This window comes from Roseateles terrae (assembly GCF_014192155.1).
GTDB lineage: Bacteria > Pseudomonadota > Gammaproteobacteria > Burkholderiales > Burkholderiaceae_C > Roseateles > Roseateles terrae.
Window position 1 is genome coordinate 511,903 of the sequence record NZ_JACHXO010000003.1, and the last position, 55,689, is coordinate 567,591.

General features: G+C 66.6%; 53 protein-coding genes and 1 riboswitch (2 of these 54 cut by a window edge). Of the genes, 35 read left to right on the forward strand and 18 right to left on the reverse strand.

The window, feature by feature from the left end; translation table 11 throughout:
• Positions 1-18: the start of a universal stress protein gene (locus FHS28_RS11525; RefSeq protein WP_088452539.1), read on the reverse strand. Its footprint begins 405 nt before the window's first position; 18 of the gene's 423 nt are visible here — the first part of the coding sequence; it begins with the start codon at positions 16-18; its stop codon lies beyond the left edge, outside the window.
• Positions 19-248: 230 nt separating this feature from the next.
• Between FHS28_RS11525 and FHS28_RS11530 the strand changes: the two genes are divergently transcribed.
• Positions 249-1,085 carry a metallophosphoesterase gene (locus FHS28_RS11530; protein ID WP_088452538.1) on the forward strand — a complete coding sequence of 279 codons (837 nt, stop codon included), beginning with the start codon at positions 249-251 and terminating at the stop codon, positions 1,083-1,085.
• Positions 1,086-1,095: 10 nt separating this feature from the next.
• Here the strand turns inward: FHS28_RS11530 and FHS28_RS23870 are convergent, their stop codons facing one another.
• The gene (locus FHS28_RS23870; protein ID WP_221193894.1) at positions 1,096-1,953 is read right to left on the reverse strand and encodes a UPF0149 family protein; all 858 of its coding nucleotides are present in this window, start codon (positions 1,951-1,953) and stop codon (positions 1,096-1,098) included.
• Between the two features lie 196 nt (positions 1,954-2,149).
• Here FHS28_RS23870 and FHS28_RS11540 point away from each other — a divergent pair, with 196 nt between their 5' ends.
• Positions 2,150-2,395, forward strand: coding sequence for a hypothetical protein (locus FHS28_RS11540; protein WP_058933298.1), 246 nt, complete (start codon positions 2,150-2,152; stop codon positions 2,393-2,395).
• A 223-nt stretch (positions 2,396-2,618) separates the two neighbouring features.
• Here the strand turns inward: FHS28_RS11540 and FHS28_RS11545 are convergent, their stop codons facing one another.
• Together FHS28_RS11545 and FHS28_RS11550 are read right to left on the reverse strand one after the other, a co-directional pair.
• Entirely contained in the window at positions 2,619-4,487 is a 1,869-nt protein-coding gene (locus FHS28_RS11545) for a phosphoenolpyruvate carboxykinase (GTP) (RefSeq protein WP_088452535.1), read from the reverse strand.
• 242 nt (positions 4,488-4,729) lie between these two features.
• Positions 4,730-5,311: a histidine phosphatase family protein gene (locus FHS28_RS11550; protein WP_088452533.1), complete on the reverse strand. Its 582-nt coding sequence runs from the start codon at positions 5,309-5,311 to the stop codon at positions 4,730-4,732.
• A 166-nt stretch (positions 5,312-5,477) separates the two neighbouring features.
• Here FHS28_RS11550 and FHS28_RS11555 point away from each other — a divergent pair, with 166 nt between their 5' ends.
• Positions 5,478-6,677, forward strand: coding sequence for an MFS transporter (locus tag FHS28_RS11555; protein ID WP_088452531.1), 1,200 nt, complete (start codon positions 5,478-5,480; stop codon positions 6,675-6,677).
• Positions 6,678-6,884: 207 nt separating this feature from the next.
• On the opposite strand, the gene FHS28_RS11560 is transcribed toward FHS28_RS11555, so the two are convergent.
• Positions 6,885-7,769, reverse strand: coding sequence for an aldo/keto reductase family oxidoreductase (locus tag FHS28_RS11560; protein WP_088452529.1), 885 nt, complete (start codon positions 7,767-7,769; stop codon positions 6,885-6,887).
• Between the two features lie 92 nt (positions 7,770-7,861).
• Between FHS28_RS11560 and FHS28_RS11565 the strand changes: the two genes are divergently transcribed.
• Both FHS28_RS11565 and FHS28_RS11570 read left to right on the forward strand, forming a co-directional pair.
• Positions 7,862-8,749, forward strand: a complete 888-nt coding sequence (locus FHS28_RS11565; protein ID WP_088452527.1) for a LysR family transcriptional regulator — start codon at positions 7,862-7,864, stop codon at positions 8,747-8,749.
• Complete coding sequence (locus FHS28_RS11570) at positions 8,749-9,279, forward strand: GNAT family N-acetyltransferase (RefSeq protein ID WP_088452525.1); 531 nt, start codon at positions 8,749-8,751, stop codon at positions 9,277-9,279. Before FHS28_RS11565 ends, FHS28_RS11570 begins: the two co-directional genes overlap by 1 nt.
• Before the next feature lie 132 nt (positions 9,280-9,411).
• On the opposite strand, the gene FHS28_RS11575 is transcribed toward FHS28_RS11570, so the two are convergent.
• Positions 9,412-10,104, reverse strand: coding sequence for a PEP-CTERM sorting domain-containing protein (locus FHS28_RS11575; RefSeq protein WP_184294619.1), 693 nt, complete (start codon positions 10,102-10,104; stop codon positions 9,412-9,414).
• 426 nt (positions 10,105-10,530) lie between these two features.
• Here FHS28_RS11575 and FHS28_RS11580 point away from each other — a divergent pair, with 426 nt between their 5' ends.
• Positions 10,531-12,339: an ATP-binding response regulator gene (locus FHS28_RS11580; protein ID WP_184294621.1), complete on the forward strand. Its 1,809-nt coding sequence runs from the start codon at positions 10,531-10,533 to the stop codon at positions 12,337-12,339.
• Between the two features lie 20 nt (positions 12,340-12,359).
• Here FHS28_RS11580 and FHS28_RS11585 read toward each other — a convergent pair whose 3' ends face one another.
• Positions 12,360-13,829 carry a voltage-gated chloride channel family protein gene (locus FHS28_RS11585; RefSeq protein WP_088453103.1) on the reverse strand — a complete coding sequence of 490 codons (1,470 nt, stop codon included), beginning with the start codon at positions 13,827-13,829 and terminating at the stop codon, positions 12,360-12,362.
• 120 nt (positions 13,830-13,949) lie between these two features.
• Positions 13,950-14,026: riboswitch (Fluoride riboswitch) on the reverse strand.
• 185 nt (positions 14,027-14,211) lie between these two features.
• On the opposite strand from FHS28_RS11585, the gene FHS28_RS11590 reads away from it, so the two are divergent.
• Both FHS28_RS11590 and FHS28_RS11595 read left to right on the forward strand, forming a co-directional pair.
• On the forward strand, positions 14,212-15,891 hold the full coding sequence (locus FHS28_RS11590) for a GAF domain-containing protein (RefSeq protein WP_184294623.1): 1,680 nt from the start codon (positions 14,212-14,214) through the stop codon (positions 15,889-15,891).
• Entirely contained in the window at positions 15,872-16,441 is a 570-nt protein-coding gene (locus FHS28_RS11595; protein ID WP_088452517.1) for an MOSC domain-containing protein, read from the forward strand. Before FHS28_RS11590 ends, FHS28_RS11595 begins: the two co-directional genes overlap by 20 nt.
• A 79-nt stretch (positions 16,442-16,520) precedes the next feature.
• Here the strand turns inward: FHS28_RS11595 and FHS28_RS11600 are convergent, their stop codons facing one another.
• Positions 16,521-17,597, reverse strand: coding sequence for an alkene reductase (locus FHS28_RS11600; protein ID WP_088452515.1), 1,077 nt, complete (start codon positions 17,595-17,597; stop codon positions 16,521-16,523).
• Between the two features lie 257 nt (positions 17,598-17,854).
• On the opposite strand from FHS28_RS11600, the gene FHS28_RS11605 reads away from it, so the two are divergent.
• Positions 17,855-19,078: a right-handed parallel beta-helix repeat-containing protein gene (locus FHS28_RS11605; RefSeq protein ID WP_184294625.1), complete on the forward strand. Its 1,224-nt coding sequence runs from the start codon at positions 17,855-17,857 to the stop codon at positions 19,076-19,078.
• Between the two features lie 150 nt (positions 19,079-19,228).
• Positions 19,229-20,083, forward strand: coding sequence for a 23S rRNA (adenine(2030)-N(6))-methyltransferase RlmJ (locus FHS28_RS11610; protein ID WP_088452511.1), 855 nt, complete (start codon positions 19,229-19,231; stop codon positions 20,081-20,083).
• Between the two features lie 103 nt (positions 20,084-20,186).
• Here FHS28_RS11610 and FHS28_RS11615 read toward each other — a convergent pair whose 3' ends face one another.
• Positions 20,187-20,828 carry an NAD(P)-dependent oxidoreductase gene (locus tag FHS28_RS11615; protein ID WP_088452509.1) on the reverse strand — a complete coding sequence of 214 codons (642 nt, stop codon included), beginning with the start codon at positions 20,826-20,828 and terminating at the stop codon, positions 20,187-20,189.
• A gap of 124 nt (positions 20,829-20,952) precedes the next feature.
• On the opposite strand from FHS28_RS11615, the gene FHS28_RS11620 reads away from it, so the two are divergent.
• The 3 genes from FHS28_RS11620 (at position 20,953) to FHS28_RS11630 (ending at position 22,954) form a co-directional block, all read left to right on the forward strand.
• The gene (locus FHS28_RS11620; protein WP_310736775.1) at positions 20,953-21,843 is read left to right on the forward strand and encodes a LysR family transcriptional regulator; all 891 of its coding nucleotides are present in this window, start codon (positions 20,953-20,955) and stop codon (positions 21,841-21,843) included.
• 121 nt (positions 21,844-21,964) lie between these two features.
• Positions 21,965-22,636: a CAAX prenyl protease-related protein gene (locus FHS28_RS11625; protein ID WP_088452507.1), complete on the forward strand. Its 672-nt coding sequence runs from the start codon at positions 21,965-21,967 to the stop codon at positions 22,634-22,636.
• An 81-nt stretch (positions 22,637-22,717) separates the two neighbouring features.
• The gene (locus tag FHS28_RS11630; RefSeq protein ID WP_088452505.1) at positions 22,718-22,954 is read left to right on the forward strand and encodes an addiction module protein; all 237 of its coding nucleotides are present in this window, start codon (positions 22,718-22,720) and stop codon (positions 22,952-22,954) included.
• A 60-nt stretch (positions 22,955-23,014) separates the two neighbouring features.
• Here the strand turns inward: FHS28_RS11630 and FHS28_RS11635 are convergent, their stop codons facing one another.
• Positions 23,015-23,779, reverse strand: a complete 765-nt coding sequence (locus FHS28_RS11635; protein ID WP_088452503.1) for a helix-turn-helix domain-containing protein — start codon at positions 23,777-23,779, stop codon at positions 23,015-23,017.
• Positions 23,780-23,899: 120 nt separating this feature from the next.
• Between FHS28_RS11635 and FHS28_RS11640 the strand changes: the two genes are divergently transcribed.
• The 4 genes from FHS28_RS11640 (at position 23,900) to FHS28_RS11655 (ending at position 28,553) form a co-directional block, all read left to right on the forward strand.
• On the forward strand, positions 23,900-25,171 hold the full coding sequence (locus FHS28_RS11640) for an amidohydrolase family protein (protein WP_088452501.1): 1,272 nt from the start codon (positions 23,900-23,902) through the stop codon (positions 25,169-25,171).
• Between the two features lie 172 nt (positions 25,172-25,343).
• Positions 25,344-25,811: a YiaA/YiaB family inner membrane protein gene (locus FHS28_RS11645; protein ID WP_088452499.1), complete on the forward strand. Its 468-nt coding sequence runs from the start codon at positions 25,344-25,346 to the stop codon at positions 25,809-25,811.
• A 66-nt stretch (positions 25,812-25,877) separates the two neighbouring features.
• On the forward strand, positions 25,878-26,387 hold the full coding sequence (locus FHS28_RS11650) for a hypothetical protein (protein ID WP_246409927.1): 510 nt from the start codon (positions 25,878-25,880) through the stop codon (positions 26,385-26,387).
• 201 nt (positions 26,388-26,588) lie between these two features.
• Entirely contained in the window at positions 26,589-28,553 is a 1,965-nt protein-coding gene (locus FHS28_RS11655; RefSeq protein ID WP_088452497.1) for an MFS transporter, read from the forward strand.
• Between the two features lie 5 nt (positions 28,554-28,558).
• Here the strand turns inward: FHS28_RS11655 and FHS28_RS11660 are convergent, their stop codons facing one another.
• Positions 28,559-29,074 (reverse strand): hypothetical protein, encoded by a 516-nt coding sequence (locus FHS28_RS11660; protein WP_246409929.1) that lies wholly within the window; start codon positions 29,072-29,074, stop codon positions 28,559-28,561.
• A 147-nt stretch (positions 29,075-29,221) separates the two neighbouring features.
• Between FHS28_RS11660 and FHS28_RS11665 the strand changes: the two genes are divergently transcribed.
• Together FHS28_RS11665 and FHS28_RS11670 are read left to right on the forward strand one after the other, a co-directional pair.
• Positions 29,222-29,764 carry a MarR family winged helix-turn-helix transcriptional regulator gene (locus FHS28_RS11665; protein WP_088452495.1) on the forward strand — a complete coding sequence of 181 codons (543 nt, stop codon included), beginning with the start codon at positions 29,222-29,224 and terminating at the stop codon, positions 29,762-29,764.
• A 255-nt stretch (positions 29,765-30,019) separates the two neighbouring features.
• Positions 30,020-31,006, forward strand: coding sequence for an alpha/beta fold hydrolase (locus FHS28_RS11670; protein WP_088452493.1), 987 nt, complete (start codon positions 30,020-30,022; stop codon positions 31,004-31,006).
• Between the two features lie 46 nt (positions 31,007-31,052).
• Here FHS28_RS11670 and tgt read toward each other — a convergent pair whose 3' ends face one another.
• Entirely contained in the window at positions 31,053-32,180 is a 1,128-nt protein-coding gene (gene tgt / locus FHS28_RS11675) for a tRNA guanosine(34) transglycosylase Tgt (protein WP_088453095.1), read from the reverse strand.
• A gap of 37 nt (positions 32,181-32,217) precedes the next feature.
• On the opposite strand from tgt, the gene FHS28_RS11680 reads away from it, so the two are divergent.
• Positions 32,218-32,835, forward strand: coding sequence for an IMPACT family protein (locus FHS28_RS11680; RefSeq protein WP_088452491.1), 618 nt, complete (start codon positions 32,218-32,220; stop codon positions 32,833-32,835).
• A 99-nt stretch (positions 32,836-32,934) separates the two neighbouring features.
• Positions 32,935-34,275: an argininosuccinate synthase gene (gene argG / locus FHS28_RS11685; RefSeq protein WP_088452489.1), complete on the forward strand. Its 1,341-nt coding sequence runs from the start codon at positions 32,935-32,937 to the stop codon at positions 34,273-34,275.
• Positions 34,276-34,412: 137 nt separating this feature from the next.
• On the opposite strand, the gene FHS28_RS11690 is transcribed toward argG, so the two are convergent.
• Positions 34,413-35,102, reverse strand: coding sequence for a PEP-CTERM sorting domain-containing protein (locus FHS28_RS11690; protein WP_088452487.1), 690 nt, complete (start codon positions 35,100-35,102; stop codon positions 34,413-34,415).
• Between the two features lie 317 nt (positions 35,103-35,419).
• Positions 35,420-36,460: a tRNA preQ1(34) S-adenosylmethionine ribosyltransferase-isomerase QueA gene (queA, locus tag FHS28_RS11695; protein WP_088452485.1), complete on the reverse strand. Its 1,041-nt coding sequence runs from the start codon at positions 36,458-36,460 to the stop codon at positions 35,420-35,422.
• Between the two features lie 118 nt (positions 36,461-36,578).
• Between queA and recG the strand changes: the two genes are divergently transcribed.
• Positions 36,579-38,765 carry an ATP-dependent DNA helicase RecG gene (recG, locus tag FHS28_RS11700; protein ID WP_088452483.1) on the forward strand — a complete coding sequence of 729 codons (2,187 nt, stop codon included), beginning with the start codon at positions 36,579-36,581 and terminating at the stop codon, positions 38,763-38,765.
• Between the two features lie 77 nt (positions 38,766-38,842).
• On the opposite strand, the gene panC is transcribed toward recG, so the two are convergent.
• Positions 38,843-39,676, reverse strand: coding sequence for a pantoate--beta-alanine ligase (panC, locus tag FHS28_RS11705; protein ID WP_088452481.1), 834 nt, complete (start codon positions 39,674-39,676; stop codon positions 38,843-38,845).
• A gap of 4 nt (positions 39,677-39,680) precedes the next feature.
• Complete coding sequence (gene panB / locus FHS28_RS11710) at positions 39,681-40,487, reverse strand: 3-methyl-2-oxobutanoate hydroxymethyltransferase (protein WP_088452479.1); 807 nt, start codon at positions 40,485-40,487, stop codon at positions 39,681-39,683.
• 85 nt (positions 40,488-40,572) lie between these two features.
• Here panB and FHS28_RS11715 point away from each other — a divergent pair, with 85 nt between their 5' ends.
• The 3 genes from FHS28_RS11715 to FHS28_RS11725 all read left to right on the forward strand — a co-directional run bounded on the left by FHS28_RS11715 (position 40,573) and on the right by FHS28_RS11725 (position 44,181).
• Positions 40,573-41,493: a hydrogen peroxide-inducible genes activator gene (locus FHS28_RS11715; RefSeq protein WP_088452477.1), complete on the forward strand. Its 921-nt coding sequence runs from the start codon at positions 40,573-40,575 to the stop codon at positions 41,491-41,493.
• A gap of 352 nt (positions 41,494-41,845) precedes the next feature.
• Positions 41,846-43,339, forward strand: a complete 1,494-nt coding sequence (locus FHS28_RS11720) for a catalase (protein WP_184294627.1) — start codon at positions 41,846-41,848, stop codon at positions 43,337-43,339.
• A gap of 308 nt (positions 43,340-43,647) precedes the next feature.
• Positions 43,648-44,181, forward strand: coding sequence for a Dps family protein (locus FHS28_RS11725; protein ID WP_088452475.1), 534 nt, complete (start codon positions 43,648-43,650; stop codon positions 44,179-44,181).
• Here FHS28_RS11725 and FHS28_RS11730 read toward each other — a convergent pair whose 3' ends face one another.
• The gene (locus FHS28_RS11730; RefSeq protein WP_088452473.1) at positions 44,182-45,123 is read right to left on the reverse strand and encodes a phosphate acetyltransferase; all 942 of its coding nucleotides are present in this window, start codon (positions 45,121-45,123) and stop codon (positions 44,182-44,184) included.
• Positions 45,124-45,223: 100 nt separating this feature from the next.
• On the opposite strand from FHS28_RS11730, the gene FHS28_RS11735 reads away from it, so the two are divergent.
• The 3 genes from FHS28_RS11735 to FHS28_RS11745 all read left to right on the forward strand — a co-directional run bounded on the left by FHS28_RS11735 (position 45,224) and on the right by FHS28_RS11745 (position 49,020).
• On the forward strand, positions 45,224-46,549 hold the full coding sequence (locus FHS28_RS11735; RefSeq protein WP_221193896.1) for an acetate/propionate family kinase: 1,326 nt from the start codon (positions 45,224-45,226) through the stop codon (positions 46,547-46,549).
• A gap of 82 nt (positions 46,550-46,631) precedes the next feature.
• Positions 46,632-47,255, forward strand: coding sequence for a type 1 glutamine amidotransferase family protein (locus tag FHS28_RS11740; protein ID WP_088452471.1), 624 nt, complete (start codon positions 46,632-46,634; stop codon positions 47,253-47,255).
• A 124-nt stretch (positions 47,256-47,379) separates the two neighbouring features.
• Positions 47,380-49,020 (forward strand): peptide chain release factor 3, encoded by a 1,641-nt coding sequence (locus tag FHS28_RS11745; protein ID WP_088452469.1) that lies wholly within the window; start codon positions 47,380-47,382, stop codon positions 49,018-49,020.
• Positions 49,021-49,101: 81 nt separating this feature from the next.
• Here FHS28_RS11745 and FHS28_RS11750 read toward each other — a convergent pair whose 3' ends face one another.
• On the reverse strand, positions 49,102-50,049 hold the full coding sequence (locus FHS28_RS11750; protein WP_246409988.1) for an MBL fold metallo-hydrolase: 948 nt from the start codon (positions 50,047-50,049) through the stop codon (positions 49,102-49,104).
• Positions 50,050-50,296: 247 nt separating this feature from the next.
• Between FHS28_RS11750 and FHS28_RS11755 the strand changes: the two genes are divergently transcribed.
• The 7 genes from FHS28_RS11755 to FHS28_RS11785 all read left to right on the forward strand — a co-directional run.
• A complete protein-coding gene (locus FHS28_RS11755) occupies positions 50,297-51,070 on the forward strand; it encodes an ABC transporter ATP-binding protein (RefSeq protein WP_088452465.1) in 774 nt (257 codons plus the stop codon).
• On the forward strand, positions 51,067-51,780 hold the full coding sequence (locus tag FHS28_RS11760) for an ABC transporter ATP-binding protein (protein WP_088452463.1): 714 nt from the start codon (positions 51,067-51,069) through the stop codon (positions 51,778-51,780). The genes FHS28_RS11755 and FHS28_RS11760 overlap by 4 nt, the downstream gene beginning before the upstream one ends.
• 50 nt (positions 51,781-51,830) lie before the next feature.
• On the forward strand, positions 51,831-53,057 hold the full coding sequence (locus FHS28_RS11765) for an ABC transporter substrate-binding protein (protein ID WP_088452461.1): 1,227 nt from the start codon (positions 51,831-51,833) through the stop codon (positions 53,055-53,057).
• 24 nt (positions 53,058-53,081) lie between these two features.
• On the forward strand, positions 53,082-53,969 hold the full coding sequence (locus FHS28_RS11770; RefSeq protein WP_088452459.1) for a branched-chain amino acid ABC transporter permease: 888 nt from the start codon (positions 53,082-53,084) through the stop codon (positions 53,967-53,969).
• A 34-nt stretch (positions 53,970-54,003) separates the two neighbouring features.
• Positions 54,004-54,993 carry a branched-chain amino acid ABC transporter permease gene (locus FHS28_RS11775; RefSeq protein ID WP_088452457.1) on the forward strand — a complete coding sequence of 330 codons (990 nt, stop codon included), beginning with the start codon at positions 54,004-54,006 and terminating at the stop codon, positions 54,991-54,993.
• A 118-nt stretch (positions 54,994-55,111) separates the two neighbouring features.
• Positions 55,112-55,453, forward strand: coding sequence for a helix-turn-helix domain-containing protein (locus FHS28_RS11780; RefSeq protein WP_088452455.1), 342 nt, complete (start codon positions 55,112-55,114; stop codon positions 55,451-55,453).
• Positions 55,454-55,456: 3 nt separating this feature from the next.
• On the forward strand, positions 55,457-55,689 hold the 5' portion of the coding sequence (locus tag FHS28_RS11785) for a type II toxin-antitoxin system HipA family toxin (RefSeq protein WP_088452453.1). 1,102 nt of this gene lie beyond the right edge of the window; only the first 233 of its 1,335 coding nucleotides appear in the window; its start codon is at positions 55,457-55,459; its stop codon lies off the right edge, out of view.

Consider the following 55,689-nt stretch of genomic DNA (forward strand, 5'->3'; position numbering starts at 1 on the left):
AGCCACCAGGATTTTCATGCCGCAACCCTCCCGAAGCGCCCTGTGGATGGGCGTGCAATGAGTGTGGCACCGAACCGCCTCGCAAAAACCTGGGGCTGTCGCGCAAAAGGCGGGGCACTGACATGTCGCAAAAACTGCCACGGGTCCCTCGAATCGGACCCATGGCGGCTGCGGCCCTGGCAAGTCGCTGCATTGGTCCGACAATGGTCGCTCCCCCGCCCTCTTGATCGACAACCCGTGTTTTCGCCGTGCGCCTTCAACTGATTTCGGACCTGCACCTGGAACGCCAGATCCATTTCGAGGCGGTCCCCCTCCCGGAGGCCGACCTGCTGATCCTTGCCGGCGATGTCGGCTCCTACCAGGCCGGGTCGGAACTGGTCACGGACGACTTCGGACTGGGGCGGTTTTCTCCGCTGCGACCGGACAGCGGCTGGAAACGGGTGCTGTATGTGCCCGGCAATCACGAGTTTGACGGCATGGAGTACGCGCCCACCTACGAGCGCCTGCGCCGGACCTGCGAGACGCTGGGCATCGAGTGGCTCGACCGGGAGGTCCTCATCATCGAGGGCGTGCGCTTCATGGGCACCACCTTGTGGAGTGACTTCGACGGGTTGGCAGCCCAGTTGCCGACGCCCACCCAGCAGCTGGCCGCGCGGGGCAAGGCCTTCCGCGCCGCCAACTACTACCTTCGGAAGTATTCAACCTTGCGGGACGGCCAGCACCTGCTGGCAGAGGACCTGCGGGAGATGGCGCTGGACTGCCAGGCCTGGCTGCGCGAGCAGCTGGCCCAGCCGTTTGACGGCAAAACCGTCGTGGTGACCCACTTTGCGCCCAGCCTGCGCAGCGCCGACCCGCGTTACGGGCTGGCGCCGGGCACGGCCGGCTTCTGCAACTCACTGGATGAGCTGATCCCGATGGCGGATCTGTGGATCCACGGTCATCTCCACTGCATGAATGACTATGTGGTGGAGACGCCGGTGGCGGGTTCTGAGCCCCATCGGTGCCGGGTCGTCGCCAACCCGCTGGGCTATGCCCGCAAGGGCGAGCAGGAAGACTACCGCCCGAGGCTGATCGTCGAGATCTGAGCGCCGGTGTTCAGGCAGCGCCGTGGCACTGCTTGAACTTCTTGCCGGAGCCGCAGTGGCAAGGGTCGTTGCGACCCAGCTTGGGCGTGTCGCGGCGCACCTGCTCCACATGGAAGCGCTGGGTTTCGGTCGCGGACTGCAGGTCCACCACCGTCAGCACCAGGTCTTCGATGGCGTCGTCCAGGTCCTTCAGCGGATGCTCGCGGTTCAGCGTCTCCACGATTTCGCGCTCTTCCGGTGTCTCGGCCGGCAGGTGGCGGTACAGACGGGCCAGCAGCGTCTGAATGTTGTCGTCCGCCTGCTCATGCAGGTCGGGGAAGGTCACCGCGGCGTATTCGAAGCCGCCGACCCACGGCAGCAGGGTTCGGGTGATCGGGTCAGTGGGGATGTCGTCCGCGTCACCCTCCTCCATGTCGTCCGCAGCGTCTTTGGCGTCCGTCCCCTCAGGGGCGATTGCTGTCGCTTCAGCCGCAGGCGGCTCCACCGGTTCACCGGATTCGCCCTGCCCGGCCTCGGCAACCTTGGCGGCCGCTTCGGCTTCGGCCTCCGCTTCCAGATCCAGCACCACCGGATAGAACCAGCCCTGCTCCAGCATGCTCTGGTTCAGGGACGCGTACCGACGCTCCACCAGGGCACGGATACGCGCCAGCCAGGCGGGATCCACCGTCTCCGGCAGGGGTTGGCCTTCGTAGTCGAAAATCGGGGGCAGCCATTCCTCAATGGGAATCAGGCGCGGCTGCACCAGGACGCCGCACAGGTAGCCGTCCAGCATGGACGTGTCCAGGGACTGCAGCGGTTCAGGGGTCTGGGCAAGAAGTTCGTCGAGTTCAGCGAACTCGGCGTCGGTCAGGTCGTGGGCGATGCTCATGGCCGGATTGTCGCTGCGAATCGCCCGGCAGGCACCGCCAGGCCCGGTGGCAGCGCGGGCCGGTACAAGTTCACGTGGCATTCACGCGGCTTATGGAGCGGATTCCATCTCTTCATTGGCGGAGCGTCTAGGGAAAACCCTAAACTTCGTTCCGTTGGTTCTACAGAGCCATCACCAACCAAAAAAAGGAATCGCCATGAGCGTCGCTACTCAAACCTTCGGTCTGCCGGTTAGCCGCACGGTGCGTCGCGGCGGCACGTTTGCCACCATCGGTGCCCGTGTCTGGGCCCGCAGCATCAGCAACATCAAGGCCCGCCTGGAAGCTGCCCGCATCGCCCGTTCGGAGCGCGAGCTGCTGTCCCTGGCTGCCCAGTATGAAGAGAGCATGCCCTCCTTCGCTGCTGAACTGCGCGCTGCCTACGCCCGCCGCAACAACGGCTGATCCGAGCCTGTCGGATACCGGTCCGCAGCGGGACAACGGTGTTGTGATGTAAGTACCGGCTAATGTGCCGGGTGTTGCCGCCGCTGCCAACTGTTATCCACTGGTCTCTACCAGAATACAAAAAGCCCGCCTTGCGACAGCATGGCGGGCTTTGCTTTTGGGGCGGCACTTTGGCCACTGCAGGCGGGCTGCAGGCCGCCTCAGCGGCGGCCCGAAGAACCGCTTACTTGGCAGCCAGACGGGTTTCGATCTTGGCCTTGGTGGCGGGCAGCTCGCCCGGCAGGTTGTGCGAGAGCTGGGTGAAGAGCTCGTCGTGGAGCTTCAGCTCGGCGGCCCAGTCGCTGTCCGAGATGTGCGTCACGGTATGGAACTGCTCCGGCGTGAAGGCCAGGCCTTGCCAGTTCAGGTCTTCATAGCGGGGGCTGGTGCCGAAGGCATGCTCTTCGCCACGGCCCTGGCCTTCCACCCGTTCCAGCATCCACTTCAGCACGCGCATGTTCTCGCCGTAACCCGGCCAGACGAACTTGCCGTCCGCGCCCTTGCGGAACCAGTTGACGCAGAAGATCTTGGGCAACTTCGCACCGGACTGGGCCAGCTTGGCGCCCAGATCCAGCCAGTGGCGGAAGTAGTCGCTCATGTTGTAGCCCATGAACGGCAGCATGGCGAACGGATCGCGGCGCACCACGCCCTGCTGTCCCGCGGCGGCGGCCGTGGTTTCCGAACCCATGGTCGCGGCCATGTAGACACCTTCCACCCAGTCGCGGGCTTCGGTCACCAGCGGCACGGTCGTGGAGCGACGTCCGCCGAAGATGAAGGCGTCGATCGGCACACCCGCCGGGTTGTCCCATTCGGCGTCCAGCGCCGGATTGTTGACGGCCGACACGGTGAAACGCGCATTCGGATGGGCGGCCTTGGCGCCGGTCTCCTTGGCGATGGCCGGCGTCCAGTCGTTGCCCTGCCAGTCCATCAGGTGGGCAGGCGCGGTGTCGGTCATGCCTTCCCACCACACATCGCCGTCGTCCGTGAGGGCCACGTTGGTGAAGATGACGTCCTTGTTCAGGCTGGCCATGCAATTCGGGTTGGTCAGCGAATTGGTGCCGGGGGCAACGCCGAAGTAACCGGCTTCGGGGTTGATCGCATAGAGGCGACCGTCCTGCCCGGGCTTGATCCAGGCAATGTCATCGCCGATGGTGGTGACTTTCCAGCCCTCGAAGCCCTGCGGCGGGATCAGCATGGCGAAGTTGGTCTTGCCGCAGGCGCTGGGGAAAGCGGCGGCCACGTGATGCTTCTTGCCTTCGGGTGAGGTGACGCCCAGGATCAGCATGTGTTCGGCCAGCCAGCCCTGGTCCCGGCCCATGGTCGAGGCAATGCGCAGCGCGAAGCATTTCTTGCCCAGCAGGGCGTTGCCGCCATAGCCGGAGCCGTAGGACCAGATTTCGCGGCTGGCGGGGTAATGGACGATGTACTTGGTCTTGTTGCAAGGCCACTTCACATCGGCCTGGCCGGCGACCAGCGGGGCGCCGACGGTGTGCACGCAGGGGACGAATTCGCCGTTGTCACCCAGCACGTTCAGCACGGCGCGACCCATGCGGGTCATGATGCGCATGTTGACGGCCACATAGGGGCTGTCGGACAGCTCCACGCCAATATGGGCGATGGGGGAGCCGATCGGGCCCATGCTGAACGGCACGACATACATCGTGCGGCCGCGCATGGCACCCTTGAACAGGGCCTGGTCGCCGGTCTGGAGCAGCTGGCGCATCTCCTTGGGGGCCATCCAGTTGTTCGTGGGGCCGGCGTCTTCCATGCGGTCGGTGCAGATGAAGGTGCGGTCTTCCACGCGGGCGACGTCGCTGGGGTCGCTCCAGGCCAGGTAGCTGTTCGGGCGCTTGGCCGGGTTCAGCTTCTGGAAGGTGCCGGCGTCGACAAGCTGCTGGCACAGGCGGTCGTATTCCTCCTGGCTGCCGTCGCACCAATAGACGTCCTTGGCTTCCGTCAGGGCGGCGATTTCGGCCACCCAGGCGATCAGACGCTGGTGTTTCACATAAGCGGGCACGTTCAAGCGCAGCCCTTCCATTACGGGTTGGTTCATGGAGTTTCCGATCTGAGGATATGAAAAGCGGGATTGGGTCAGCGCCTGGGGGACGCCTCGTGCAGGGTGGAAAACCACCGCCGTCAGAGGAGAACCCGCGACGCTGACCCAATGCCGCGCACCATGGAAGTACGAAGTTCTGGCTACTGAGCCAATGTAATCACGCCGTAACTCGGGTGGGGAGGTTATGTGCGAAGCGCATAGATTGATGCGCAACGGAGAGTGGTACCGGTGTCAATGACTCACCCCGCCGTTGCAAACGTCCCCAAGATGGCCGGCTGGCCCTTCGCATCCGGCCCGAGGATCAGCCCCTCCCCGGACGCGGTATCGCCACTCACCAGCGCCGCCTGCACAAACATGTGGGTGACCCAGACCTCAAATTGCCCGGGCCGCTTCGCAGCATCAACGACGGCCTGACGCAGGTCCGTCAGCGCTTGCGCATTGGCCGCCTCCGATCCGCCCTGCGGCGACCCCAATGCCGACCACCGCTCCGCCGAGCCAAACGCCAGTTCCGCCGTGTCGATGCACCGGCACCACGGACTGCTGCGCACGCGCGACGGTTGCAGTTGCTGCGACTTCAAATACGTCCCCAGCTGCCGCGCCTGCGCCCGGCCCTCTTCACTGAGATTGCGCTGCGTGCTGCAATCCCCCAGCCGAAATCCCGGTGGGTCGAAGGTGCCCGGCGCGCGTGCATGACGCAGCACCAGCACCACGCCGCCGCGGCGCAGCAATGCGAGCGCATCCGCGTTCGCGTCGGTGCTCCAGGCGCGGTGAGGCATCAACGGCAGGGTCAGCAACCCCAGGCAGGCGGATCGACGGTCCATGCGGCACTCCAGTGATTGCGCGGATGATGCCGAGTCAGCCTGACCTTCGTGGGCGTCGGGGCATCCTGGGCGCATCCATGACGCGAGGAGCATGACTTCTCCCGGCGCGATCTGCGGCCGGTTACCCTTCCATCCAACCGTCTCCCTGATGCCCACGAGTTCCCCCATGCCCCTGAACCCGTCCGTGCTCCGACTCGCCACCGCGCAGGCCCTCGCCGGTGCCAACGCCACGGTCGTCTTCGCCACCGGCGCCATCATCGGCCACCTGCTGGCACCCAGCCCCGCGCTCGCCACCGTGCCGGTCTCTGTCTTCGTGGTGGGCATGGCGCTGGGCACCTTGCCGGCCGGTCTGCTGGTGCGTCGTCATGGTCGCCGGGCGTCCTTCATGGCGGGGACCGCCAGCGGCGTGCTGATGGGACTCATCGGCGCGCTCGCGCTGATGTTCGGATCCTTCGCCGGCTTCTGCCTGGCCATGCTGTTTGGCGGCGCGTATGCCTCGGTCGTCCAGTCCTTCCGTTTTGCCGCGACCGAATGCGTGGGCCCGGAGCAGCGCCCCACCGCGATGTCCTCGGTGCTTGCGGGTGGCGTGCTGGCCGGCGTGGTGGGCGCGCAGCTCATCAACGCGACGATGAACGCCTGGCCGCCGCATGCCTATGCGGTCACCTACCTGGGCGCTGCTGTGGTGGCCGCGCTATCGGCCCTGGTGCTGCACGGCGTCAGCTTCCAGCGGCCTCCTGCCTCCCCCACCGCCCAGGCGGGTGGGCGCCCCACCCTGCAGATCCTGCAGCAGCCACCGCTGCTGGTGGCCATGTTCTGCGGCGTGGTCATCTACATGATGATGAACTTTCTGATGACGTCGGCGCCGCTGGCGATGTCCCTGTGCGGCATCGAACGCATCCATGCCAACCGCGGCATCGAGATGCATGTCATCGCCATGTACGCGCCCAGCTTCTTCACCGGCCGCCTCATCGCGCGCTTCGGCGAGACGCGCATGGTCGTCGCCGGACTGGCGCTGACCGCCCTGGCCTCGCTGGCGGCACTGAGCGGCCTGTCGGTCCACCACTTCTGGCTGTGCCTCGTGCTGCTGGGGGTGGGATGGAACTTCGGATTCCTCGGCGCGTCCGCCATGGTCCTGAAGTGCCACACGCCGGAAGAAGGTCCGAAGATCCAGTCGCTGAACGACTTCGTGGTGTTTGGCACCATGGCCATCGGGTCCTTCCTGTCCGGCGGTCTGCTCAATGCCTACGGCTGGGCGGTGGTGTCCAGTCTCGTGCTGGTGCCGGTGATGCTCGCCACCTCGGCTCTGCTGGGGCTGCACGGGTACAGGCAGCGAGTGGGGCAGGCGCATGGGAGCGCGTCCCGCTAAGGCCGACAACCTACCAGGCGAACCAGCAGTCAGCAGTCAGCAGTCAGCAGTCAGCAGTCAGCAGTCAGCAGCCAACAGCCAACAGCCAGCCGCAGCTGGAGCCGCGGCCCCATGCTTGCGGGCGCTTCAGCGCATGCCGACCATCAAGGTCGGCATGTTTGCCTCCCTGCCGCCGGGCGCACGCCCGGTGCACCATCGGGACGTCAGTCAGTGCGCGTCACGGGTCTCGGCGCCGATGCCGTCCAGCGCGGTCACCGCTTCCGCCGGCAACACCAGTTGAGCCGCCTTCATGTTCTCGCGCAGATGCGCCACCGAGCTGGTGCCGGGAATCAGCAGCAGGTTGGGCGAACGCTGCAGCAGCCATGCCAGCGCGATTTGCATCGGCGTGGCCCCCAGTTCCTGCGCAACGCGGCCCAGGGTGTCCGACTGCAGCGGCGTGAAGCCGCCCAGCGGAAAGAAGGGCACGAAGGGAATGCCGTCTCGCGCCAGGCTCTCCACCAGGGCATCGTCCGCGCGGCGGGCCATGTTGTAGAGATTCTGCACGCACACGATCGGCACGATGCGGCGGCCCTCCTCGACCTGCCGTGCCGTCACGTTGCTCAGGCCGATGTGTCGGACCAAACCTTCCTGCCGCAGCTCCGCCAGCGCCGTCAGGGGCGCTTCCAACGAGCCCTCTGCCGGCCCGTGGGTGTCCAGCATGCTGCGCAGGTTGACCACATCCAGCACGTCCAGGCCCAGATGACGCAGGTTGTCCGTCACCGCCTGCCGCAGTTCAGCGCGGGACATGGCGGGCAGCCAGCCGCCCTTCTCGTCACGCCGGGCGCCCACCTTGGTCACGAGCGTCAATCCATCGCGATAGGGATGCAGGGCTTCCTTGATGATCTGGTTGGTGATGTGCGGTCCGTAGAAATCGCTGGTGTCGATGTGGTTCACGCCCAGTGCCACGGCCTCCCGAAGCACTGTCACCGCAGCGGCGCGGTCCTTGGGCGGGCCGAAAACGCCGGGACCGGCGAGTTGCATCGCGCCGTATCCCAGACGGTGGATGGGGCGGTCGGCGAGGGTGTAGGTCAGCGTGGGGGATGCAGCGGTCATGAAGGTCTCCAGTGAATGGAGTGGACTGTAGACAGACAGGCACTGCACGATAAGATGGATAGATCAGGACAGGCTGTACGGCGCAACGAACAATGACCGATTTAACCGAGCTTCAGGCTTTGCTGGCGGTGGTCCGGGCCGGAGGCTTCCGGGAGGCGGCGCGCGCGAATGGCGGCGGCGCCTCCAGCCTCAGTGACGCGGTGCGTCGGCTGGAACAGCGGCTCGGTGTCCGGCTGCTCAATCGCAGCACCCGCAGCGTCGCGCCCACCGAAGCCGGACAACGGCTGCTGGAGCGTCTGGGCCCCGCGCTGGACGAAGTGGAAGCTGCGCTGGATGTGGTCAACAGCTTTCGGGAGCGTCCCGCGGGAACGCTTCGCCTGAATGTGCCGGTCAGCGCCGTTCGGCTGGTGCTGCCGCAGATCGTGCCTCGCTTTCTTGCGGCCTATCCCGACATCCGCCTGGAAGTGGTGGTCGAGGAAAGTCTCGTGGACATGCTGGCCGCCGGTTGCGACGCCGGCATCCGCTACGAGGAGCGGCTGGAGAAGGACATGATCGCCGTCCCGATCGGCCCCCGCGTGCAGCGCTACGCCACGGCCGCCGCACCGGCCTATCTCGATCAGCATGGTCGTCCTGAGCATCCGCGCGATCTGCTGCAGCACGTCTGCCTGCGCGGGCGGTTTGCCAGCGGGCACATGCCCCTGATGGAGTTTGAGAAGGACGGCGAGGTCGTGCTGCTGGACCCGCCCGCTCCGCTGGTGGTGCGGATTGGCGAAGGCGTGCAGTTGGCGGTGGACACCGCCGTGGCCGGCAGCGGCGTCATTCAATTGTTTGACGGCTGGTTGCAACCGTACTTCGACCGCGGCGCGCTGGAGCCGATTCTCACGCCCTGGTGGCGATCGTTCTCCGGGCCATTCCTGTACTACCCCAGCCGCACCTTCATGCCAGCGCCGCTGCGGGCGTTTGTGGACTTCATCAAGTGATGCCAGCCTTCAGCATTCGTCCCGCGACGCCGGAAGACGTGCCGAGCCTCTGCGCCCTGGCGATTCAGGTCTACCTGGATACCTATGCCACCCGCGGGGTGCGAGCCGGGCTTGCGCGTCAGGCATTGAGCGACCTCTCCTGCGATGCCTTCGCCCGCAGTCTCGCGCAGCCGAGCCGCCGCGTGCTGGTGGCGGCGCTTGATGGCGATCCGGGCGACGCACTGGTGGGCTTTGCCGAGCTGGAACTGGCGCCACGTCCGGCGCCCGGCCTGATGCTCGCCGGGGCGGAGCTGACGCGGCTGTATGTGCAGCCGGCCTTCCAGCGTGCGGGCGTCGGCGCGCAATTGATCGCAGCAGCGGAGGGAGCCGCTGCGCAGGCGCGGTTGCCGTCCGTCTGGCTCACGGCCTGGGACGGCAACCACCGAGCGCTCGCCTTCTACGCCAACCGCGGCTACATCGACGAAGGCGGCACGATCCACCAGATCGAGGATCAGTCCGTGGGCAATCGGGTGTTGCAGCGCCTGCTCTGAAGCGATGGCGCCTGGGGCCCCAACGTGGCGTGCGCCGTGCAGTCGCGTGGCTGCGGCTGGCTGGACCCGACTGGGGCGGGCTGCAGTGCGGCTGGGGCTGGCTGCAGCGCGGCGTGGCCCAAGCTGCGTGGATCAACTCACCTGGCCGGCGCGCCCCCGGGTCCGCCTCGCCACGCCGCCCACCACCAGCAGCCCGGCGAGCATCAACGCATAGCTCTGCGGCTCCGGCACTAGCGCCACGGTCCAGACGCCGCCCAGTTCTCCGGCGGGCGTGCTGTAGCTGCCCGAATTGCTGTAGTACGAAGGCGCTTCACGATAAAGACTGCCGCCCGCCTGACTGGACGCGATCTCGAAGGTCTCCGAAAACCCGGTCGTGCGGAAATCCTGCCGGAGGTAGAGGTCCCAGGTGGTGGGCAGCCCGTTTGCATCCAGCGAGCCGATGCTGAACCGGCTGGCGGTCTCATAACACCCCGCGGGAATCTGGCAGCCGGTTGGCTCAAGCGGCCAGGTGAGGGACGCCAGGTTCGCCGGCCCGCCGCCCCAGACCGACATCTTGAAGCCGATGATGTTCTCTTCGGTCACCGGCCCGGTCAGCGGCGTCCAGCTATAGAACTCGATGTGCAACTGCCCAGGCACGTTGAACTCGTTCTGCCCGGGCGACCGGTCGGCAAAGGACTGGATGTTGAAAGCGGAGGAGTTGAAGGTGTACTGATACCAGTCGGCCCGTGCGGGTCCGCCCAGCACCAGTAGACACAACCCCACTGCGACCGACGCGAACGCACGCCAATGGGACCCGACCCGCGACCGCGGGAGCTGAATGTTCATGGTGTCTCTCCCTGATGCGCTGCTGCCGATACGGTCTTGCAGCGGCCATGATGGCTGGAGAACATTAGCGAGCGACTAGCCGGGAATCCAGCGTGCGCCGCGATGGATTCGAGTGACACAGCCGCCTGCTGACAGGCATACCGCTTGATGCCGCGTGGGTCCGCGCGCCGCTTTACCCGGGATGGTGACCGCCTCTGCCCCGCCGTGAACGGCGACGTACAGAGTGACGTACAGGGTGACGCAATGGGCGAGGGATGGGTGACGGACGCGGCGACGGTCACGGTCCTGAGCTTTGCATCCCGCACAACGGACACACCGCTGGTGGGACAGTCTGTGACAACTCGTGTGATCGGCGCCGCCCGATGCCGCCCAGCGGGGATACTTCAGCGCTTCTCCCCCGCCGACGACCGTACGCCGTCCCGCCTGATGACCGCTCCCACCTCCCGCGCTGAATTGCTGCCGCTCATCGGCCAACGCGCGTCTGCCGAAATTGCCGCGCTGGTGATTCCACCGGTCGTGGTGGCGTCGGTGCCGGGTCATGCGTCGCATCAATGGGCATGGATGTGGGCCGGTGCCTACTGGCTCGCCGCCGCGCTGCTGATCGGCATGCGCCACCTCTTCCGGCGGGACCACGCGCAACTTCCGTCGCTGGCGTTCCAGGCCCGATGGGGACGTCGTGTGGAACGATTCGGTCTCGGCTTCGGCTTCCTCTGGGGATGTCTGCCCTGGGTCAGTGTGCCGGCCCATTCCTTTGAATACGCACTTTTCCTGTATCTCGTGCTGGCCGGCACCACGGCGTCGACCGTCTCCTACGCTGCGGCCGACCTGCGGGTGTTCCTGCGCTACCTGCTGCCGGCCTGGGGCCTGGCGGTGCTGGCCGTGCCGATGGCCTTCCCGGCCCACTGGAAGACCGTGCTGCCGCTGTGCCTGCTGTTCCCGTGGCTGGTGTGGCGGCATGCCCGCACATCGCATCGGTTCCTGCTGGAGCAGTCCGAGCTCAAGCATCGCAGCGAGGCCTTCGCCCTGGCGCATCGCGAGGCTCGGGATGCGGCCGCCGCCGCGTCGCGGGAAAAGAGCCTGTTCCTTGCCACCGCCAGTCATGACCTGCGCCAGCCGCTGTATGCCCTGACACTCACCGCGCAGGCGGCTGTGCAGCGCAACCGGGACGCGGCCCTGTCGCCGCTGTTGCTGGACATCAGCCAGGCCGCCAGCCATGTCAGCGATCTGCTGAATGCGCTCCTGGATGTCTCGGCGCTGGACAGCCGCAATGAGCAGTTGCCGCTGCAGGCGGTGGCGCTGACGCCGCTGCTGTGTGAGCTGCATGAGCGCTTCCAGCCGGAAGCGCAGGCGCGCGGATTGGACTGGCGCATGCGCAGTCCCGAAACGCCCGCCTGGGTGATGGCCGACCCGATCCTGCTGCGCCGAGCGCTGTCCAATCTCCTGCACAACGCCCTGCGCTACACCCCGAACGGCGGCGTGCTGCTGGCGGTGCGACCGCGTTCAACAGGCTGGGCCATTGAGGTGTGGGACACCGGCGTGGGCATGGCCGAGCAGGAGCAGCAGCGGCTGTTCGCCGCCTTCGAGCGTGCGGACGACGCCGCCCAGCATGCCGCAGAAGGTCATGGACTGGGACTGTCCGTGGTGAGGGACTGCGTGCGGCGGCTGGGCGCCACCATCGAATGGCAGTCACGGGTGGATGTGGGCTCGCGCTTTCGGGTCCTGCTTGCCAGCACCGCCGCACCGTCAACGGCCTCCTCGACCGTCCGCCCGATGCGCACCGCTGCGTTCGATCAACAGCCGCTGCTGCGCGGTCAGGTGCTGGTGATTGAAGACGATCCTGGCGTCATCCAGGGCCTGCGTCATCTGATGAAGGACTGGGGGCTGGACGGCCGATTTGGCGCCGATGCGGTGCAGGCCTACCGCGCGCTCGCGGATGGCTTCGAGCCGGTCGTGGTGATGAGCGATCTGCGCCTGCGCGGCGACGTCAGCGGCTACGACCTGCTGCAGGCACTGCTGGCGCGGCATCCCCAGGCGCGCGGTCTGATCGTCACCGGCGAGCTGGACCATCCGGATCTGCAGCGGGCCGATGAAGACGGCTTTCTGGTGCTGCGCAAGCCGGTGGCGCCGGAAGCGCTGCACCGGGTGCTCGCAGGGCTGCTGGGCTACACCGCGCTGTCACTGGACGGGCAGACGGCGGCGCCACCGCTGGACACGTCCGACGCCGCATCGGCCTGAGTGCTCCCTGGCACGGCGCCTCACTCCTGTCCGGAGTGAGTCTTCTCCGTCGCTGACGGCGCCGACCTGATTGGCTCAGCCTGCCAGGTCGGCGCGGTGGGTGCTTCGTGCGCGTGATGCGCGTCATGCGCGTCATGCGCGTGGGGTGCGTTGGGTGCTTTGGATGCGTCGTGTGCACCCTGTGCTCCCTGTACTTCCTGTGCCTCCAGCGCCGCCCGCTCCCGCCACGACGGCACGTCCCCCAGCTTTCCGCCAGCCGGCAGCTCCGGATGTTTCGCCAGGCCCACCCGCTGCGACTTGTAGATGCCGCTGTGCCCGGAGCACAGATAACTCACCCCGCAGGCCACCGCCGCATACACCCCGATCTCCGCGCCAAACAGCTCCATCGCCATCAAGGTACAGGCGATGGGCGTATTGGACGCGCCGGCAAAGACCGCGACAAAGCCCAATCCGGCCAGCATGGGAAACGGCAGATCCAGCATGGGCGCCAGCGCGTTCCCCAGCGTCGCTCCGATGAAAAACAGCGGCGTGACCTCGCCGCCCTTGAACCCGCTGGCCAGCGAGCCCGCCGTCAGCAGCAGCTTGGCGGCGAAGTCGGTGGCGGGCAATGGCTGCTGAAACGCTTCCTGGATGACGGGAATCCCCAGGCCCGCATACCGCCACGCGTCCAGGCCCCAGATCACCAGCGCCACCACCGCCCCACCGACGAGCGGGCGCAATGGCGCATAAGCGATGCGCTGTTTCATGAAGGCCTGACCCGCATGGGTCAGGGTGGCAAACACCATCGCCACCAGCCCGAACAACATGCCGGCCAGCACCACCGCCAGCAGCGGCCAGGCAGAGACCGGCGGCAAGGCGCCCACCGCGTAATGGGTGTGATGCGCGCCCCAGGCCGAGGTCACCTGGTCCGCCACCACCGCGGCCACCAGGCAGGGCCACAGCGCGTCGTACCGAAGGCTCCCGATGACCAGCACCTCCAGCCCGAACACCGCGCCTGCCAGCGGCGTCCCAAACACCGATGCAAAACCCGCGCTGATGCCGGCCATCAGCATGAGGCGCCGATCTTCCGCGCGCAGCTTGAAGCGCTCCGTCAGCTGGTCCGCCAGTGCGCCGCCCATCTGCACCGCGGTGCCCTCGCGGCCCACCGAAGCGCCAAAGAGATGCGACACCACCGTGCCGCCCAGGATCAGCGGCGCCATGCGCAGCGGCACCATCCGCTTGGGATCATGGATCTCGTCGATCAGCAGGTTGTTGCCGCCCTCGACCTCGCGTCCCAGCTTGAGATACACCCAGCCGACCACAAAACCGGCCAGCGGCAAGCCCCACAGCAGCCAGCGATGCGCCTCCCGGGTGCGGGTGGCCCAGTCCAGGGCAAAGAGGAAAAAGGCGGAGGCCGTGCCGGCCAGGACGGCCACGAGGCTGGCCAGCACCAGCCAGCGCAGCAGCGAGGGAATGAGGTGGACGTGCTCGAGGTAGCGCAGGCGTTTCATCAAAGACCCAGCGATTGCGGCAGCGGCCATCCGACGGCCGCCACTTGAATGGCAAGACGACTGGTCAACGAGGCCCGGGCGAACGCCACATCGAACGCCCACACAGGCCTGGTCTCCCAGGACGATGTAGGCATCATCAGCGTCACGACAGCAGGTCGATCGGCGGTTCGCGGAGGAATGCCATCTCCGTTCGAGCCATTCTAGCCAGGACCGGCGCCACCGCGCGTGCGAGACAAAGTTGGCAATGCGGGCGGAATTCACGGCGGCGAATCGTGAAGCTTGCCCAGAAGCCCCCGATCCAAGGGCCGGCCCAACCCAACCATTCTGTGCGAGCAGAGGACAATTGAGGACCTCCCGTTGTTCCCAGTGCAAGGTTCGCCCAATGCCCAACGCCTTGACCGGCCTCTCCATGCGCAATCGCCTGCTGCTGACGCTGGTGCTGTCGCTGGTGCTGGTGGCGTCTTCCGCGCTCCTGGGCCTGTGGCAGACCCAGCGTCTGGCCGACACCACCGAGTCGCTGTATGCCGACCGTCTGGTGCCGCTGAGCCTGCTGCGCGAGATGGCCCGGGATCTGGGTCCCCAGGGTCTGGGCGGCGTCATCAATCCGGTGGCGGGCGTGCGCACCCAGGGTTCAGACCGGGATGCCGAGCATCTGGCCGACGCCTTGCGGCGTGAATGGCAGGCGTATCTCGGCACACGTCTGGTCCCGACCGAAGACCTCCTGGCCCAGCGCCTGCAGCCGCAGCTCGACGCATTGCTGACCGGTGTGGTGCGGGCCAGCGAGGCCACGCCGGAGCAGGTGCGAGAACTCAACCGTCAGCGCCTGGCGGTGATGCGGCAGGTGGACGAGCTCGCCGGCTTCCAGCTGAGCCAGGCGCGCCTCGATACCGAACGCACCCGCGACGCCACCGGCGACGCGGCGCGGCTCGGCGTGCTGCTGGTCTCCATTACCGCCCTGCTCTGCGGCGTCATGATCTGGACCGTGTGGTGGCGTTATGACGAGGAACGCCGCGCGGGCGCCGATGCCCGTGAACGTCTGCACCGCATGTATCAGGCGCTGTCGCAGACCAACCAGTTGATCGTGCAGCGGGAGGCGGTGCTGGAGCTGGGCACCTCGGCCGAGCAGTCGCTGTTCGACGGCCTCTGCCGCGTCTGTGTGCAAACGGGCCATGCCAGGGTGGCCACGGTGGTGCTGCAGGAGGGCAGCTACTTCGCCCGTGTGGCCGCCGCCGGCGAGATCGAGCGCTGGATGCCGGGAGCCCCGCCGCGCTGGACCGTGGAGTCGGCCTTCGGCCAAAGTTCGCTGAGCACCCGGGCCATCCTCTCGGGGGTCCACCAGATCGTCAACCGGCCGCTGCAGGACGCGCGACTGGTACAGACCGGTGCGCCGGTCCTGCCACCGGGAGTGGAATCACTGGCCGCGTTCCCGCTACGTCGCAACGGCCAGGTGGTGGGCGCGCTGAGCGTGCTGGCCGGGGAGCCGGACTTCTTTGATGTCACCGTCATCCGTCTCTTCGACGAGATGACCGATGACCTCTCTTTCGCTCTGGACAACCTCACCCGCGAACGGGAGCGGGCGCAGGCCCTGGTCACGGCCCGGGAGGCCGGTGACGAGCTGCGCAACCTGCTGCAGGCGATGCCGGTGCACATGTCGCTCAACCGGCTGCCGGACGGCGCGGTACTGGCCATCAACGACGCGATGTGTCGTCGCTACGGCATCACCCGCGAGGAAGCCCTGGGCCGCCGCCTGGTGGACCTGGGCGTGGGCATGCTGCCCACCTACCGGCAACGCTATTACGAGCTGCTGCAGCAACATCCGGAGGTGGTGGGTCTGCCGGTGCGGGCCAGCACCCGGGACGGACGCATCCTCGTGTCGCGGGTCTATGCCCGCCGCGTTCGTTATCACGGCCAGGACTGCGTGATTGGCTGCAGCGTGGATATCGACGACACCACCGACGGCGCCGCCGCCGTCGCGGCCGTGTTGCAGGCAGCAGGAAAGACCGGGCCCGGCAGCGGGGCACAAAGTCCGGGAGAATCGCTGCATGCAGATCCTCAGTCTTAATGTGGCCCGTATCGCTCCGCTGGTGGTGAACGGCAAGCAGACGCTCAGTGCCATCCGCAAGCGGCCGGTCGACGGCGCGGTGGACGTGGGCCCATTGGGCCTGACCGGCGACGAGCAGGCCGATCCGCGCTATCACGGGGGTCAGGCCAAGGCGGTGTATGCCTATCCGGCCGAGCACTACGCTTTCTGGCAGACGGTCCGCGCGCAGGCGCAGGTGGCGGACTGGAACTCGCCGCTGCCCTTTGGCAGCATGGGCGAGAACCTGAGCATCGAAGGCCTTCTCGAAAACGATGCCTGGATCGGCGATGTGCTGGTGTTCCCCGACTGCGAGCTGGCCATCAGCGAGCCGCGCTACCCATGCAGCAAGTTCAATGCGGTCATGGGGTTCAACAAGGCCACCAAGATGATGGTGCAAAGCGGCTGGTGCGGCTTCTACCTGGCGGTGCGCCAGGCCGGCACACTGTCGGCCGGTCAGCGCTTTGAGGTGCGACCGGGCCCGCGCGAGGTCTCCATCGCCGAAGTCTTCCGCGCCAAGAAGCCCAAGGGCTGACGCCCGGCCGAAAAAAAGCCCGCGGGCGCTGAAGGCAGCGGCCGGCGGGCATCACACGGAAGCTTGAGCGTCTGGGCGATCAGTCCGCCAGCGCAGGGTAGTCGGTGTAGCCTTCAGCACCGCCGCCATACATCGTGGCCGAGTTGGCCTTCTGCAGCGGCGCATTCAGGCGCAGGCGACGCACCAGGTCCGGATTGGAGATGAAGCTGCGGCCAAAGGCCACTGCATCCGCCTGGCCATCCGCCACGGCGGCCAGCGCCATCTCGCGGGTGTAGCCGTTGTTGGCGATGTAGGGGCCCTTGAAGCGCTCGCGCAGGGCGGCGTAGTCGAACGGCGCCACGTCGCGCGGGCCGCCGGTCTGGCCTTCGATCACATGCAGGAAAGCCAGCTTCATCGGTGCCAGCTGCTCGGCGACATAGTTGAAGAGCGCTTGTGCATCGCTGTCCTGGCCGGCATCGTTGACCGGCGTGACCGGCGACAGGCGCAGGCCGGTGCGGTCCGCACCGATCGCATCGACGATGGCACGCATCGTCTCCAGCAGCAGGCGGGCGCGGTTCTCGATGGAGCCGCCGTACGCATCGGTGCGGTCGTTGACGCTGTCGCGCAGGAACTGGTCCAGCAGATAGCCGTTGGCGCCGTGCACTTCCACGGCGTCGAAGCCGGCTTCCATGGCGGACTTCGCGGCATGCACATACGACTGGACGATGCCGGGCAGCTCTTCCGTCTTCAGGGCACGCGGCGCGGCCACGTCGACGAAACCTTCCTTGGTGAAGGTCTTGCTGTTGGCCGGGCGGTCGGTGGAAGACACCGGCTTGGCGCCATCCGGCTGGAATTCGGCGTGGGAAATGCGGCCGACGTGCCAGAGCTGCACGGCGATCTTGCCACCGGCTTCATGCACCGCATCGGTCACCCGCTTCCAGGCGGCGACCTGCTCCGGCGAATAGATCCCTGGGGTGTCCAGATAACCCTGGCCTTCCGGCGCGATCTGTGCGCCTTCACTGATGATCAGGCCGGCGGTGGCGCGCTGACGGTAGTACTCGACAGCCAGCGGACCGGGCAGCAGGCCCTGGGAACGGTTGCGGGTCAGCGGGGCCATGACGATGCGGTTGGCCATCGACACGGCGCCCAGTTGCAGCGGATCAAACAAGCTCGGCATAGGGGGTCACTCGAAAAAGAAGGGTCAAAAGGAGGTTCCGGCGGGATGGCAAACGGCAGACCGTGCCGCCGCCGCCAAGGAACCGTCTCGGAGGAGGGATGGCGGGAGCTTACTGGCGGCGGCGATCACTTGCTGAACCTGCGCGACAGTCCGGACGGGGGCTGGGGGCTTGTGCCGCGCTCTGCAGGCTCGCGGCGAGTTGGCTAGACTCGCGCGCCCCCGCTACCGTTCGGGAGTCGCCGCTCCGCCTCGCCGCCATGTCTGATGCTTCGTCCCGCCCGAACCGCTGTGCCGGGCCGTCGCCACTCGGGCGTCGGGCACTCCTCAGAAGCGCCCTGGCCGTCGGGAGCGCGCGGCTCGCGGCTTTTTGCCCCGGGAACGCCCTGGCTCAGACGTCCCCCACCACCGGCCCGCTCCTTCGGGTCGGTCCCGGCCAGCGGCTCACCACCCTGGCGGCCGCCGCTGCAGAAGCCCGCCCCGGCAGCACCATCGAAGTGCAGGCCGGCGACTATCGCGCCGACGTCGCCACCTGGACCCAGGACGATCTGACCTTGCGCGCCGTCGGCGGCCGGGTGCGCCTGCTGGCCGACGGCGCGCATGCCCAAGGCAAGGGCCTTTTCGTCTGCGCCGGTCGGCGCATGACCATCACCGGCTTCGATTTCATCGGCGCGCGGGTCCCGGACCGCAATGGCGCCGGCATCCGCCTGGAACGCGGCTCGCTGACCCTGCGCGACTGCCGCTTCGACGACAACGAAAATGGCCTGCTTTCCGCGAACGACCCGTCCATCACGCTGGACATCGAACGCTGCGAGTTCGGCGCCATTGCGCCCGGGGAAGGCCGCACCCACAACTGTTATGTGGGCAGCATCGGCCGGTTAAGGGTGGTGGGCAGCTATTTCCATCATGGCCACACTGGGCATCTGCTCAAGAGCCGGGCGGCGGTGAACCACATCTTCTACAACCGCCTGACCGACGAAACCGGCCGCGCCAGCTTTGAGCTGGAGTTCCCCAATGGCGGCCTGGGACTGGTGGTGGGCAACCTCATCCAGCAGAGCGCCTCAACCGAGAACTACCACCTGGTGGCCTATGGCAGCGAAGGGCTGGTCGGACCGCGGCATGAACTGCACCTGATCAACAACACCCTGGTGGACCTGCGACCGGCCGGCGGCGTCTACCTCCGCATGGCGCCGGGGGCACAGAAGGTCCGTGTGATCAACAACCTGCTGTGCGGCAAACGGGAGCTGCCGCCGGGGCCGGGGTGGGAGCAGCACCACAACTACTTTGTGGACCGCTCCGCCTTCGTGGCACCTGAACGCCATGACTACGCCCTGCGGCCCGGCTCCCCCCTGCTGGGCCGGGCGGAGGAACCCGGGGCGGTGGATGGCCAGCCGCTGCGCCCGGTGGCGCAGTACCGCCACCCCTGCGACACCGCGCCGGTGCCGATGGACGGCGTTTACAGCCCGGGCGCGATGCAGATCTGAGACACCGCCGGCACGTCTTGCCCGCACCTTGCCGGGACGCCGCCAGGAAGCTGGTGGGGAGGCCGCGCGGAGACCGCTGAGCGGGCGCCGCAACGCCACCATGGCGCCGGCGCCGCATCCATCGGGGGCGATCGCAGGTACAGTGCCGACATGCTCGCTTATCGACACGCTTTCCACGCCGGCAACCACGCCGACGTGCTCAAACACCTGGTTCTGGCCGAAGTGCTCCGCTACATGGGAGAAAAAGACAAGGCCTACACCGTGGTGGACACCCATGCCGGCGCCGGCGGTTATGCGCTGGACGGCCGTTATGCCCAGAAAAACGCCGAGCATCTGGGCGGCATCGCCGCGCTCTACCAGCGCAAGGACCTGCCCGAGCCGCTGCAGCAGTACGTCGAGCTGGTGCGCGACTTCAATGCCGGCGGCGCGCTGGAGCAGTATCCCGGCTCGCCGGCCATCGCCCGCATGCTGATGCGCGAACAGGACCGCCTGCGCTGCTACGAGCTGCATCCGACCGATCAGCGCATTCTGGAGAGCTATCTCGCGGACCGGCCCAATTCCCAGGTGCAGAACAGTGACGGCTTTGCCGGCCTGAAGGCCGAGCTGCCGCCGCCGTCCCGCCGGGGCGTGGTGCTGATCGATCCGCCCTATGAGATCAAGACGGACTACGCCAAGGTGATCGGCGCCCTGCGCGAGGCCCTGCAGCGCTTCCCGGACGGCACCGTGGCCCTCTGGTATCCGCAGCTGCAGCTGCTGGAATCGGCGCAACTGCTGCAGCGCCTCAAGGCGGTGGGGGAATCCACGGCCAAGAAGGGCTGGCTGCATGTGCGGCTGACGGTGGCCCAGCCGGACGAGCGGGGCTTCGGCATGCTGGGCAGTGGGATGTTCGTCATCAACCCGCCCTACGTCCTGCATGATCGGCTGGCGGAATGCCTGCCGCTGCTGGTCGACGTGCTGGGGCAGTACGACGGCGCCAACTATCTACTGGAGCAGCAGACCGCCTGATCGAGGCCTGATCAAGGCCTGGTCAAGGCCTGATCGTCGAAGCCGTTTGGGCCGTTCGAGCCAGTCCCGCCACGTCGGCCGTTTCGGAAGCCTCGTCCCGCGCTCAGTAGCCGACAGTGAAGCGGCGGCGGATGTGCTGCGGCTTTTCCAGCTCGTCCACGATTGCCACGGCGAGGTCGGCCGTCGAGACATGGGCCGGGCCCTTGCTGTCCATCACCGGGGTGTCCAGGCTCACCCGGTAGGTGCCGCGGCGCTCGCCCGGCTCCAGATGCACGGCGGGGGACAGGAAGGTCCAGTCCAGCGAGGTCTCCTCCCGCAGCAGATTCAGCGCTTCCCGAGCGGCCAGTGCGCCGTTCTTCCATTCCGCGGGGAATTCCGGCGTGTCCACCAGTTGCACGCCGGGTGCAATGTAGAGGCTGCCGGCGCCACCCACCGTCAGCAGGCGCTTGACGCCAGACGCCTTGGTGCCTGCATAGATCGCCCGGGTGCCGGCGAGGAACTCGTCATACAGATTCGGCACCGACCAGCCCGGGTTGTAGGCGTTCACCACCGCATCCGCGCCCTTCACGGCAGCGGCCACCTGGGCGCTGTCCTTGGCGTCAGCCTGCACAACGGTCAGGCCCGGCTTGGGTTCGACCTTGGCGGGCGTACGGGCCAGGGCGACCACTTCATGGCCGCGAGCCAGCAGTTCCTTGAGGACTTCGCTGCCCACAAATCCGGTGGGTCCGATCAGAGCGACTTTCATGGGAATCCTTCGAAATGTGTCCGGTCGATGCCGGACGGGGTAAATCGATGGATGGACTTTAGAAACTTCATAATCGACCGTGAAGTCATCGCTTCGAGCTTTCATCCTTTAGATCAACTTCACAATGCTGGATCAATTGCGGCGCATGGCGGTGCTCGCCACCGTGGTCGAACAGGGCAGCCTGGTCGCGGCGGCCCGTCATCTGCAGACCACCACCTCGGCAGTCAGCCAGCAACTGCGGGCGCTGGAGCGGGACATGGGCGTCACGCTGCTGCACCGCTCCACCCGGCGCATCAGCCTGACGCCGGCGGGGGAACACTTCGTGGCCGGCTGCAAGGCGATGCTCGCTGCCGCGCAGGAGGCTCAGGCGCAGTTGCACCGCCTGCGGGATGCGCCGGAGGGGGAGCTGCGCATCAGCGCCACCGTGGGCTTCGCGCGGCAGTTGGGGCCGGCCCTGGCGCCGCTGATGGCGGCGCATCCGGGGTTGTCGCTCCATCTGGAGGTGGACGACGGATTCACCGATCTGGTGGCCAAGCGCATTGATCTGGCGGTGCGCTTCGGACGGTTGCCGGACAGCAGCTGGGTGGCCCAGCGCATCGGCGCCAAAGGCACCGGGCTGTTTGCGGCGCCGGCCTACCTGGCGCGGCGGGGCGTGCCTTCTTCGGTGTCCGAGCTGGGCCGGCATGACTGGCTGGCGCTTCGGCCGGACACCACGCCCTTCCAGACGCTGCCGCTGCGTGGGGCCGATGGCACGGAGCAGTGGCTGCGGGTCACGCCGCGGGCCAGCAGCAACAACCAGTTGAGCCTGCAGCAGCTGTGTGAATCCGGCCTGGGGCTGGCGCTGCTGGGCACCGACGATGTGGACGAGTCCGTCGCGCAGGGCCGACTGCTCCGACTGCTGCCGGAGTGGGAGCCGCCGGCCTTGCCGGTGCATGTCCTGACCCCGCAGCGGGATGCGCAGCCGGCCAAGGTGCGGCATGCGATTGAGGCCTTGCGGCGGGCGTTTGCCGACTGAGACTGCAAAGCACAGCCGCGCGGCGGCGAAGCCTGTGGCCACAAGCCGAGGCGGCAAAGCCGACATGAAGCGAGCATGAAGCCGGCAGAAATGCGGCGCCAAGTCCGGACACAATGGCCCCATGCTGAATGCTGCTGCCTGGGCCCGAGTCCTTCCGTTTGCGCTCTTCATGGGTCTGCTGGCCCTGCGGGGCGCGATTCCCGCCGACAACGCCTGGGGGCTGGACCCGCGATGGCTGTACGCACTGAATCTGGTGGCGGTGGGCGGGGCGCTGGCCTGGTTCTGGAAGCAGTACGGCGAATTCTCAAGCCAGAACCTGCCGACGCTGAAGGAGGCCGCCGCCAGCGTGGCATTGGGGCTGGCGGTGTTCGGGCTCTGGATCGTGCTGGATGCGCCGTGGATGCAACTGGGCGAGGCCACGGCGAGCTTCGTGCCCGTGCTGCCGGATGGCCGCCTGGACTGGCCGCTGATCGTGGTGCGGTGGCTGGGAGCGGCGCTGCTGGTGCCGGTGATGGAAGAGCTGTTCTGGCGCAGCTTTCTGATGCGCTGGATCGCCAATCCCCGGTTTGAAAGCGTCGATCCGCGCGAGGCGGGGCTGAAGGCGCTGGTGTTGTCGACCTTCCTCTTCATGCTGGCCCATACGCTGTGGCTGGCGGCGATCGTGGCAGGGCTGGTGTATGGCCTGCTGTATCAACGCACCGGCAAGCTGGGATGCGCCGTGATCGCCCATGCCGTCACCAACGGGGTTCTGGGGATCTGGGTCACTGCCTCAGGTCATTGGGAGTTCTGGTAACGCAGACATTTGAGAGGCCATTTCAGGCCTCTGAACCGAGGGCTTGTGGCAAGCTAACGGCAACGCAAGAAGGAGCCAGAAATGGTGGATCGACTAACACTCTTGGAGTCGCTGGAAGCACAAGCCTTGACGCTGACGGAAGCGGAACGCTCGCACTTGTTGGAGCGCCTCGTGTCCAGCCTGGACGTCGATCCCGACATGGAAGCGGCGTGGGATCGCGTCGCCGAGCAGCGGGAGGCTGAACTCGCAGCGGGACAAGTCTCGCCGGTTCCTGTGTCTGAGGCCCTGGCACGTATTCGCGACGGAATGGCCCCTTGAAGTACTTGCTGCACCCGGCGGCAGAAAAAGATCTCAGCAGGGCCTTTGCGTTCTACCCGCTCACGCCTTCAAAGCACGCGTCACCGCCGCCGGCCGCTGCAGATGCGCGAAGCGCTCAAACAGCCAGCAGCGCATGCCCATCACCAGCGTGAACTGACGCTTCTCGTCTTCCGGCAGCTTCTGATCCAGCAGATGCTGGCGCGCAAAGTCCTCGGCCACACGCTGCAATCGGTCGCGAAGCTCCCGCGCCATCCCGGGACTGAGCTGGCCGTGCACCAGCATCATCATCTCGCCATCCCCGTCGAAACCGCCGTTGAAGAAATCCTGCATCACGCTGTCGCGGAAGAACTGCATCACCGGACCGTGCGGACGCCAGCGGAAGGTCTTCGCCACCTGCAGCCGGTAGCGGTTCATCGGCCGCAGCTCGATGATGCCCAGCCGGTCCAGATGCGCCATCGCCCGCGTGGCGTCCGCTTCCGACAGTCGGTAGGTGGTCACGATCTGCTCGTAACTCCACTGGCTGAGGCAGCAGATGGCCATGAGCAGCAGCCTCTCGTCCGCCACTACTTCCTTCTCCTGCTGCAGGGTCAGCTCCAGCCTGAGCGGTTGCGACCGCGACAGGCGCTGCGACAGCTCCGCAAAATCGGTCTTCAGTACCCGGCACAACTCATCGATGCGGGACAGGGGCATCTCCCCACCCGTGGCAAACATCCGCTTCACACTGGACTCCGACAGATCCAGCTCCCGCGCCAGTTGCGCATAGCTGATGCCGGCGGTCTTGAGCTCCGCCTTGATGAGGTCAATGAGGGTCTGGGTGCTGGCCATCCCGGAACGGTATCGCAGATTGATACCGGTGCGCTCATCTGACGCTACCGCCCCCACCCGTTCGTTGCGACCACGCCGACACCCCCGAGCATCGCGCCTTCTCCACTTCCCCCTCGCCTCATGCTGCGACGACGTCATCTGCTGTGCTGCGGCGGTCTTGCCGGTGTCGGCCTGTTCAGTGCCCTGGGCGCCTCACAGGCCGGCCCGCTGCTCAACCCCTGCCCGCCGCTGCCGCAGGGGCGCCCGCCTGGCAGCGCCCCCGTCGATCCCTCGACCGCCGCGCCGCTGGACGGCGTGCCACCGGACTGGCTGAACAGCGTCTGGGACGGGCTCGACCCCAGCCAGCTCTGGGACGTGCATGCCCACCTGCTGGGCACCGGCGACAGCGGCTCCGGCTGCTGGGTGGACCCGCGCCTGACCCAGTGGTGGCATCCGGTGGAGCATCTGCGCAAACGCATGATCCTCAACGGCGCCTGTGTTCCCGAAGGCAGCCAGGAGGTGGACCGCGCCTATGTTGCCCGCCTGACCCAGCTGGCCGACGCGTTCCCCACCGGCGCCCGCTGGCTGCTGTTCGCCTTCGACGAGGCCCTGGACGCCGCCGGCGCCCGCCGCCCTGACTGGACGACGTTCCACGTGCCCAACGCCTATGCCCGAGAGGTCGCGGCCCGGCGGCCGGATCGCTTCGGTTGGGTGGCCTCCATCCATCCGTCCCGGCCCGATGCACGGGCCCGTCTCGAGGCAGCGCTGCAAGGCGGCGCGCTGGCCGTCAAATGGCTGCCCAGCGCGATGAACATCGACCTGCGGTCGCCACAGCTGACGCCCTTCTACGACCGGCTCGCCGCCGCCCGCATCCCGCTGATCGTCCACGTGGGGGAGGAGCATGCGGTGCCCGGCGCCGGTCAGCAGGGTCTGGGCAATCCGCTGCATCTGCGCACACCGCTGCGGCACGGCGTGCGGGTGATCGCGGCGCATTGCGCCTCCCTCGGCGACGCCCTCGATCTGGACCTGCCCCGACCGCGCCAGGTCCCGGCCTTCGACCTCTTCGCCCGCCTGATGGACGAGCCGGCATGGCGCGGGCTGCTGCTGGGGGACGTCTCCGCCGTCTTCCAGTTCAACCGTCGGCAGGAGGTCTGGCACACCCTGCTGCGACGGCAGGACTGGCACCCACGCCTGCTGCATGGCTCGGACTATCCGCTGCCAGGGGTGATGCCGCTGGTGCGCCTGCCGCGACTGGTGAAGGCCGGCCTGCTGGACCCGGCAGACGTGCCGCCACTGGAAGCCCTGCGGCGCCAGCATCCGCTGCTGTTTGACCTGGCGCTGAAGCGAAAAGTCCGCTCCGGTGGTCACGCCTTGTTACCGGCGGTCTTTGCCACGTCTCCCCATTTGATGTGATCGCCCTGGGGTCGCGGTGCGGAGATACTGCCGCCCGACCACCGCGATGACCGGTATCGCGAAGCGCTACCGCGACCGCCGCCAGCTGCTACCGCGCTGGAAATCTGCCGCTGGCGGCGAACCGGCGCCAGAAGATATGTCCATCGCATTGACCCCGACCCAAGGAACTGACATGAACCGCATCCAACGTGACACCCAAGCCTGGCGCTATCAGGTCTGGGCCTCCTTCGGAATCAGCGTGACGCTGTGCGCCACCGGCCTGGCCTATCTGCCGGGTGCCGATCTGGACCGTGCGTTCATGGTGATGGGCTACGTGTTCTGCCTCTCCACCGGCTTTGCCCTGGCGAAGTTCATCCGCGACAAGCAGAGCGAGCGCAGCGACACCCCCATGTGGGGCGTGGTCGTCTGGAGCGGCTTTGCCCTGGCCATGGGTCTGACCGCCTGGGGTCTGTGGCGCATGGACATCCAGCCGGTCTGGAAGGCTTACCTGCTGGTGTCCTGGCTCTATCTGATCTCCAACGTGTTCACCCTGGCCAAGATGCTGCGGGACGCCCACGAGGCCGATCTGATGGAGGCTCGTCTGCATGGCCGCCGTGAAGCCGCCCGGGGCAGCGTTCCGGAAGTGGATCGCACCGCCTGAGTGGGACCCCCGCGCCCGCCACCCCTTTTGACTGCATCGACCTTCACTCTGATCGGATCACCCATCATGTTCCGCACGACTTTGCCCCGCATGCCTTCGAAGCTGTCGTCCCTGTCGTCCCGCCTGGCCGCCTGTCCGCAGCACCTGCTGCTCTCCGCCGCCCTGGCCGCGGTCTGCACCCTGATGACGCCCGGGACCGCCTCTGCCCATCGCGAGGCGGGCAGTGAAGCCAGCGCAGCCCTGTCGGCCCTGCCGGTGGCCGTCTCGGTGGTTGCACCGTCGGTGGTGCTGACCGCAGGCGCTTCGCTGGTGGTGGTGGCCGTCGAGGTCACGGCCGCCGGCACGGTGTGGGTGCTCAAGCGGGTGTCGGACGGCGTGAAGGTCAGCGTGCGGTTCGCCGGCAAGGTCGTGACCGGCGCCTCGGTCGCTGTTGGCACCGCGGTGACGGTGATCGTGGTGGGAACCGGCGTGGTGCTGTCCGCCGCCGGGGAGGCCATCGCCTTCATCCCGAATGAGATCGGCGCTTCGCTGATGCACAACGAACGCGTCACCGTGCGGGACCGCGTCACCCGGTAAACGTCTTCGCGTCGCCGACGCGCGGGCTTTCCGCTGCAACCGGTGACCGATGCCGCAGTGGCGTACCGGCGTCGCTCTCGTTATCCCGTAGAGCGGCGGGGATGACACCACAGCGCCCCGGTTCGCCGCTCTAATCGCTGCTGTTTCTCCGTTGCGGACCCCTTTGCGGATCCTTTGACCCCTCTCCAGGACGAGCCGGCCATGACTCACCCCGCTTCCAGCGATCACGCATCGCACTCCCAGTTCCGCCTGCTCGGTCAGCGCAGGTTCGGCCCGTTCTTCGCCACCCAGCTGGCGGGGGCCTTCAACGACTCCTTCCTGAAGCAACTGGTCATCCTGCTGGTGACCTTCCATGCGACGGAGTACACAAGCCTGTCCCCCGGCCTGGTGGCCAATCTGGCCGCGGGGCTGTTCATCCTGCCGTTCGTGCTGTTCTCGGCCTATGCCGGACAGCTGGCCGACCGCTTCGACAAGGCCCGCGTGATCCGTGCGGTGAAGGCGGCGGAGGTGGCCATCATGATGGTGGCCAGTGCCGGTTTCTACCTGAAGAGCCTGCCGGTGCTGCTGGCATCGATCTTCGCCATGGGCTGCCACTCCGCCTTCTTCGGACCGGTGAAGTATTCGCTGCTGCCGCGGGTGCTGGCCAAGGAGGAACTGACCGGCGGCAATGGCCTGCTGGAAATGGGCACCTTCCTCAGCATCCTGCTCGGCACGCTGGTGGCCGGCGTGATCGCCGCGGTGACGACCAACCCGCTGTGGCTGTCGATCGCGCTGCTGGGCTTCGCGGTGCTGGGACTGGTGTCCAGCCTCTTCATTCCCGCGACCGGCGAAGCCGCGCCCGATCTGAAGCTGCGATTCAGCGTGGTGTCCGAGACGGTGGCCACGGTGAAGATGGGCAAGCGCGAAGGCGAAGGGGTGTGGAACAGCCTGCTGGCCATCTCGTGGTTCTGGTTTGTGGGTGCGGTGGTGCTGTCGCAGATTCCGGCGCTGGGCAAGGACGTGCTGCATGGCGACACCACGGTGGTGACGGTGCTGCTGGCGACTTTCTCCATCGGCATCGCGGCCGGTTCGCTGCTGTGTGAGCGGCTGTCCGGACACAAGGTGGAAATCGGCCTGGTGCCGATCGGCTCGATCGGCCTGACGGTCTTCACGGCGGACATGGCCTGGTCCTGCGACCGTTTCGCATCGGCGCTGCAGACCTTGGGCACGTCGCTGCCGCTGAGCTGGACCCAGTTCCTGGCGACCAGCGGCAGCCTGCGGGTGCTGGCCGATGTGGCGCTGCTGGGGGTGTTCGGCGGTCTGTTCATCGTGCCGCTGTATGCCTTCGTGCAACTGCGCACCGCGCCGCAGCGCCAGTCGCGCATCATCAGTGCCAACAACATCCTGAATGCGGTGGCAATGGTGATCGCTGCCGGCATGTCGGCAGGGCTGCTGGCCGCAGGCGTGTCGGTCACCGGGCTGATCCTGGTGTGTGCCGGCTTGAATGCCCTGGTGGCGCTCTACATCTATCGCACGGTGCCGGAGTTCCTGTGGCGCTTCGTGAGCTGGTTCGTGGTGCACACCCTCTACCGGCTGCGCACCAGCGGCACTCATCACATTCCCGAGGAGGGCGCGGCCATCCTGGCCCCGAACCATGTGTCGTATGTGGACGCGCTGGTGCTCAGTGCGCTGTGCCCGCGGCCGATCCGCTTTGTGATGGATGCCAGCATCTTCCGCGTGCCCGTGCTGTCGTGGCTGTTCCGCCAGGTGAATGCGATTCCGATTGCATCGGCCAAGCGGGAACCCGAGACGCTGGAGAAGGCCCTGGCCACCGTGGACGCAGCCCTGCGCAACGGCGAGCTGGTCTGTGTGTTCCCGGAAGGCGCACTGACGCGGGACGGGCAGCTGGCAGAGTTCAAGCCCGGCATCCGGCGCATGCTGGATGCCTGCCCGGTGCCGGTGATTCCGGTGGGACTGGTCGGCCTGTGGGCGTCTGCCTTTGCGCGCAACGGCAAGTCGGTGGGGGGCCGACTGGCCAGCTTGCGACCGGGACGTCGGCTGGAGGCGCATGTCGGGGCGCCGCTGCCTGCGGAAGTGAGCGTCGAAGAGCTGCGCAGCAAGGTGCAGGGACTGCTCGGACCGGTGCCACCGATGGGTGAAGTCCGGACCTTCGAGGTGCGGAGCTGAGCGCGTCAGGCCTTTTGGCGGGTGTGCCCCGCCGCGCCTCTTCGCAGCATCCGCCGAATCCTCAACTTGAGCGCACGCGCCGTGCGCCACACGCCGCTGGCCCGCACCCAGGCCAGCAATTCGGTCTTCCACGTCACCCAGCGGGCGTAGAGACGTCGAAACCAGTCGAGCCGCATCAGCGCCGGCTGGGTCAGTGCAAAGAGGTGGGCCACCACCGCCGTGCCGGCCACCTTGGCCGCGAGGATCACGCCCACGCCCAACGCCGCGTGACCCCGGCTGATCAGCCACAGCGCCAGCAGCTTGATGGGAATCAAGAACAGGCTCGGCACCAGCAGCACCGCCAGCGCGACATACGGAGACAGGCGCCGGACGACCGCTTCCAGCTGCCGGATGACCGGCCACTGGCCGATGCGCGCCATGAAGCGCTGCAGCGGCTCCCAGCCCCATTCCTCAAAGAGGATGATCAGGGCCAGCACCAGCCGGATCGACCATAACAGTGGGGCCAACAGCATCTTGAGCATGGCGCCGATCATCCCTCGCCCGGAACCCCATGCGCAAACTGATGTTTGTCTGCTTTTTGTGCGGGAATTCCTTCAAACGCGGCCCAGCGGAGCCTTTCTCGTTCTTTTCGCTTGCAATTAGTTTGTGTGCGATTTAAATTATCGTCCATGGCACGCAAGAACACTCCCACCCCCGCGAAGTCGCTCTCCGGCGCCGCTGACGCTGCGACGGGTGTGACATCGCCCTCGCAGTCCATCGGTGGTTCAGGCGCAGCCTGTGTGCCGCTGGATATCGATGGGCAGCTTTGCTTTGCCGTCTATTCAACGATGCTCGGTCTGAACAAGGTCTATCGGGACCTGCTCAAGGACCTGGGCATCACCTACCCGCAATACCTGGTGCTGCTGGTGCTGTGGGAGCGTGACGGGCTGACCGTTGGCGAGATCAGCGAACGGGTGTTCCTGGACTCCCCCACGCTCACCCCGCTGCTCAAGCGTCTCGAGTCCGCAGGTCTGCTGGTGCGCACCCGGTCGGCGCAGGATGAACGACAGGTGCTGATCACCCTCACCGAAGAGGGCCGCGCGATGCAACAACGCGCTGCTCATGTGCCGCAATGCGTGGCGGAAGCGGCTGACACGGATGTCAGCGACATCATCGAACTGCGGGACCGGCTGCTGACGCTCCGTGCCCGCATGGCGGCGAAGTCCGGTTGAGCGCGGCCTTCCGCCGTGCAGTGCTCTGTTTTTCGTCTTTCCGATTCGTCCACTCTTCGCCGCTTGGCCACCTGTCTAACCCGTGATGTCGCCCTTCCGCTCACTCAATATCTCGTACACGAAGTAATAGGAAGCTAACAGAATGCCGGCCTATCCCCTCGGTCCCTGACCCTCAAACCCAGCTCATCTCACACCACCCCATGTTTTTCATCCGTCCATCGCTTGGTTGATGGCCGACTTCACCAGGAGCCTCTCATGTCCCGTATCCACGCCTTCGCCCGTACCTCCCGCCGCCAACTGCTGGCCATCTCCACCCTTGCCATCGCCGCGGCCAGTGCCATCGCCACGCCGGCGCTGGCTGCCGACACGGCCAAGCACGGAGCCGCCCGCGTGACGGCCGTCCAGCCGTCCGGCAGCTACATCACCACCAAGGATGGCGTGCAGCTCTACTACAAGGACTGGGGCCCCCGCACCGGTCAGCCCATCGTCTTCAGCCACGGCTGGCCGCTGGACTCCGACAGCTGGGAATCGCAGATGATCTTCCTGGCCGATCACGGCTACCGCGTGATTGCCCATGACCGTCGCGGTCACGGCCGTTCCAGCCAGCCCTGGGAAGGCAACGACATGGATCACTATGCCGACGACCTGGCCACCGTCATCGAAACGCTGAACCTGAAGAACGCCGTGCTGGTGGGCTTCTCCACCGGCGGCGGTGAAGTGGCGCGATACATCGGCCGCCACGGCACGTCCCGCGTGGCCAAGGCGGTGCTGGTGTCGGCGGTCCCGCCGGTCATGGTGAAGTCGGACAAGAATCCGAACGGCGTGCCCAAGGAGGTCTTCGACGGCCTGCGCGCCGGTCAGCTGGCCAACCGCGCGCAGCTGTACAAGGACATCGCCTCCGGCCCGTTCTACGGCTTCAACCGTCCGGGTGCGAAGGTGTCACAGGGTCTGATTGACAACTGGTGGCTGCAGGGCATGCTGGGCGGCCACAAGAACACCTATGACTCGATCAAGGCGTTCTCGGAAACCGACTTCACCGACGACCTGAAGAAGTTCGACAAGCCCACCCTGGTGATCCACGGTGATGACGACCAGATCGTGCCGCTGGACATCTCCGGACGCGCATCCGCCCGCCTCATCAAGGGCGCGCAGCTGAAGGTGTATGAAGGCGCACCGCACGGCCTGACGGACACCCACAAGGACCGTCTGAATGCCGACCTGCTGAGCTTCATTCAGCAGTAAAGCGCCCACCCGCCTGCACGCGTTCAAGCGTGCGGGCGGCGCTCGGTCAGATTCCTCGCGCCCGATCCGCCTGGAAGCGCTGGCGGAAGCCTTCGAAGTCGTCGGCATCCAGCGCCTCGCGCACTTCCTTCATCAGGTTGAGGTAGTAGTGCAGGTTGTGGATACTGGTCAGCATCGGGCCCAGCATTTCGCCGCAGCGGTCCAGGTGGTGCAGATAGGCACGGCTAAAGTTCTGGCAGCAGTAGCAGGTGCAGGTCTCGTCCACCGGCCGCTCATCCGCCTTGTAGCGGGCGTTACGCAGGCGCAGGTCGCCGAAGCGGGTGAAGAGGTGGCCATTGCGCGCATTGCGGGTGGGCATGACGCAGTCGAACATGTCGATGCCCTGGCGCACGCCTTCCACCAGGTCTTCCGGCGTGCCGACGCCCATGAGGTAGCGCGGCTTGTGGTCGGGCAGCTGATGGCCGATGTGGTCCAGCACGCGCAGCATGTCCGCCTTGGGCTCGCCCACCGACAGGCCGCCGATGGCGTAGCCGGGCAGGTCCAGCGCCTTCAGGCCGTTCAGCGATTCATCCCGCAGGTTCTCGAACATGCCGCCCTGGACGATGCCGAACAGGGCATTGGGATTCTCCAGTCGCGCGAACTCGTCCTGGCAGCGCTTGGCCCAGCGCAGACTCATCTCCATCGACAGGCGTGCTTCCTTTTCGGTGGTGATGTGGCCCTTGGTCTCATAGGGCGTGCATTCGTCAAACTGCATGACGATGTCGCTGTTGAGCACCGTCTGGATCTGCATGGAGATCTCGGGCGTGAGGAAAAGCTTGTCGCCATTGACGGGCGACGCGAACTTGACGCCTTCCTCGCTGATCTTGCGCATCTCGCCCAGCGACCAGACCTGGAAGCCACCGCTGTCGGTGAGGATGGGTTTGTTCCAGCTTTCAAAGCGGTGCAGGCCGCCGAACTGCTTCATGATGTCCAGGCCCGGACGCATCCACAGATGGAAGGTGTTGCCCAGGATGATCTGCGCGCCCATCTCCTCAAGCGAGCGGGGCATGACACCCTTGACCGTGCCGTAGGTGCCCACCGGCATGAAAATCGGGGTCTCCACGACACCGTGATTGAGCGTCATGCGGCCACGGCGGGCGCGGCCTTCGGTCTTGAGCAGTTCGAACTTCAGCATGGGGCGATTGTCGCAGGCCCGGCGCCGATAATCCGCCATGCCTTCGAGTCTTGCTGCCCCGGTCCACGCGGAATTGATCATCAAAAAGAGCCGTTTCATCGCCTGTGTGGAAGCGGTGGCGGACCGCTCTGCGGCGCTGGCGCGCGTGGACCAGCTGCGGGCGCAGCATCCGGGCGCGGCCCATGTCTGCTGGGCCCTGATGGCGGGCGGGCAATCCGCCGCCAATGACGATGGGGAACCCGGTGGTACGGCCGGGCGCCCGATGCTGGAGGTGCTGCGCCATCAGGACCTGGAAGGGGTGCTGGCCACGGTGGTGCGCTACTTCGGCGGCGTGAAGCTGGGCGCTGGCGGCCTGGTGCGCGCCTACACCGACGCGGTGGCGCAGGCGCTCCTGACTGGCGAGAAGGTGCCGATGGTGCGGATGCGGCTGCTGCGATGCCAGCTGCCCTACGCCCAGGAAGGCTGGCTGCGCCGGGAAGCGGAGCGGCAGGGTGCCGGGCTGGTCACCGTCCTCCACGGCGCGCTGGTGGACGTGACGCTGCGTCTGCCGGAGGCCGCTGCGGCGGATTTCATTCACCGCCTGAATGAAGCGGGCCAGGGCCGCATCGGTTGGTTGACGCCCGACGAAGGCAGCCCCGGCGAACTCGGCAACTGAGGCGGGAGTCGAGCGGCCTAGAATTGGCCACTTGTCCGGAGCCCGTGTGTGGCGGGCTGCGGCGTCCTTTTTGATCCCCTAACTGCGCGAGACGTTCCCGTGGCCGCAACCATCCTCCAAAAGATTCCCGCCGGCGAGCGCGTCGGCATCGCCTTCTCCGGTGGCCTGGACACCAGCGCCGCGGTGCACTGGATGCGCGGCAAGGGCGCGATCCCCTGCGCCTACACGGCCAACCTGGGTCAGCCGGACGAAAGCGATTACGAAGACATTCCCCGCAAGGCCAAGGCTTACGGGGCGGAGATCGCCCGTCTGGTGGACTGCCGGGCGCAGCTGGTGGCTGAAGGCATCGCCGCAATCCAGTGCGGTGCCTTCCACATCAAGAGCGGCGGCGCGACCTACTTCAACACCACGCCGCTGGGCCGCGCCGTGACCGGCACGGCGCTGGTGGCGGCGATGCGCGAAGACGGCGTGAACATCTGGGGCGATGGCTCGACCTACAAGGGCAACGACATCGAGCGCTTCTATCGCTACGGCCTGCTGGCGAATCCGTCGCTGAAGATCTACAAGCCCTGGCTGGACCAGACCTTCATCGATGAGCTGGGCGGTCGCAAGGAGATGAGCGAATACCTGATCGCCCACGGCTTCGACTACAAGATGAGCGTGGAGAAGGCCTATTCGACCGACTCCAACATGCTGGGTGCCACCCACGAGGCGAAGGACCTGGAGTTCCTGAACAAGGGCATGAACATCGTGAACCCGATCATGGGCGTGGCCTTCTGGAAGGAAGACGTCGTGATCAAGCCGGAGGTGGTGTCGGTCCGCTTTGAAGAAGGCGTGCCGGTGGCCCTGAACGGCCAGGTGTTCACCAGCCTGGTGGATCTGTTCATGGAGGCCAACAAGATCGGCGGCCGTCATGGCCTGGGCATGTGCGACCAGATCGAAAACCGCATCATCGAGGCGAAGAGCCGCGGCATCTATGAGGCCCCGGGGATGGCGCTGCTGCACATCGCCTATGAGCGTCTGGTGACCGGCATCCACAACGAGGACACGATCGAGCAGTACCGGATGAACGGGATGAAGCTGGGTCGGTTGCTGTATCAAGGCCGCTGGTTTGATCCGCAGTGCCTGATGCTGCGTGAGACGGCCCAGCGTTGGGTGGCGAGCGCGATCACCGGCGAGGTGACGCTGGAACTGCGTCGCGGGAACGATTACACGCTGCTGGATACGGTGAGCGCGAATCTGACGTATGCGCCGGAGCGGCTGTCGATGGAGAAGGTGGAAGACGCCGCCTTCACGCCGGCCGATCGGATCGGGCAGCTGACGATGCGCAATCTGGATATCTCGGATACGCGGGCGAAGCTGCAGGTCTACAGCAACACCGGGTTGCTGGGGGGGCAGAGCACCGGCAGCATCGGGTTGCTGACGCCGCCGAAGGAATAATTCGTTGGGCTGGGTGTGGGCCCGGCCCGATCACCCAGGAAAAAGGCCGCTGAGCGCAAACTCAACGGCCTTTTTGTTTGATTGGCTAGGAGGAGGCGCTTCGTACGAAGGAAGCAGGGCGGAGAACTCCTGGCGCGTCAGCTGCGGCGGCGGGCCAGGAATCCCAGAGCCGCCAGGCCGGCAATCATCAGCGCGTAGGTCTGGGGTTCCGGAACCGGGCTGATCTGCGGGTTGGTGCGCGGCACGATGTTGGCCACTGCACTCGCAAACTCCACCCGCACGCCGGTGTAGTTGTAGACCGAGTTGGCATCGTCCGTGACCACGAAACTCAGGGTGTTCACGCCCTGGGTGAAGTAGCTGGTGATGCTGCTGAAATTGGTCCAGCCGGTGTAGCCGTTGCCCTCAATGGTCGAGATGGCCTGGCCGTTGAGCAGCAGCACGCCACTGTTGTCCGTCGCCCAGCGGCCCGTGATGGAGGCCGTCGACGCGTCGTAGGCCGACAGGTCAAAACTCAGGGACCAGCTGACGACACTGTCCGTGGCCGAGCTGTAGTTGGTCTGCTGGTCGTTGCTCAGAATCAGCCACGACGACGATTCGGTGTTCGCAATCCAGTGCGGGAACGGGTCGGTGTTGCCGGTGCTCACCACGCCATACCCAGTCTGGCCCGAGAAATCGCCACCCGAGACGGTGTAGGTGTAGTTCTTGTCCGTCTCACCAGCGCTCAGACCGCTGCCGGTATTGACCAGACCCCCAATGGTGTCCGCCATCGCCACACCACCCAGCAAGGTGGCCGCCAGCGCGATAGGAGTGATTGCAAGCAGCTTCATAGATTCCCGATTGGTCAATGTGTTGGCAACGCGGGCACCGCCCGCCTCCCTCGTCCTCGGCAAGCAAGTGCCGGGCCCGTTGTCATGGAGCTCATTCTTCCAAAATGTGTGACTTTTTGCTCCCCGCGCACACGGGGGTCAGGCCTCGTCTTTGGTAACGATGAGGTAACGACCGTTGCTGCAAGGCCGATATTGGGGCGATGGGCGCACCAAACGAGATCTTGGGCACGATGTCGTCCGTGCGATGCACCGCTGCAGGGAAGCGACGAAGTGCAGCATGAAGGCCGGCGCTGAAGGTCGGCCCTCCTGGGCGGCTGTCAGGGGCGGCGGTCCAGCAACATCGCGTCGCCATAGCTGAAGAAGCGGTAGCGCTGCTCGATGGCATGCTGGTACAGCGCCATGATGGGCTCATAACCGGCCAGGGCCGAGACCAGCATCATGAGCGTGCTCTTGGGCAGGTGGAAGTTGGTGATGAGACGGTCCACCACGCGGAACTGGAAGCCCGGGGTGATGAAGATGTCGGTCTCGCGGGCCCCCGCGCGCAACGCACCGCCCACCGCCGCCGACTCCAGCGCGCGCAGGGTCGTGGTGCCGACCGCGGTCACGCGTCCGCCGGCTGCCTTGCAGCGCTCGATGGCCGCCACCGTCTCTTCAGGCACCTGGAACCACTCGCTGTGCATCTTGTGGTCGGCCAGTGAATCCACCCGCACCGGCTGGAAGGTGCCGGCGCCGACATGCAGGGTGACATGCGCCGTCTGGATGCCGCGTGCAGCGAGCCTCTCCAGCAGCGGCTCGTCAAAGTGAAGCGCAGCCGTCGGGGCGGCGACGGCACCCGGCTCGCGCGCAAAGACGGTCTGGTAGCGCCGGACGTCGTCGGCCGAGTCGTCGTGCGCGATGTACGGCGGCAGCGGGACGTGGCCGTGCTGCTCCAGCAGCTCGAAGGGGTCTCCGGACAGGCGCAGGTGAAAGAGGCCGTTGTCCGGACCGCAGCGGCCCAGCACTTCCGCATCAAATGCGTCGGCAAACCGCACCACCGCCCTCGGTTTCGGGCTCTTGCTGGCGCGCATGTGCGCCCAGACTTCCTGCGTTCCCGGCAGCACCCGCTCGATCAGCGCCTCCACCGCGCCGCCGCTGGCCTTGGCGCCATACAGCCGCGCCTTGATCACCCGGGTGTTGTTGAAGACCAGCAGGTCCTTGGGGTCGAGCAGCTCGGGCAGCTCGCGAAAGATGCGGTCCACGGGCGGCTGGGTGCGGCCATCGAGCAGGCGCGAGGCACTGCGCTCTGCCGCCGGATGCTGGGCGATGAGATCGTCGGGAAGCGCGAAATCGAAATCGCTGACGGTGAAGGTTCGGGACATGGAAGACGAGGGCCGGACAGACCCGTGCCGATCAGATGAGAAGGCCCGAATTCTCCCATCCGATGCTTTCCCGACGGGACGTCCTGGGTTCGCGAGATCACAGGCAGAATTCCGCTCCATGTCCGAGGTCCCTTCCACGTCGTCGAAAGCGCCGTCCAAAACGTCGTCCAAGGCGTCGTCCAAGGCGTCGTCCCAAGCACCGTCTTCGTCCAAGGCGGGAGACAAGCCGCCCGGCAAGGACGCGGGCGCCGCCGCCAAGTCCGCGCCGCAGAAGGCGATGGAGCGCATGGGGCTGACCCGCGACATCGACCTCGCGCTGCACCTGCCCCTGCGCTACGAAGACGAAACCCAGCTCACGCCGCTCGATGCTGCCCATGACGGCGACACCGTCCAGTGCGAAGGCGAGGTGATCGAATGCCGGATCGAGATCCGGGGCCGCCGCCAGCTGCTGGTGAAGCTGCGCGACGACCATGGCGGCCAGGTGCAGCTGCGCTTCCTGCATTTCTATCCCGCCCATCAGAAGACGATGGCGGTGGGCACCCGCATCCGCGCCCGCGGCGAGATCCGCGTCGGGTTCTTCGGGCGGCAAATGGTGCATCCCAGCTTCCGCAAGGTGGACGCGCAAACGCCGCTGGCCACTTCGCTGACGCCGGTCTACCCCACCAGCGCGCAGCTGCCGCAGGCCTATCTGCGCAAGGCGGTGGCCTCGGCCCTCAAACGCGCGCCGCTGGACGAAGTGCTGCCCCCGGGCATCGTCCCCGCCGGGCTGCCTTCGCTGCGTGAGACGCTGCAGTTCCTGCACCATCCACCCCCTTCCGCCGGTCTGTCGACGCTGGAAGATCACACCCATCCCGCCTGGCAGCGGCTGAAATTCGAGGAATTGCTCGCCCAGCAACTGAGCCAGCAGCAGGCACAGCGCGAACGCGCCCATCTGCGCGCACCCGTGCTGCGCGGCGCCAAGGGCGGCCTGCATGAGCGCCTGCTCGGTGCCCTGCCCTTCGCCCTGACCGGCGCCCAGCAACGGGTGACCGAAGAGATCGCCGCCGACCTCGCCCTGCCCCAACCGATGCACCGCCTGCTGCAGGGCGATGTGGGCTCCGGCAAGACGGTGGTGGCCGCCATTGCCGCCGCCGTGGCCATGGATGCAGGCTGGCAGTGCGCGCTGATGGCGCCGACCGAGATCCTGGCCGAGCAGCATTTCCGAAAGCTGATCGGCTGGCTGGAACCGCTGGGGGTGCAGGTGGCCTGGATCACCGGCAGCGTGAAGGGCAAGGCCCGGCAGAAGATGCTGGACGCCGCCGCGTCAGGCGAAGCGAAGCTGGTGGTCGGCACCCATGCGGTGATCGAGGACAAGGTGAGCTTCGCCCGATTGGGCCTGGCGATCATCGACGAACAGCATCGTTTCGGAGTGGCCCAGCGGCTGGCGCTGCGCAAGAAGCTGGCCGACAGCATCGTGGAAGACGACCCCGGTGCAGTGCCGATGGAGCCGCACCTGCTGATGATGAGCGCCACGCCCATCCCGCGCACGCTGGCCATGACCTACTTCGCGGACCTGGCCGTCTCCACCATCGACGAGCTGCCCCCCGGTCGCAGCCCGATCGTCACCCGCGTCTTCGCCGATGGCCGCCGGGACGATGTGATCGAGAAGATCGCGGCGGCGGTGCAGGACGGGCGGCAGGTGTACTGGGTCTGCCCGCTGATCGAGGAATCAGAAGCGCTGGACCTGAAGAACGCGACCGAAACCCATGAGGAACTGAGCGCTGCCCTGCCCGGCCAGAAGGTCGGCCTGCTGCACGGCCGCATGCCGCCGGCGGAAAAGGCCGCCGTGATGGCCCTGTTCAGCAGCGGCGAGATGAGCGTGCTGGTCGCCACCACCGTGATCGAAGTGGGCGTGGACGTGCCCAATGCCAGCCTGATGGTGATTGAACATGCCGAGCGCTTCGGCCTGTCCCAGCTGCATCAGCTGCGAGGTCGCGTTGGACGCGGCTCGGTGGCCAGCGTGTGCGTGCTGCTCTATACCGGGCCGCTGTCGGACACCGGCAAATCCCGACTGCGCGCCATGGCGGAGACCACCGACGGCTTCGAGATCGCCCGGCGGGACCTGGACATCCGCGGGCCGGGCGAATTCATGGGCGCGCGCCAGAGCGGCGCGCAGTTGCTGCGCTTTGCCGACCTGGAAGAGGATGCGCCGCTGCTCAGCGCGGCACGGTCACTCGCGCCCCGGCTCCTGGACCAGCATCCCCAGGCCGCGCTGCGCCAGGTGGAGCGCTGGCTGGGACACAAGACGGAATACCTCAAGGCTTGAGGGGGAGACGCTCCGCCCGCGGACGCACGCGCAGGCGCAGTCGCAGATGCAGCTCCAAGGCCGGCGTGTGGCGTCCCTCAGCCTTCCAGGTTGTCGATCAGCCGGGTCTGGCCCAGCTTGGCCGCGCCCAGTGCCACCAAGGGCTGTCCCTCCTGCGGCGCGCCGAGGTCATGCTGGCGCCGCAGGGTCATGTAGTCCGGCTGCCAGCCCGCATCGCGCATCGTCTGCAGGGCCTGCGCTTCGAGGCGCGCAACGTCCCGCTCGCCGTCGTGCCAGGCCTTGAGCAGGCCCCGCAGCGTCTGCGACAGCAGCAGCGCCCGCTGCTTTTCATCGTCGCTGAGGTAGCCGTTGCGGCTGGACAGCGCCAGGCCGGTCTCACTGCGCCGCGTCTCGCCGGCCAGGATGCGAATGGGCAGCGCCATCTGGTCCACCATGCGGCGCAGGACCATCAGCTGCTGATAGTCCTTCTTCCCGAACACCGCCACATCCGGCTGGACGATGTTGAAGAGCTTGTGCACCACCGTGCACACGCCGACAAAGAAGCCGGGCCGGAAATGCCCTTCCAGGATGTCGGCCAGCTCGGTCGGCGGATGCACCTTGTAGCCTTGCGGCTCGGGGTACATCGTCTTCTCGTCCGGCGCGAAAACGAAGTCGCAGCCCACACCGGCCAGCAGTTCCGCGTCGCGCTGCAGGGTGCGGGGATAGCGGTCGAAGTCCTCATGCGGCGCAAACTGCAGCCGGTTGACGAACACCGACGCCACGATGCGGCCCTCCGGGCCCACCGCTTCCCGCGCCTGCGTCACCAGGGCCAGATGGCCGTCATGCAGATTGCCCATGGTGGGCACGAAAGCGACGGGCGCATCACCGCGCAGCGCGGCGCGCAGACCGGGAATGTCGTGATGGATCTGCATGGCTTCAGTAGGTGTGTTCAGGGGCGGGGAAGGCGCCGGACTTGACGTCCGCCACATACTGTCCCACCGCGTCCTGGATGGACGACGCGCCCTGCATGAAATTGCGGACAAACCGCGGACGGCGGCCCGGCGTGACGTCCAGCATGTCGTGCAGCACCAGCACCTGGCCCGAGCATTCGGCACCGGCGCCGATGCCGATCACTGGAATGCCCAGGCTGCGGGTGAGCTCACCCGCCAGCGCCGCCGGCACCATTTCAAGCACCAGCATCTGCGCCCCGGCCTGCACCAGCTCGCGGGCATGGGCCTTGAGCTGGGCGGCGCCCTGCTCGTCACGGCCCTGCACCTTGAAGCCGCTCAGTGCCGTCACCGTCTGCGGCGTCAGCCCCAGGTGCGCGCACACCGGAATGCCGCGCTCGGTCAGGAAGCGCACCGTCTCGGTGGTCCAGCCGCCGCCTTCCAGCTTCACCATGTGCGCACCGGCCTGGGCCAGCTGCATGGCGCTGTGCCAGGCGTCCTGCGGGGACGTGTGATAGGTGCCGAAGGGCAGGTCCGCCACGATCCAGGCGTGCCGGCGCGCCCGCGCCACACACCGGGTGTGATAGACCATCTCCTCCAGGCGCACCGGCACCGTGGTCTCCTGCCCCTGCAGGACGTTGCCCAGCGAATCGCCGATGAGCAGTGCGTCCACGCCAGCCGTGTCCAGCAGGTGGGCAAAGGCCGCGTCATAGCAGGTGAGCATGGCGATCTTGTCGCCTGCGGCATGCATGTCCAGCAGTCGCTGGAGCGTGATGGGTTTTCTGTCTGTCGTCATGCGTCTCCCCGGGTGTTGTCCCATGGGTGGGGCGGCAGTGTACCGGGCGCGCCCAGGATGCCCGCTTTCTGAGGACAATGGCGACATGACCCTGACCGAACTGCGCTACATCGTTGCTGTCGCCCGCGAACGCCATTTCGGGCGCGCCGCCGAGGCGTGCTTTGTCTCCCAGCCCACCTTGTCCGTGGCGATCAAGAAGCTGGAGGAGGAGCTGGACGTCAAGATTTTCGAACGCGGCGCCAATGAGGTGACCATGACCCCGCTGGGCGAGGACATCGTCCGGCAGGCCCAGTCGGTGATCGAGCAGGCCAGTGCCATCAAGGACATCGCCAAGCGCGGCAAGGATCCACTGGACGGGCCGTTGCGCCTGGGCATCATCTACACCATCGGGCCCTATCTGCTGCCGGAGCTGGTGAAGCACTGCATCGAGGTCTATCCGCGCATGCCGCTGATGCTGCAGGAGAACTTCACCACCAAGCTGCTGGACATGCTGCGTACCGGGGAGCTGGACTGCGCCATCATGGCCGAGCCCTTCCCCGACGCCGGTCTGGCCGTGGCGCCGTTGTATGACGAGCCTTTCGTGGTGGCCGTGCCCGCCACCCATCCGCTGGCGAAGCGGGAGCGCATCTCCGCCGAGGAACTCAAGGCGGAAACCATGTTGCTGCTGGGCAACGGCCACTGCTTCCGGGATCACGTGCTGGAAGTCTGCCCGGAGTTCGCCCGCTTCTCCACCGACGCCGAAGGCATCCGCAAGAGCTTCGAGGGCAGTTCCCTGGAGACCATCAAGCACATGGTGGCCTCCGGCATGGGCGTGACCGTCGTGCCGGCCCTGAGCGTGCCGGCCCAGGTGCCCGACCATCTGCGCTACGTCCCCTTCGAGGCCCCCGCCCCGACCCGGCGGGTCGTGCTGGCCTGGCGCAGGACCTTCACCCGTTATGAGGCAGTGGCGGCGCTGCGCAATGCGGTCTATGCCTGCAAGCTGGATCGGGTGACCTTGCTGTCCTGACAGCGCGGCAAGCCGTCTCCATGGCGGCGCCGCCCTGACATCCCGGCGCCTCGCCGCTGCCCCATGCGCCACCGTCGGCGCCCCCGGCGGCTGCGGCTGCCGCTGCCCCCTGCCGCTGCACGGTGCCTGGCCCCCCATCGGGAGATCGCGGGGACCTCCTTTCGACACCCCGCTGCTCTGCCGTTTGGGGAATCGATTTTCTCTATCGCCGCACTTAAGCTATTTGCGTTGATCTATCGGCTGGCGGTTTTTACAGTTCTCCTCACGTCGCGTCGCGACACCGAATTCGAGGTCCGCCACCGCCCTGCCCCGGGCATGGCCCGGATCCCAACGCTTCTGAGGAGTAGCTGCAATGAGTGGCCCCACGACCCGTCCCGCCCATCCCGCCCAGTGCCCGGTGATGACCACCACCGCCGGCGCCCCGATCGCCGACAACCAGAATTCCCTGACCGCCGGCCCCCGCGGCCCGGTACTGATGCAGGACTACCAGCTGATCGAAAAGCTGGCCCATCAGAACCGTGAACGTATCCCCGAGCGCGTGGTGCATGCCAAGGGCTGGGGCGCCTTCGGCACCCTGACCGTCACCCACGACATCAGCCGCTTCACCCGTGCCAAGCTGTTCGGCGAGGTCGGCAAGAGCACGCCGATGCTGGCCCGCTTCTCCACCGTCGCCGGTGAACTGGGCGCCGCCGATGCGGAACGGGATGTGCGCGGCTTTGCGCTGAAGTTCTATACCGAAGAAGGCAACTGGGACCTGGTCGGCAACAACACGCCGGTGTTCTTCATCCGTGATCCGCTGAAGTTCCCGGACTTCATCCGCACCCAGAAGCGCCATCCGGTCAGCCACCTGCGTTCGGCCACCGCTGCCTGGGACTTCTGGAGCCTGTCGCCGGAAAGCCTGCATCAGGTCACCATCCTGATGAGTGATCGCGGCATTCCGGTCAGCCCGCGCTTCATGAATGGCTACGGCTCCCACACCTACAGCTTCTGGAACCGGGACGGTGAGCGCTTCTGGGTGAAGTTCCACTTCAAGACCCGGCAGGGCCACCGCACCATGAGCAATGCGGATGCTGCCAAGGTGATCGGCGAGACGCGGGAGAGCTATCAGGAAGACCTGTTCGGCTCGATCGAGGCCGGCGAGTACCCGCGCTGGACGATGTTTGTGCAGGTCATGCCGGAACTGGACGCCGACAAGACGCCCTACAACCCCTTCGACCTCACCAAGGTGTGGCCGCACCAGGATTACCCGCTGATTGAAGTGGGGGTGCTGGAGCTGAACCGCAATGCGGACAACTACTTCGAAGAAATCGAGCAGGCCGCCTTCTCGCCCAGCAACATCGTGCCCGGCATCGGCTTCAGCCCGGACCGCGTGCTGCAGGCCCGCATCTTCAGCTATGCCGACGCCCACCGCTATCGCCTGGGCACGCATTACGAAGCGCTGCCGGTGAATGCGCCGAAGTGCCCGGTCCATCACTATCACAAGGATGGGTCGATGAAGTTCTTCCGCACGCCCACCGGCAATGCCAACGCCTATTACGAGCCCAACAGCTTCGGCGGCGCCACCCAGGACCCGTCGGTGGCCGAGCCGCCGCTGCGGCTGCAGGGCGATGCGGACCGTTTCAACCACCGCGAAGGCAATGACGACTACGGACAGCCGGGCGCTCTGTTCCGCATCCTCGGGGCCGAGCAGCAGCAACGCCTGGGACGCAATATTGCCTCGTCGATGAAAGGCGTGCCGGCGTTCATCATCGACCGCCAGCTGGCCCACTTCGACAAGGCAGACCCCGACTACGGCCGCGTGGTGCGATCTGCCCTGAGCGAGCTGGACATCGAGTTCACCGCCTGAGCCACCGGCCGGGCTTGCGCCGGCCGTTTCGGCATCTTTTTCATCCACCACGCCGGGCGCCACGCGCCCCCGTCAACAGGAGAGCCTCATGAACCTCAAACCCGGACGTCACATTCTCGGACTGGTCATCGTCGCCGCGGGGGCCGCGCTCAACGCCCAGATGCTGGTGGACTGGATGCGCCACGGCACGGTGTGAGCTTCATGCGCTGGCGCAACATCGGCGACACCCGCTTCAGGTAGGCTAATCTCCCTGCCCGGGTGACCGCCGGTGGTCCCCCGATCTTCACCGACATTCCAGAGGAGTCCGCATGGCCAAGAAGTCCCCCGCCGCCCCCGCCAATGCCAACGTCAATGCCAAGGGTCAGCCCTCCATCAACATCGGTATCAGCGACAAGGATCGCGCCGCCATCGCCCAGGGCCTGTCCAAGCTGCTGGCCGACACCTACACGCTGTACCTGACCACCCACAATTTCCACTGGAACGTCACCGGCCCGATGTTCAATTCGCTGCATGCGATGTTCATGGCCCAGTACACCGAGCTGTGGAATGCGGTGGACCCGATCGCCGAGCGCATACGCTCGCTGGGTCATGCCGCACCCGGTTCCTACGCCCAGTTCGCCGCGCTCAGCTCGCTGCCGGACGCGCCCGCCACGCCGCCCAAGGCGCTGGAGATGGTGCGCATCCTGGTGGAAGGCCATGAGGGTGCGGCCCGCACCGCCCGTTCGCTGTTTCCGCTGGTGGACAAGGCCAGCGACGAGCCCAGCGCCGACCTGTTGACCCAGCGCCTGACGGTGCACGAGCAGACCGCCTGGATGCTGCGCAGCCTGCTGGAAGACCGCTGATCAGCCCACAGCCTTGATGCGGCCCTCGCGACGGGCGGCCACCAGCATCGAGGCCAGGGCGCAAGACGCCAGCCGGGCAGCCTGCGAATCGGCCCGGCTGGTGAGGATGATGGGCACCTTGGCGCCCAGCACCACCCCGGCCGCATAGGCATGGGCCAGAAAGCTCAGGCTCTTGGCCAGCATGTTGCCGGCGTCCAGGTCGGGCACGATCAGCACATTGGCCTGCCCCGCCACCGGCGAGACGATCCCCTTGATGCGCGCCGCTTCCGGGTCGATGGCGTTGTCCATCGCCAGCGGACCATCCAGCACCGCGCCGGTGATCTGACCCCGGTCCGCCATCTTGCACAGCGCCGCCGCCTCCAGGGTGGACGGCACCTTCGGATTCACCGTCTCCATCGATGACAGCAGCGCCACCCGCACCTCGGGCAGCCGCAGCGCATGGGCCAGGTCGATGGCGTTCTGGACGATGTCCACCTTCTCTTCCAGCGTCGGGACGATGTTGATGGCTGCATCCGAGATGATCAGCGGCTGCGCATGCCCGGGCACATCCATCACAAAGCAGTGGCTGACCCGGCGGGCGGTCCGCAAGCCGTTTTCGCGGCGCACCACGGCGCTCATCAGTTCGTCGGTGTGCAGGCTGCCCTTCATCAAGGCATCGACCTGACCCCGCAGCGCCAGTTCGACCGCGAGATCGGCGGCGGCATGGCTGTGCGGCACATCGTGCTGTTCGTAAGGGGAGAGGTCCACGCCCGCCTGCGCTGCCGCCTCGGCCATCTTGGCCACCGGGCCGACGAGCACCGGCTGAATCAGGCCTTGGGCCGCCGCGTCCACCGCCGCGAGCATGGCAACGTCGCTGCAGGGATGCACCACCGCCACCCGCAGCGGCGGATATTGACGAACCGCATCAAGCAGGCGGTCATAGTGAGGATGGGCAGACGGCATGGATCGACTCCTGGGCTGGTCCGAGGCATCCTACAGTCGGTGCAACGGCCCGGCAGGACGGTTTGATCAGGAACCGGTGACCGGCCTCTGTGGAGCAGGCATGGATCCTCGGTTGGAAGGTGAGTTCATCGCGGTGGTGAATGCGGGATCGTCGAGCGTGAAGCTGTCGATGTTCTCGCTGCATGCGCGGGAGGAACAGCAGGCGCGGGCGGCCCAAGGCCCTGCGCAGGGGCCCGCCGGGCAGGAGCGACGGCCCACGGCGCAAGCGCTGCCGCTGCCGTTGCCGCTGCGTCTGGAGCTGCACGCCCAGGTGGAAGGCCTGGGCACGGCGCCGCATTTCGAGGCCCGTCATGCGGACGGCAGTCCGGCCGGCCGTCGGGACTGGCCGGTGCGCTCCCTGCCCCACGACCAGGCCATCGACCATCTGGTGGCCTTTGTGGCGGAGGAGTTCCCACAGATCGAGATGCTGGGCATCGGGCACCGGGTCGTGCATGGCGGCACCGCCTATGCGCAGCCGGTGGTGGTGACGCCCGAGGTGCTCGCCCACCTGGACACGCTGGTGCCCCTCGCCCCGCTGCATCAGCCGCACAACCTGGCCCCCATTCGCCGCGCGCTGACCGCCTGGCCGCATCTGCCGCAGGTGGCCTGCTTCGACACGGCCTTCCACAGCACCCAGCCGGCCGTGGCCCAGCCGTACGCCCTGCCCCACGCGCTGTTCGATGCTGGCGTACGGCGTTACGGCTTTCATGGCTTGAGCTACGAATACCTGTCCACCCAGTTGCCCGCCGTCTCGCCACGCCTGGCACAGGGACGCGTCGTGGCGCTGCACCTGGGCAACGGCGTCAGCGCCTGCGCGCTGCGGGCGGGCCGCAGCATCGGCAGCAGCATGGGCTTCACCGCCGTGGAAGGCCTGCCGATGGGCACCCGCAGCGGCTCGGTCGACCCGGGTGTGCTGCTGTACCTGATGGATCAGCAGGGCATGGATGCCCGGGCCCTGGAGCGGCTGCTGTACCAGCAGTCGGGCCTGCTCGGGATGTCCGGCGTCTCCAGCGACATGCGGGCCCTGCTGGCCAGCGAGGCCCCGCGGGCCCGCTGGGCGGTGGATGTCTTCGTGCACCGGATCGTCCGGGAGATCGGCGCGCTGGCCGCCGACCTCGGCGGGCTCGACGGGCTCCTCTTCACCGCTGGCATCGGGGAGCATGCGGCGCTGATCCGCCAGCGGGTGATGGAGGGCTGTGCCTGGCTGGGCGTGCAGCCGGACCTGGCGGCCAACGAAACGCCACCCGGGCATTCATCGGCCGCCTGGCGCCTGACCGCCACGGGCAGTCCTTGCGAGGCCTGGGTCATCCCCACCGATGAGGAACGGATGGTCGCCCGTCACACCTACGCCCTGCTCACCGGCGACGGGAAGGCGGGGCCGCCCTGACGGAATCCGGCTGACCGCGGCGGGCGTCCCGAAGTTTCCGCTTGGGGCTGGCGCCCGGCAGCGCTACAGTCGGCGCAGCATCATGCATATCGCCATCCTCTCCTTTGACGGATTCAATGAGCTCGACTGCTTCGTGCCGCTGAGCCTGCTCAACCGTCTCAAGCCGATGGGCTGGTCCGCCGAGCTGTGCGGTCCGGGCAGTATGGTGACGTCCATGAACGGGGTGAATGTGCAGCTGCAACGTCCCCTGGAATGGGCCAATGAAGCGGATGCAGTCTGGTTCGGCGCGGGGCTTTACACCCGGGCCATCGCGGAGAACTCCGCGCTACTGGACCGCCTGCAGCTGGATCCCACCCGTCAACACTTCGCGGCCCACGGTGCCGGAGCGCTGCTGCCGGCGCGCCTGGGCGTGCTGGGTGAAGTTCCCGCCTGTACCGACGGCACCGCCCGCCCCTGGCTGGTGGAGGCCGGCGTGCGGGTGCTGAGTGAGCCGTTTTATGCCCGCGGGCCGGTGGCCACCGCCGGGGGTGGGCTGGCGTCGCTGTATCTGTCCGCCTGGCTGGTCTGGCAGAAAGCCGGGGAAGCCGCTGCCCGGGAGATGCTGGGCCATGCGGCGCCTGTCGGCCAGAAACCGGACTATGTCGACGGCCTGATGGCGGTGGTGAAACCCTTCATGGCGGTCGCTTCGCCCCCCGGTCCGCCTTGACCGGCAGCCATCGCCCATAATTGCGGGTTCGCCACTTCGGCAACCCCCTTCGGCCCCTCGCGGCCTTCAGCGCGCCTGACCGGGACTTTTTCCCCGGGCCCGGGTGCGAGCTCTCCTTCGCGCCATGTCTACCGACCAACCCAGCCGAATCCAGTCCGAAGTGCGCCGCCGTCGCACTTTTGCCATCATTTCCCACCCTGACGCGGGTAAAACCACCCTGACCGAGAAGCTGCTGCTGTTCTCGGGCGCCATTCAGATCGCCGGATCGGTGAAGGCCCGCAAGGCCTCGCGCCATGCGACCTCCGACTGGATGGAAATCGAAAAGCAGCGCGGCATTTCCGTGGCGTCCTCGGTGATGCAGATGGAATACCGCGACTGCGTCATCAACCTGCTCGACACCCCGGGCCACCAGGACTTCTCCGAAGACACCTATCGGGTGCTGACGGCGGTGGATGCGGCGCTGATGGTGATCGACGCGGCCAACGGCGTGGAGCCGCAGACGCGGCGCCTGCTGCAGGTCTGCCGGGCGCGCAACACGCCCATCCTGACCTTCGTCAACAAGATGGACCGGGAAGTCCAGGAGCCGCTGGCGCTGATGGACGAGATCGAGCGCGAGTTGGGCATGACGGTGGTGCCGTTCACCTGGCCGGTGGGCATGGGCAAGCATTTCCACGGCGTGATGGACCTGCGCCAGAAGCGCATGCGGGTGTTCTCGCCCGGTGAAGACCGGGTGGCCGGCGACGAGGAAGTGCTGGATGGCCTGGACAACCCGGCCTATGCCGAGCGCTTCGGCATGCAGTACGACAACGCCCAGGGCGAGATCGAACTGGTGAACGAAGCCGCGCCGACCTTCGACCTGGACGAATTCCTCAGCGGCCGCCAGACGCCGATGTTCTTCGGCTCTGCGGTGAACAACTTCGGCGTGCAGGAAGTGCTGGATGCGCTGGTGGAACTGGCCCCGCCGCCGGCCGAACGGGCCGCCATGCAGCGTGTGGTGCAGCCGGAAGAGCCGAAGTTCACCGGCGTGGTGTTCAAGATCCAGGCCAACATGGATCCGGCACACCGGGACCGGATCGCCTTCCTGCGGGTGGCCTCCGGCCACTTCGAGCGCGGCATGCGCCTGAAGGTGGTGCGCTCCGGCAAGGAGCTGCGGCCCAACACGGTGGTGAGTTTCCTGAGCCAGCGTCGTGAGCTGCTGGATGAGGCCTTTGCCGGCGACATCATCGGCATTCCCAACCACGGGGTGCTGCAGCTGGGGGACACCATCACCGAAGGCGAGGCCCTGCAGTACACCGGCCTGCCCTTCTTCGCGCCGGAAATGTTCCGATCCGTGGAAGTGGCGGATCCGCTCAAGACCAAGCAGTTGCGGGAAGGTCTGCGGCAGCTGGGCGAAGAAGGGGCGATCCAGGTGTTCCGACCGGAAGCCGGCAGCGTGCTGCTGCTGGGCGCGGTGGGTCAGCTGCAGTTCGAAGTGGTCGCCCACCGGCTGGAGCATGAGTACAACGTCAAGGCCCGCATCATGGCGGCACGCTACAACGTGGCGCGCTGGGTGACCTGCGACGAGGCGGACGGTGGGGAGAAGGAGCTGCGCCGCTTCATCGACCACAACGCCCATCGTGTGGCCTGGGACGCGGTGAACGCGCCGACGGTGCTGCTGGAATATGCCGGCGAGCTGCGCGCCATGCAGGAGAACTGGCCCAAGATCAAGTTCCACGCGCTGCGGGAGCATGCGGGGCTGGTGTTCCAGCGGCAGATGGACGCTTGAGTCGAGCGGGGACGGCCACCACCGGTTGAGCGCCGATGGCCGTCCCCTTCAGGCCCTTGGGCCCTTGGGCCCGCAAAACGATCAGGGCTTGATGCTGTAGTTCACCGGCACCCAGACGTAGCCCTTGCCCTCGGACCGCAGATGGCCGATGCCCGGGAAGGACACGTGCGCCACGGCGACGTAGTAGCCCTTCTTGGCAGCATCGGCGAAGGCCTTCTCACGCTGCGGAACGGCACGCTTGGAGTCGCTGTCGAAGTTGATGGCCACCGAAGGCGTCGGGAACTGGACCGCCGCCACGTGCATCAGGTCGCCCCAGACCGCGAGCTGCTGGCCCTTGCTCTCCACCATGTAGACGGTGTGACCCGGCGTATGGCCCGGAGCCGGCACGGCACGGATGCCCGCCATCAGCTCGGTCGCGCCGTCAAACGGCTTCACGCGACCCGCGTCCTGATAGGGTTTGAGTGCCGCGATCACGCCGGGGAAGAAGCCGCGATGGCCTTCCGGTTCCTTCGCAGCGTTGGCTTCATTCAGCCAGTGATCGGCATCATGCTGGTCCATGCGAACCACCGCATTCGGGAAGACCGGCTTGCCGTCCTGCGTCAGGCCACCCGCATGGTCCGGATGCAGGTGGGTGATGTAGATCTCATCGACCTGCTCGGGCTGGTAGCCCGCCGCCTTCAGGTTGGCCAGCAACCGGCCCGCCGTCGGGCCGAAGAGGCCGGCCGCGCCGGTGTCGATCAGCACCAGCTTGGTGCCGGTGTTGATCAGATAGCCGTTCACCGAGGTCTCGACCGGCGGCTTCAGGTAGTTCTTTTCCAGCGCCTTCACCACGGTGCCAGGCTTGGCCTTGTCCATCAGCTGGTCGACCGGCAGGTCCAGCGTGCCGTCGTTCAGCGCGGTGATCTCGAAGTCCCCGAGCATCATCCGGTAATAGCCGGGCGCCTGGGTCTTGATCTGCGGGGCTGCGGCCTGCACGCCCGCGGCGGCCAGTGCCAGGGCCAGACCCAGGGTGGCAAAGCGATGGTTCATACGACTCATGAGGACTCTCCTTTTCAAGCGTGAATGCACGCGGAAAACTCAGTGGGTCGCGAGCATATCCAGAGTGCATTCAATCTGCCTTCGGCCAGAGAGAAGACCTTCTCCTTGGGGGGAAGTGAGGGTTAGCCCTTGCGCAATGCTACGTAAAGGGTTTTACGCTCGCCGCAGCGGCGGGCCGCGCCCTAAATTCCACACTCCACTACAGAGGCTCCGGACACCGGCGCCCACCCTTGCGCCGATGAGCACACTCATCCTGGAGACACGCAAACTGACCAAGGAGTTCAAGGGCTTTACCGCCGTGGACGCCGTGGACCTGCAGGTGCAGCGCGGGCACATCCATGCCCTGATCGGCCCCAATGGCGCCGGCAAGACCACCTGCTTCAACCTGCTGACCAAGTTCCTGATTCCCACCCGCGGGCAGATTCTCTTCAACGGCATCGACATCACCGGCGAGAAGCCGGCGCAGATCGCCCGGCGCGGTGTCATCCGCTCGTTCCAGATTTCCGCCGTCTTCCCCCACCTGACCGTGCTGGAGAACGTGCGCATCGGACTGCAGCGCTTCACCGGCACCAGCTACCACTTCTGGCGCGGCCTCACCGCCCTGCGCGCCCTCGACGACCGGGCCCTGGCCCTGCTGGAGCTGGTGGACCTGCGCGACGCCGCCGCCCTGCGCGCCGCCGACCTGCCCTACGGCCGCAAGCGCGCCCTGGAAATTGCCACCACGATGGCCATGGAGCCCGAGCTGATGTTGCTGGACGAACCCACCCAGGGCATGGGCCACGAAGACGTGGACCGGGTCACCGCGCTGATCAAGCGCGTGGCCGAGGGCCGCACGGTGCTGATGGTGGAACACAACATGAAGGTCATCAGCAGCATCGCGGATCGCATCACCGTGCTGGCCCGCGGCGCGGTGCTGGCCGAAGGCGACTACGCCACCGTCTCCCGCCATCCCGCCGTGCTGGAGGCCTACATGGGCACGGACAGCGCCGAGCTGCAGGGAGCACACGGATGAGCGTTCCCGCCCTCGAAATCCAGGGCCTGCAAGCCTGGTACGGCGAAAGCCACATCCTGCACGGCGTGGACCTGTCGGTCCCCCAGGGCCAGGTGTTGACGCTGCTGGGCCGCAACGGCGCGGGCCGCACCACCACCTTGCGCGCCATCATGGGCCTGACGGACCGCCGCAGCGGCTCGATCAAGGTTCATGGCCGGGAATGCGTCCACCTCTCCACCCACCGCGTGGCGCGGCTGGGCCTGGGCTACTGCCCGGAAGAGCGCGGCATCTTCGCGTCGCTCAGCACCGAAGAGAACCTGCGGCTGCCGCCGCCGCTGAAGGGCGGGCGCGGCAAGCGCATGAGCGAGGACGAGATCTACGCCATGTTCCCCAACCTGGCGGAGCGGCGTCACAGTCCGGGCACCCGACTCTCCGGCGGCGAGCAGCAGATGCTGGCGGTGGCCCGCATCCTGCGCACCGGCGCGGACATCCTGCTGCTCGACGAAATCTCCGAGGGCCTGGCCCCGGTCATCGTCCAGGCCCTGGGCCGGATGATCCGCGCGCTCAAGGCGCAGGGTTTCACCATCGTCATGGTGGAACAGAACTTCCGGTTCGCCGCGCCACTGGCGGACCATTTTGTGGTGATGGAGCACGGGCAGGTCGTTGAGTCCTTTCCCGCGGTGGAGCTGGAGGCCAAGCGTGCCCTGCTCGACCAGTTGCTGAGTGTGTGATTCCCCCCCAAACAGGCCCCTTCCAGAAGGCCGCGAACCAGGAGACCAGCATGCAAGTCCCAACCCGTTCCTCCTCCTCCCTCAAACCTCTGGCGGCTGCCCTGCTGCTGGCGGGCGGGGCCGGTGGCGCGAGCGCACAGATCTCGGGGGATGTCGTGAAGATCGGCATCATCACCGACATGTCCAGCGTCTATGCGGACATCGACGGCGCCGGTGGCGTCGAAGCGGTGAAGATGGCGATTGCCGATGCCAAGGGCATGGTCGCCGGCAAGAAGATCGAATTCGTCTTTGCCGATCACCAGAACAAGGCGGACGTGGCGGCCTCCAAGGCGCGGGAATGGTTCGACACCCAAGGCCTGGACCTGCTGATCGGCGGCACCAATTCGGGCACCAGCCTGGCCATGGCCAAGGTGGCGGCGGAGAAGAAGAAGCCGTTCATCTCCATCGGTGCCGGCACCTCGCGGCTCACCAATGAGGAATGCACGCCCTTCACCATCCACTACGCCTACGACACGGTGGCCCTGGCCAACGGCACCGGCGCCGCGGTGACCAAATCCGGCGGCAAGACCTGGTTCTTCCTGACGGCCGACTACGCCTTCGGCACCTCGCTGCAGGCGGACACATCGGCGGTGGTCACCAAGTCGGGTGGCCAGGTGCTGGGCAGCGTCAAGCATCCGCTCAACGCCAGCGATTTCTCCTCCTTCCTGCTGCAGGCGCAGACCTCCAAAGCGCAGATCCTGGGCCTGGCCAATGCGGGCGGCGACACCATCAACGCCGTGAAGGCCGCCAACGAGTTCGGCATCACCAAGACGATGAAGCTGGCCGGCCTGCTGATGTTCATCAACGACGTGCACTCGCTGGGTCTGAAGACCACCGAAGGCATGTACCTGACCGACAGCTGGTACTGGAACCAGAGCCCGGAAGCGCGCACCTGGAGCCGTCGCTTCTTCGAGAAGATGAAGCGCATGCCCTCCTCGCTGCAGGCGGCGGACTACTCCGCCACGATGCACTACCTGAAGGCGGTGGAAGCGGCCAAGACCGACGACGGCGAGAAGGTCATCGCCCAGATGAAGGCCACGCCGATCAACGACTTCTACACCAAGGGCAGCATCCGCAAGGAGGACGGCCGCGCGGTGCACGACATGTTCCTGCTACAGGTGAAGTCGGCCAAGGAGTCGACCGAGCCCTGGGACTACTTCAAGGTGGTGACCCGCATCCCGGGTGAAGAGGCCTTCACCAAGCTGGCCGATTCGAAGTGCCCGCTGGTGAAGAAATAAGCTCTACCGCTCACAGGTCTGCGCATGACTGACATTTTTGGAGTGCCCCTGCCCGCCTTGCTGGGCCAGTTGCTGCTCGGGCTTGTGAACGGCTCGTTCTATGCGATGTTGTCGCTGGGACTGGCCGTGATCTTCGGCATGCTCAACATCATCAACTTCGCCCATGGCGCGCTCTACATGATGGGCGCGTTCCTGGCGTGGATGGGGCTGGAGTACTTCGGCATCAACTACTGGGTGATGCTGGTGCTCTCGCCGCTGGTGGTGGGGGTGTTCGGGCTGGTGATCGAGCGGCTGCTGCTGAAGTGGCTCTACAAGCTCGATCACCTCTACGGCCTGCTGCTGACCTTCGGCATCACGCTGGTGATCGAAGGCATCTTCCGCTCGTTCTACGGCGTGGGCGGTCAGCCCTATTCCGTGCCCGACGCGCTGGCCGGCGCCACCAATCTGGGCTTCATGATCCTGCCCAACTACCGGGCATGGGTGGTGGTGGCGTCGCTGGTGGTGTGCCTGGGCGTGTGGGCCCTGATCGAAAAGACCTCGCTGGGCGCCACCCTGCGGGCCGGCACCGAGAACCCGCGGCTGGTGCAGGCCTTCGGCGTGAACGTGCCGCGGCTGGTCACCCTGACCTACGCCGGTGGCGTGGCGCTGGCGGCCTTTGCCGGCGTGCTCGCGGCACCCATCCTGCAGGTGAATGCGCTGATGGGGTCCAACCTCATCATCGTCGTGTTCGCGGTGGTCGTGATCGGGGGCATGGGCTCCATCCTCGGTTCCATCCTTACGGGCCTGGGGCTGGGCATCGTGGAGGGGCTGACCAAGGTGTTCTATCCGGAAGCCTCCAACACGGTGGTGTTCGTGATCATGGCGCTGGTGCTGCTGGTGCGGCCGGCCGGCCTGTTCGGCAAAGAGAAGTAAACCCAATCAGGACGCGGCGGGTCACGCGACAGTCATGGACAAAAAGACAACGGGTTATGCGGTGTTGCTGGTGGCGGTGGGCTTGCTGCCGCTGCTGGGGGTGTATCCGATCTTCGCGATGAAGGTCATGTGCTATGCCCTCTTTGCCTGTGCCTTCAACCTGCTCATCGGATTCACCGGACTACTGAGCTTCGGGCATGCGGCGTTTCTGGGCACGGCGGCCTATGCGGCCGGTCATGCGATGAAGGTGTGGGGCTTCCCGCCGCTGGTGGGCATTCTGTTTGGCACCGGCATGGCGGCGGTGGCGGGGCTGGTGTTCGGGCTGCTGGCCATCCGGCGCTCGGGCATCTACTTCTCGATGATCACGCTGGCGCTGGCGCAGATGCTGTTCTTCTTCTTCCTGCAGGCGTCGTTCACCGGCGGGGAGGACGGCTTGCAATCGGTGCCGCGTGGCACGCTGCTAGGGGTGAATCTGGAGAACGACACCACGCTGTTCTACCTGGTGCTGCTGATCTTCGCGCTGGCCTTCTGGCTGATCTACCGCACGGTGCATTCGCCGTTCGGGCAGGTGCTGACGTCGATCCGGGAGAACGAGGCGCGGGCGATCTCGCTAGGGTACGACACCGACCGATTCAAGCTGCTGGCCTTTGTGCTGTCGGCGGCGCTGGCCGGGCTGGCGGGCGCCACGAAGACGCTGGTGCTGGGCTTCGCCACGCTGACGGATGCGCTCTGGACGACCTCCGGTCTGGTGATCCTGATGACGCTGGTGGGCGGCATGGGCACGATGGTGGGCCCCATCATCGGGGCGCTGCTGATCATCGCGCTGGAGAACAAGATCGGCGACCTGGGCCAGTGGCTGGCGGGCCTGACCGGCATCCAGTGGTTTGCGGGGCTGGGCGAATCGGTGAGCTTGGTGACCGGATTGATCTTCATCCTGTGCGTGCTGCTATTCCGCCGCGGCCTGGTGGGCGAGGCCGGCGCGCTGTGGGAACGGATGCGCCGACCGGCTGGAAATGCTCGTTAAATCGATCCTTAAGGGGGTTAAGGATCGATTTTTGGTGCTTTGTTATTGAAGAAGACGCGGCGGCTCGAAATGCTCGTAATATCGAGCCTTAACCTACTTAAGGCTCGATATTACGAGCATGAAAACGCTTCAAACCGCCGCGACACCCGAGCACCTGCTACGGCAGGCGGAGCAACTGGGCAGCTTGCTGTCGCGCCTTCGCAAAGCGCGCCAAGTACGCCAACTGGATGCAGCGACTCGCGCTGGCGTATCGAGAAACACTGCGTATCGAATTGAGCGTGGTGAACCCGGCATCGCGCTGGGACAAATCCTGCGCTACCTGGATGCAATCGCACCCGGCGCTACCCTCACCGACCTTTTGACCGAAAGGGACCCATCGCTCACTCAATGGCAGGCGCGCAAGGAGGGACAACGAGTTCGGGGTCTCACCAAGTCCGAACTTGAAGATCTCAACTTCTGAACCATGGCGACGAGCGACACACCGCTGACGGTTTTTGCCCACATCAACGGGGGGTGGGCACCTTGCGGCCAACTGCGGCTCACGGAGCGGGATAACACGCCCGTCGCCTCAGACTTCGCGTACGGATTGAACTACCTCAAGCGGCCGGATGCGGTCGAAGTCGATCCGGTGAGTCTCTCCATCGCAAATCGCAGTCAGGTGAGCGGGCAGCGACTGCGTCCTGTCAACAATCTTGA

Coding starts and splice junctions, on each gene's coding strand:
- FHS28_RS11690 (WP_088452487.1), bottom strand. CDS start 35,102: ATGAAGCTGCTTGCAATCACTCCTATCGCGCTGGCGGCCACCTTGCTG.
- FHS28_RS11765 (WP_088452461.1), top strand. CDS start 51,831: ATGCAAGTCCCAACCCGTTCCTCCTCCTCCCTCAAACCTCTGGCGGCT.
- tgt (WP_088453095.1), bottom strand. CDS start 32,180: ATGCTGAAGTTCGAACTGCTCAAGACCGAAGGCCGCGCCCGCCGTGGC.
- FHS28_RS11635 (WP_088452503.1), bottom strand. CDS start 23,779: ATGGCCAGCACCCAGACCCTCATTGACCTCATCAAGGCGGAGCTCAAG.
- FHS28_RS11680 (WP_088452491.1), top strand. CDS start 32,218: ATGCCTTCGAGTCTTGCTGCCCCGGTCCACGCGGAATTGATCATCAAA.
- FHS28_RS11650 (WP_246409927.1), top strand. CDS start 25,878: ATGTTCCGCACGACTTTGCCCCGCATGCCTTCGAAGCTGTCGTCCCTG.
- FHS28_RS11570 (WP_088452525.1), top strand. CDS start 8,749: ATGCCAGCCTTCAGCATTCGTCCCGCGACGCCGGAAGACGTGCCGAGC.
- FHS28_RS11610 (WP_088452511.1), top strand. CDS start 19,229: ATGCTCGCTTATCGACACGCTTTCCACGCCGGCAACCACGCCGACGTG.
- FHS28_RS11580 (WP_184294621.1), top strand. CDS start 10,531: ATGACCGCTCCCACCTCCCGCGCTGAATTGCTGCCGCTCATCGGCCAA.
- FHS28_RS11740 (WP_088452471.1), top strand. CDS start 46,632: ATGCATATCGCCATCCTCTCCTTTGACGGATTCAATGAGCTCGACTGC.
- FHS28_RS11665 (WP_088452495.1), top strand. CDS start 29,222: ATGGCACGCAAGAACACTCCCACCCCCGCGAAGTCGCTCTCCGGCGCC.
- FHS28_RS11555 (WP_088452531.1), top strand. CDS start 5,478: ATGCCCCTGAACCCGTCCGTGCTCCGACTCGCCACCGCGCAGGCCCTC.
- FHS28_RS11575 (WP_184294619.1), bottom strand. CDS start 10,104: ATGAACATTCAGCTCCCGCGGTCGCGGGTCGGGTCCCATTGGCGTGCG.
- FHS28_RS11670 (WP_088452493.1), top strand. CDS start 30,020: ATGTCCCGTATCCACGCCTTCGCCCGTACCTCCCGCCGCCAACTGCTG.
- FHS28_RS11540 (WP_058933298.1), top strand. CDS start 2,150: ATGAGCGTCGCTACTCAAACCTTCGGTCTGCCGGTTAGCCGCACGGTG.
- FHS28_RS11640 (WP_088452501.1), top strand. CDS start 23,900: ATGCTGCGACGACGTCATCTGCTGTGCTGCGGCGGTCTTGCCGGTGTC.
- recG (WP_088452483.1), top strand. CDS start 36,579: ATGTCCGAGGTCCCTTCCACGTCGTCGAAAGCGCCGTCCAAAACGTCG.
- FHS28_RS11625 (WP_088452507.1), top strand. CDS start 21,965: ATGCTGAATGCTGCTGCCTGGGCCCGAGTCCTTCCGTTTGCGCTCTTC.
- FHS28_RS11645 (WP_088452499.1), top strand. CDS start 25,344: ATGAACCGCATCCAACGTGACACCCAAGCCTGGCGCTATCAGGTCTGG.
- FHS28_RS23870 (WP_221193894.1), bottom strand. CDS start 1,953: ATGAGCATCGCCCACGACCTGACCGACGCCGAGTTCGCTGAACTCGAC.
- FHS28_RS11775 (WP_088452457.1), top strand. CDS start 54,004: ATGGACAAAAAGACAACGGGTTATGCGGTGTTGCTGGTGGCGGTGGGC.
- FHS28_RS11735 (WP_221193896.1), top strand. CDS start 45,224: ATGGATCCTCGGTTGGAAGGTGAGTTCATCGCGGTGGTGAATGCGGGA.
- FHS28_RS11660 (WP_246409929.1), bottom strand. CDS start 29,074: ATGCTCAAGATGCTGTTGGCCCCACTGTTATGGTCGATCCGGCTGGTG.
- FHS28_RS11655 (WP_088452497.1), top strand. CDS start 26,589: ATGACTCACCCCGCTTCCAGCGATCACGCATCGCACTCCCAGTTCCGC.
- queA (WP_088452485.1), bottom strand. CDS start 36,460: ATGTCCCGAACCTTCACCGTCAGCGATTTCGATTTCGCGCTTCCCGAC.
- FHS28_RS11560 (WP_088452529.1), bottom strand. CDS start 7,769: ATGACCGCTGCATCCCCCACGCTGACCTACACCCTCGCCGACCGCCCC.
- FHS28_RS11770 (WP_088452459.1), top strand. CDS start 53,082: ATGACTGACATTTTTGGAGTGCCCCTGCCCGCCTTGCTGGGCCAGTTG.
- FHS28_RS11760 (WP_088452463.1), top strand. CDS start 51,067: ATGAGCGTTCCCGCCCTCGAAATCCAGGGCCTGCAAGCCTGGTACGGC.
- FHS28_RS11725 (WP_088452475.1), top strand. CDS start 43,648: ATGGCCAAGAAGTCCCCCGCCGCCCCCGCCAATGCCAACGTCAATGCC.
- FHS28_RS11550 (WP_088452533.1), bottom strand. CDS start 5,311: ATGGACCGTCGATCCGCCTGCCTGGGGTTGCTGACCCTGCCGTTGATG.
- FHS28_RS11590 (WP_184294623.1), top strand. CDS start 14,212: ATGCCCAACGCCTTGACCGGCCTCTCCATGCGCAATCGCCTGCTGCTG.
- FHS28_RS11565 (WP_088452527.1), top strand. CDS start 7,862: ATGACCGATTTAACCGAGCTTCAGGCTTTGCTGGCGGTGGTCCGGGCC.
- FHS28_RS11755 (WP_088452465.1), top strand. CDS start 50,297: ATGAGCACACTCATCCTGGAGACACGCAAACTGACCAAGGAGTTCAAG.
- FHS28_RS11780 (WP_088452455.1), top strand. CDS start 55,112: ATGAAAACGCTTCAAACCGCCGCGACACCCGAGCACCTGCTACGGCAG.
- FHS28_RS11750 (WP_246409988.1), bottom strand. CDS start 50,049: ATGAACCATCGCTTTGCCACCCTGGGTCTGGCCCTGGCACTGGCCGCC.
- FHS28_RS11600 (WP_088452515.1), bottom strand. CDS start 17,597: ATGCCGAGCTTGTTTGATCCGCTGCAACTGGGCGCCGTGTCGATGGCC.
- FHS28_RS11585 (WP_088453103.1), bottom strand. CDS start 13,829: ATGAAACGCCTGCGCTACCTCGAGCACGTCCACCTCATTCCCTCGCTG.
- FHS28_RS11595 (WP_088452517.1), top strand. CDS start 15,872: ATGCAGATCCTCAGTCTTAATGTGGCCCGTATCGCTCCGCTGGTGGTG.
- FHS28_RS11720 (WP_184294627.1), top strand. CDS start 41,846: ATGAGTGGCCCCACGACCCGTCCCGCCCATCCCGCCCAGTGCCCGGTG.
- FHS28_RS11730 (WP_088452473.1), bottom strand. CDS start 45,123: ATGCCGTCTGCCCATCCTCACTATGACCGCCTGCTTGATGCGGTTCGT.
- FHS28_RS11545 (WP_088452535.1), bottom strand. CDS start 4,487: ATGAACCAACCCGTAATGGAAGGGCTGCGCTTGAACGTGCCCGCTTAT.
- FHS28_RS11605 (WP_184294625.1), top strand. CDS start 17,855: ATGTCTGATGCTTCGTCCCGCCCGAACCGCTGTGCCGGGCCGTCGCCA.
- FHS28_RS11745 (WP_088452469.1), top strand. CDS start 47,380: ATGTCTACCGACCAACCCAGCCGAATCCAGTCCGAAGTGCGCCGCCGT.
- FHS28_RS11615 (WP_088452509.1), bottom strand. CDS start 20,828: ATGAAAGTCGCTCTGATCGGACCCACCGGATTTGTGGGCAGCGAAGTC.
- panC (WP_088452481.1), bottom strand. CDS start 39,676: ATGCAGATCCATCACGACATTCCCGGTCTGCGCGCCGCGCTGCGCGGT.
- FHS28_RS11715 (WP_088452477.1), top strand. CDS start 40,573: ATGACCCTGACCGAACTGCGCTACATCGTTGCTGTCGCCCGCGAACGC.
- FHS28_RS11620 (WP_310736775.1), top strand. CDS start 20,953: ATGCTGGATCAATTGCGGCGCATGGCGGTGCTCGCCACCGTGGTCGAA.
- panB (WP_088452479.1), bottom strand. CDS start 40,487: ATGACGACAGACAGAAAACCCATCACGCTCCAGCGACTGCTGGACATG.
- FHS28_RS11630 (WP_088452505.1), top strand. CDS start 22,718: ATGGTGGATCGACTAACACTCTTGGAGTCGCTGGAAGCACAAGCCTTG.